The 49,697-nt window shown below is 52.2% G+C and carries 41 protein-coding genes, 3 riboswitches and 1 other annotated feature; of the genes, 10 read left to right on the top strand and 31 right to left on the bottom strand.

The features are described from left to right. Nucleotides 1-379 precede the first annotated feature (379 nt). From HMPREF9453_RS09385 to HMPREF9453_RS09375, 3 genes are read left to right on the top strand one after another with little or no spacing between them, the layout of a single operon-like run. Nucleotides 380-1,321 (top strand): AAA family ATPase, encoded by a 942-nt coding sequence (locus HMPREF9453_RS09385; protein WP_008860321.1) that lies wholly within the window; start codon nucleotides 380-382, stop codon nucleotides 1,319-1,321. After that, nucleotides 1,322-2,335: a DUF58 domain-containing protein gene (locus HMPREF9453_RS09380; protein WP_008860320.1), complete on the top strand. Its 1,014-nt coding sequence runs from the start codon at nucleotides 1,322-1,324 to the stop codon at nucleotides 2,333-2,335. Next, complete coding sequence (locus HMPREF9453_RS09375) at nucleotides 2,332-4,704, top strand: transglutaminase-like domain-containing protein (protein ID WP_008860319.1); 2,373 nt, start codon at nucleotides 2,332-2,334, stop codon at nucleotides 4,702-4,704. Before HMPREF9453_RS09380 ends, HMPREF9453_RS09375 begins: the two co-directional genes overlap by 4 nt. 109 nt (nucleotides 4,705-4,813) lie before the next feature. On the opposite strand, the gene argH is transcribed toward HMPREF9453_RS09375, so the two are convergent. Then, entirely contained in the window at nucleotides 4,814-6,241 is a 1,428-nt protein-coding gene (gene argH / locus HMPREF9453_RS09370; protein WP_008860318.1) for an argininosuccinate lyase, read from the bottom strand. Then, nucleotides 6,238-7,491 carry an argininosuccinate synthase gene (locus HMPREF9453_RS09365; protein WP_008860317.1) on the bottom strand — a complete coding sequence of 418 codons (1,254 nt, stop codon included), beginning with the start codon at nucleotides 7,489-7,491 and terminating at the stop codon, nucleotides 6,238-6,240. The genes argH and HMPREF9453_RS09365 overlap by 4 nt, the downstream gene beginning before the upstream one ends. Nucleotides 7,492-7,898: 407 nt before the next feature. Here HMPREF9453_RS09365 and HMPREF9453_RS09360 point away from each other — a divergent pair, with 407 nt between their 5' ends. Together HMPREF9453_RS09360 and HMPREF9453_RS09355 are read left to right on the top strand one after the other, a co-directional pair. After that, entirely contained in the window at nucleotides 7,899-8,645 is a 747-nt protein-coding gene (locus tag HMPREF9453_RS09360) for a class I SAM-dependent methyltransferase (protein ID WP_008860316.1), read from the top strand. 906 nt (nucleotides 8,646-9,551) lie between these two features. Further along, the gene (locus HMPREF9453_RS09355) at nucleotides 9,552-10,223 is read left to right on the top strand and encodes a TetR/AcrR family transcriptional regulator (RefSeq protein WP_008860315.1); all 672 of its coding nucleotides are present in this window, start codon (nucleotides 9,552-9,554) and stop codon (nucleotides 10,221-10,223) included. Nucleotides 10,224-10,370: 147 nt separating this feature from the next. Here HMPREF9453_RS09355 and HMPREF9453_RS09350 read toward each other — a convergent pair whose 3' ends face one another. The 11 genes from HMPREF9453_RS09350 to HMPREF9453_RS09295 form a co-directional block, all read right to left on the bottom strand. Continuing rightward, nucleotides 10,371-11,033, bottom strand: a complete 663-nt coding sequence (locus tag HMPREF9453_RS09350) for a TetR/AcrR family transcriptional regulator (RefSeq protein ID WP_008860313.1) — start codon at nucleotides 11,031-11,033, stop codon at nucleotides 10,371-10,373. Nucleotides 11,034-11,441: 408 nt separating this feature from the next. Beyond that, a complete protein-coding gene (gene speE, locus HMPREF9453_RS09345) occupies nucleotides 11,442-12,299 on the bottom strand; it encodes a polyamine aminopropyltransferase (RefSeq protein WP_008860312.1) in 858 nt (285 codons plus the stop codon). A 4-nt stretch (nucleotides 12,300-12,303) separates the two neighbouring features. Next, nucleotides 12,304-13,023 (bottom strand): DivIVA domain-containing protein, encoded by a 720-nt coding sequence (locus HMPREF9453_RS11130; protein WP_008860311.1) that lies wholly within the window; start codon nucleotides 13,021-13,023, stop codon nucleotides 12,304-12,306. Between the two features lie 56 nt (nucleotides 13,024-13,079). Beyond that, the gene (locus HMPREF9453_RS09330) at nucleotides 13,080-13,871 is read right to left on the bottom strand and encodes a YlmH family RNA-binding protein (RefSeq protein WP_008860310.1); all 792 of its coding nucleotides are present in this window, start codon (nucleotides 13,869-13,871) and stop codon (nucleotides 13,080-13,082) included. A gap of 159 nt (nucleotides 13,872-14,030) precedes the next feature. Beyond that, on the bottom strand, nucleotides 14,031-14,828 hold the full coding sequence (proC, locus tag HMPREF9453_RS09325; RefSeq protein WP_008860309.1) for a pyrroline-5-carboxylate reductase: 798 nt from the start codon (nucleotides 14,826-14,828) through the stop codon (nucleotides 14,031-14,033). A 2-nt stretch (nucleotides 14,829-14,830) separates the two neighbouring features. Then, nucleotides 14,831-15,253 (bottom strand): cell division protein SepF, encoded by a 423-nt coding sequence (sepF, locus tag HMPREF9453_RS09320; protein ID WP_008860308.1) that lies wholly within the window; start codon nucleotides 15,251-15,253, stop codon nucleotides 14,831-14,833. Continuing rightward, nucleotides 15,253-15,759: a cell division protein SepF gene (locus HMPREF9453_RS09315; RefSeq protein WP_008860307.1), complete on the bottom strand. Its 507-nt coding sequence runs from the start codon at nucleotides 15,757-15,759 to the stop codon at nucleotides 15,253-15,255. The genes sepF and HMPREF9453_RS09315 overlap by 1 nt, the downstream gene beginning before the upstream one ends. Nucleotides 15,760-15,771: 12 nt before the next feature. Beyond that, on the bottom strand, nucleotides 15,772-16,461 hold the full coding sequence (locus HMPREF9453_RS09310) for a YggS family pyridoxal phosphate-dependent enzyme (protein WP_008860306.1): 690 nt from the start codon (nucleotides 16,459-16,461) through the stop codon (nucleotides 15,772-15,774). Nucleotides 16,462-16,677: 216 nt separating this feature from the next. Then, a complete protein-coding gene (locus HMPREF9453_RS09305; protein ID WP_008860305.1) occupies nucleotides 16,678-17,673 on the bottom strand; it encodes an ABC transporter substrate-binding protein in 996 nt (331 codons plus the stop codon). 30 nt (nucleotides 17,674-17,703) lie between these two features. Further along, entirely contained in the window at nucleotides 17,704-18,483 is a 780-nt protein-coding gene (locus tag HMPREF9453_RS09300; RefSeq protein WP_008860304.1) for a transporter substrate-binding domain-containing protein, read from the bottom strand. A gap of 124 nt (nucleotides 18,484-18,607) precedes the next feature. Continuing rightward, nucleotides 18,608-18,818, bottom strand: a binding site (T-box leader). A gap of 84 nt (nucleotides 18,819-18,902) precedes the next feature. Next, a complete protein-coding gene (locus tag HMPREF9453_RS09295; protein ID WP_008860303.1) occupies nucleotides 18,903-20,273 on the bottom strand; it encodes a diguanylate cyclase domain-containing protein in 1,371 nt (456 codons plus the stop codon). 109 nt (nucleotides 20,274-20,382) lie between these two features. Then, a riboswitch (cyclic di-GMP riboswitch) is annotated at nucleotides 20,383-20,458 on the bottom strand. A 77-nt stretch (nucleotides 20,459-20,535) separates the two neighbouring features. Between HMPREF9453_RS09295 and HMPREF9453_RS12190 the strand changes: the two genes are divergently transcribed. Continuing rightward, nucleotides 20,536-20,688, top strand: a complete 153-nt coding sequence (locus HMPREF9453_RS12190) for a hypothetical protein (protein ID WP_187368080.1) — start codon at nucleotides 20,536-20,538, stop codon at nucleotides 20,686-20,688. A 32-nt stretch (nucleotides 20,689-20,720) separates the two neighbouring features. Here the strand turns inward: HMPREF9453_RS12190 and HMPREF9453_RS09290 are convergent, their stop codons facing one another. The 17 genes from HMPREF9453_RS09290 to HMPREF9453_RS09205 form a co-directional block, all read right to left on the bottom strand. Then, complete coding sequence (locus HMPREF9453_RS09290; RefSeq protein WP_008860302.1) at nucleotides 20,721-22,178, bottom strand: amino acid permease; 1,458 nt, start codon at nucleotides 22,176-22,178, stop codon at nucleotides 20,721-20,723. 243 nt (nucleotides 22,179-22,421) lie between these two features. Then, nucleotides 22,422-23,201, bottom strand: a complete 780-nt coding sequence (locus HMPREF9453_RS12185) for a TetR/AcrR family transcriptional regulator (RefSeq protein WP_040380484.1) — start codon at nucleotides 23,199-23,201, stop codon at nucleotides 22,422-22,424. Between the two features lie 178 nt (nucleotides 23,202-23,379). Next, the gene (truA, locus tag HMPREF9453_RS09280; RefSeq protein WP_040380481.1) at nucleotides 23,380-24,177 is read right to left on the bottom strand and encodes a tRNA pseudouridine(38-40) synthase TruA; all 798 of its coding nucleotides are present in this window, start codon (nucleotides 24,175-24,177) and stop codon (nucleotides 23,380-23,382) included. Nucleotides 24,178-24,219: 42 nt separating this feature from the next. Then, on the bottom strand, nucleotides 24,220-25,023 hold the full coding sequence (locus HMPREF9453_RS09275; protein ID WP_008860299.1) for an energy-coupling factor transporter transmembrane component T family protein: 804 nt from the start codon (nucleotides 25,021-25,023) through the stop codon (nucleotides 24,220-24,222). Continuing rightward, complete coding sequence (locus tag HMPREF9453_RS09270; protein ID WP_008860298.1) at nucleotides 25,017-25,883, bottom strand: energy-coupling factor transporter ATPase; 867 nt, start codon at nucleotides 25,881-25,883, stop codon at nucleotides 25,017-25,019. Before HMPREF9453_RS09270 ends, HMPREF9453_RS09275 begins: the two co-directional genes overlap by 7 nt. Continuing rightward, nucleotides 25,859-26,728, bottom strand: coding sequence for an energy-coupling factor transporter ATPase (locus HMPREF9453_RS09265; RefSeq protein WP_008860297.1), 870 nt, complete (start codon nucleotides 26,726-26,728; stop codon nucleotides 25,859-25,861). Before HMPREF9453_RS09265 ends, HMPREF9453_RS09270 begins: the two co-directional genes overlap by 25 nt. Before the next feature lie 237 nt (nucleotides 26,729-26,965). Then, nucleotides 26,966-27,091: a hypothetical protein gene (locus tag HMPREF9453_RS12375; protein WP_262359557.1), complete on the bottom strand. Its 126-nt coding sequence runs from the start codon at nucleotides 27,089-27,091 to the stop codon at nucleotides 26,966-26,968. A gap of 153 nt (nucleotides 27,092-27,244) precedes the next feature. Next, nucleotides 27,245-28,006: an HAD family hydrolase gene (locus HMPREF9453_RS09260; RefSeq protein WP_008860295.1), complete on the bottom strand. Its 762-nt coding sequence runs from the start codon at nucleotides 28,004-28,006 to the stop codon at nucleotides 27,245-27,247. Between the two features lie 201 nt (nucleotides 28,007-28,207). Beyond that, nucleotides 28,208-28,753 (bottom strand): glutathione peroxidase, encoded by a 546-nt coding sequence (locus HMPREF9453_RS09255; protein WP_008860294.1) that lies wholly within the window; start codon nucleotides 28,751-28,753, stop codon nucleotides 28,208-28,210. Nucleotides 28,754-29,472: 719 nt separating this feature from the next. Further along, nucleotides 29,473-29,648, bottom strand: a riboswitch (cobalamin riboswitch). Nucleotides 29,649-29,748: 100 nt separating this feature from the next. Beyond that, nucleotides 29,749-29,919, bottom strand: a riboswitch (cobalamin riboswitch). Between the two features lie 165 nt (nucleotides 29,920-30,084). Next, a complete protein-coding gene (locus HMPREF9453_RS09240) occupies nucleotides 30,085-31,134 on the bottom strand; it encodes an asparaginase (RefSeq protein ID WP_008860292.1) in 1,050 nt (349 codons plus the stop codon). 120 nt (nucleotides 31,135-31,254) lie between these two features. After that, nucleotides 31,255-32,067, bottom strand: coding sequence for a hypothetical protein (locus HMPREF9453_RS09235; protein WP_008860291.1), 813 nt, complete (start codon nucleotides 32,065-32,067; stop codon nucleotides 31,255-31,257). Then, a complete protein-coding gene (locus HMPREF9453_RS09230; RefSeq protein WP_008860290.1) occupies nucleotides 32,064-32,831 on the bottom strand; it encodes a type 1 fimbrial protein in 768 nt (255 codons plus the stop codon). Before HMPREF9453_RS09230 ends, HMPREF9453_RS09235 begins: the two co-directional genes overlap by 4 nt. 272 nt (nucleotides 32,832-33,103) lie before the next feature. Next, nucleotides 33,104-34,291: an elongation factor Tu gene (gene tuf, locus HMPREF9453_RS09225; RefSeq protein WP_008860289.1), complete on the bottom strand. Its 1,188-nt coding sequence runs from the start codon at nucleotides 34,289-34,291 to the stop codon at nucleotides 33,104-33,106. A 19-nt stretch (nucleotides 34,292-34,310) separates the two neighbouring features. Further along, nucleotides 34,311-36,389: an elongation factor G gene (fusA, locus tag HMPREF9453_RS09220; RefSeq protein WP_008860288.1), complete on the bottom strand. Its 2,079-nt coding sequence runs from the start codon at nucleotides 36,387-36,389 to the stop codon at nucleotides 34,311-34,313. A gap of 21 nt (nucleotides 36,390-36,410) precedes the next feature. Then, on the bottom strand, nucleotides 36,411-36,881 hold the full coding sequence (gene rpsG, locus HMPREF9453_RS09215) for a 30S ribosomal protein S7 (protein ID WP_008860287.1): 471 nt from the start codon (nucleotides 36,879-36,881) through the stop codon (nucleotides 36,411-36,413). 60 nt (nucleotides 36,882-36,941) lie between these two features. Continuing rightward, a complete protein-coding gene (rpsL, locus tag HMPREF9453_RS09210) occupies nucleotides 36,942-37,316 on the bottom strand; it encodes a 30S ribosomal protein S12 (RefSeq protein ID WP_008860286.1) in 375 nt (124 codons plus the stop codon). A gap of 67 nt (nucleotides 37,317-37,383) precedes the next feature. Beyond that, nucleotides 37,384-37,635 (bottom strand): L7Ae/L30e/S12e/Gadd45 family ribosomal protein, encoded by a 252-nt coding sequence (locus tag HMPREF9453_RS09205; RefSeq protein WP_008860285.1) that lies wholly within the window; start codon nucleotides 37,633-37,635, stop codon nucleotides 37,384-37,386. 298 nt (nucleotides 37,636-37,933) lie between these two features. Between HMPREF9453_RS09205 and HMPREF9453_RS09200 the strand changes: the two genes are divergently transcribed. From HMPREF9453_RS09200 to HMPREF9453_RS09185, 4 genes are all read left to right on the top strand, one after another. Beyond that, a complete protein-coding gene (locus tag HMPREF9453_RS09200; protein ID WP_008860284.1) occupies nucleotides 37,934-38,488 on the top strand; it encodes an LOG family protein in 555 nt (184 codons plus the stop codon). 331 nt (nucleotides 38,489-38,819) lie between these two features. Further along, nucleotides 38,820-43,109: an acyl-CoA dehydratase activase gene (locus HMPREF9453_RS09195; RefSeq protein WP_008860283.1), complete on the top strand. Its 4,290-nt coding sequence runs from the start codon at nucleotides 38,820-38,822 to the stop codon at nucleotides 43,107-43,109. Then, nucleotides 43,106-43,759, top strand: a complete 654-nt coding sequence (locus HMPREF9453_RS09190) for a TetR/AcrR family transcriptional regulator (RefSeq protein WP_008860282.1) — start codon at nucleotides 43,106-43,108, stop codon at nucleotides 43,757-43,759. The genes HMPREF9453_RS09195 and HMPREF9453_RS09190 overlap by 4 nt, the downstream gene beginning before the upstream one ends. A gap of 338 nt (nucleotides 43,760-44,097) precedes the next feature. Continuing rightward, on the top strand, nucleotides 44,098-44,787 hold the full coding sequence (locus HMPREF9453_RS09185) for an HAD hydrolase-like protein (protein ID WP_008860281.1): 690 nt from the start codon (nucleotides 44,098-44,100) through the stop codon (nucleotides 44,785-44,787). Between the two features lie 52 nt (nucleotides 44,788-44,839). Here HMPREF9453_RS09185 and HMPREF9453_RS11125 read toward each other — a convergent pair whose 3' ends face one another. After that, nucleotides 44,840-49,348 (bottom strand): EAL domain-containing protein, encoded by a 4,509-nt coding sequence (locus HMPREF9453_RS11125; RefSeq protein ID WP_008860280.1) that lies wholly within the window; start codon nucleotides 49,346-49,348, stop codon nucleotides 44,840-44,842. Nucleotides 49,349-49,697 lie beyond the last annotated feature (349 nt).

Here is a 49,697-nt window from a genome sequence, read left to right as displayed (position 1 = left end):
AAGCGGAGTGGAGAAATCTCACTCCACCATGGTACAGGAAGCATTGGGGTGGGAGATCTCTCGACTCAGAGTTTCATCGAAGCGGTTTCCCTCTAACACCCATACCGGCGCATCCCCCCGCTCGAGATGACGATATTGGCGGGCACCCCTATCGTCATTTCGACCGTAGCGGAGCGGAGTGGAGAAATCTCACGCCTCAATGGGCAAAAAAGGAGCTCGGCTTTCGCCGCTGGTTGTTTAGAAGGGCTGCATTGCCTTCGCTCTGGGGCAGGGAGGCAGACCAGAGCGCCCGATGAGTCAGCCAATGCATCCAAAGCCTCTTCCCACAGGGGGTATAATAGGTAATATATTAATTATGTACAAGAATTGAGGTATCCCTATGAATACAAAAGAAACCATTGATGCGATCCTTTCTGAAACGGGAAAGGCGGTGCTGGGCAAGGATGAAGTGCTCCGCCGGATACTGACTGCCATTCTGGCCGGCGGCCACATTCTGATTGACGACATTCCCGGCGTAGGGAAGACCACCATTGCCGTGGCTTTTACCCATGTGCTGGGGCTGGACTACAAGCGCATGCAGTTTACGCCGGATGTACTGCCATCGGATATTACAGGCTTTTCCATGTATGATAAAAATTCCGGCACCTTCCGGTACATGCCGGGCAGCGCCATGACCAATTTCTTCCTGGCCGATGAAATCAACCGGGCTTCTCCGAAGACCCAGTCCGCTCTTCTGGAAGTCATGCAGGAAGGCCGGCTTTCGGTGGACGGGAAGACCTATGCCGTGCCCCAGCCTTTTATTGTCATGGCCACCCAGAACCCCTTCGGTTCCTCCGGCACCCAGGAGCTGCCGGAATCCCAGACGGACCGTTTCATGATCCGCATTACCGTAGGGTATCCGGAAAGGGAAGATGAAATCCGCATTCTCTCCGGTGAAAAGAAAAATCCCGCCGAAGGTCTTTCTTCTGTCATTACCCCCGAAGGGCTCCTGGCCCTCCGGCAGGAGGTATCCCGCATTCATGTGGAGGAAAGCCTTTACGGCTACATGGTAGATATTGCCCGGGCCACCAGAAATCATCCGGACATCCGCCTTGGCGTATCGCCCAGAGGCACCATGGCCCTTTCTGCCATGACCCGGGCCCATGCCCTCATGGAAGGACGGTCCTATGCTACTCCCGACGATGTGGCCACCGTGGCTCCCTATACCCTGGGCCACCGCATATCTCTTTCCGGCGATGCCCGGTATGCAGGGAAGACGGCGGAATCGGTTCTTTCTTCCCTTCTTTCCTCCCTGCCCCTGCCATCGCTGAAGGAGGAGTAAATGGGCCGTTTTTACTATGTGTTCCTTCTTCTCATCGCCTTTTTCCTCATGGTGATTTATGACCTCTATGACTCCTTCCTGCTCTCAGTCATGCTTCTTCTATCACCTTTCTGCCTTTACTTTTTCAGCAGAAAGGCAGGGCGCAGCGTTTCCTTCGCCTGTGAGGCTCCCAGCCGCGTAGAACGGGGAAAAGAGGCAGAAATTGCCATTTCCCTGAAAAGTCCTTTTCTTCCTTTCCTGTCTTCGCCGGAAGTACGTCTTTCCGGCTCCCCCTATGAGGCCTATGAGGAAGAAAAGGAAGGGCTTGTCTTTTATTTCACCCGGTCCATGGTCCACTGCGGCCGCCTTTCTCTGGGGAAAATCACCTTTTCCTGGAAGGACCCCTTCGGCCTTTTCCATTTTCAAAGAGAGCTCCCGGCGTCTCCCATCCTGGTGTATCCAAAGCAAGCTGGCACCTTCCATGATGCCCTGGCTGCCCTGCGCCGCATAGCCGGCAGCGAGGAGGTAGAATATTTCGGTGCCACGGAATACAAGCCCGGAGACAATCCCCATCTCATCAACTGGAAGGTCACTGCCCGGAAGGATGATGTATATGTGCGGGATTCCTATCCCGCCGGCAGTGATAGAATCGTTCTGGCCGCCGACTATGAGGAGGATGAGGTGCTCCGGGATACGGTAGGGGATGCCCTCTATTCCGCCGGCCTTGCCCTGCTGTCTGCCCGCATCCCTTTCCGCTTCGTCTTTGCCGCCCCAAAGGGGACTGCGTCCCACACCATCCGCACCAGAGAGGAATGGATGGATGCCCTGTCCGGCTTCCTCCGGGCAGGACGGACCGGCGCCCTCATGGGCTCCGGCCTTTCTCCCTATATTCCCATCTGCTATATCACAGGAAATCCGAAGCCCCCCATTCCGCCGGAACTCTTTCCTGCCATCTGGTGCGCGAAAGAAGGGGCCGAGAGGGCTGCCCTGTCGGGACGACGCGAAATTTATAAAGCGCTGGGAGGAGATGCATGATGAAAAACGTTTCCTTTTTTTCCGCCCTTGTCACCGCTTCCGGTGCCGCCGGAACGGTTTCCCTCTTCTTTTCCTATGCCGGTGGAGACACCTTCTTTTTGGCCATGGCTGCCTTTATTCTGGTACTGGCCGGGGGTTTCCTTCTTGCCGCCCTGCCGGAAAAGAAACGGTTCCCGCTGACGGCCCTTCTCTTTGTCTTACTGGCCGCCGTGCTCATCCTTTTCCATTCCACTTTGAAAGACAGTTTCACCGCCTTTTCCGTTCCCCTCTTCACCACCCTGAAGGAACCCTATGATGTGGACCTGGCACTTCCCCGCCTGCCCGAGGGAGCATCTCCTCTGGCGGCGGAAGTGTATATGGTTCTCTTCCTTTCCTGGTTTTTCCTCAGCGCTTTCCTTTCCAAAACCGGCGCTGTCTTATCTTCCCTTCTTTCCCTCGCCATTCTGCTTCTGGGATTCTACTTCGGCATCAATCCGCCGCCCCTTGCCCTTGCGCTTGCCGGAGCCTACATGATTTCCCTGCCTGCCCGGCTGAAGGGAAACGACCTTACCCATCCGGAAATCCCCGCATTCCTGGCGGCTCTGGTTCTGGGCCTTGTCCTTTCCTTTGTGATTCCGGAGAGCCGCTATGAACAGCCCGCCCTCTTTTCCAAACTCCAGGAAGAAATCGTATCCTTCGTGGACCCCTACGATCCCATCTTCCATGCCGGTAATGCCTACACCGGCATGATGAAGGGCAGCGCCGGAAGGCAGAAGCTGGGCAATGTGAAAGGCATCCGCTACTCCGGCCGCATCATTGCGGATATCGAAGCGGCAGACCAGCCGCACCGCCTTTACCTTCGCAGCTGGACCGGCGGAGACTACGGCAGCAATCAGTGGAAAGACCTGCCCGATGGCCGGTATAAAAGCGTTGCGCATTTATTTGAAAAGAATCAGGGCGAATGGTACGACCAGGGAGCCTGGCTCATGGAAGTCATTGCCCGAAGCCCTGCCCTTTCCCAGAGCCTTGCCAACTACATGAAAGATGACGAATCGGTGGAAGGCCTGAAAAAGGATTTCAACGTAGATGCGGTGTATGAAAAGACGCCTTTCTTCCTTCTTCCCTACGATACCAGCTTCGGCGCCCCCCTCTTTGCCTATGACCGCTCTCCCATGAGCCGGGAAGGCAAGGCCTACAGCACCTACCTGTGGAACCTGCCTGCCGGTGCCCTTCTCTCCATGATGGAGGAAGAAAACAGCAGCGACCCCTATTTCCGCACCTATCTGGGCGCCGAGAAGGAATACCGCCGCTTCGTTTATGACCATTATCTGGACATTCCGGATGCCGTAAAAGAGGGTCTTGCCGCCCTGGGACCCATTTCTCCGGCCCGGAGCCTTTCAGAAAAGCGGCAGCGGGTCGAGGATATCCGCCGTTTCCTTGCTGAAAATTACAGTTATACCAGAAGCCCCGGAAAGACACCGGCAGGAAAAGATTTCATTACCTATTTCCTGACAGAAAGCAAAAAAGGCTACTGCACCTCCTTTGCTTCCGCCGCGGTCATGCTTCTTCGGGCCAGCGGCATTCCTGCCCGTTACGCCGCAGGCCTCACGGTGGGAGCCGATGAAATCAAAGACGCTCCCCTTTCCGAAGGCGGCCTTCACCGCCTGTCCATCAATGACCACCACGCCCATGCCTGGGCTGAGGTCTATGTAGACGGACTGGGCTGGCGGCCGGTGGAAATGACGCCGGGCTATGAAGGCAGTGAAAACCCCTTCCCCCTTCCGGCAGACAGGCAGAAAAATGACACCGGCGCCCCTGATGCTCCGGTAGATGACAAGGATAAGACCAGCCGGTCCCAGCCGAAGAAAGACCAGTCCCCCAAAGAATCACCTCCGCAAAGTCAGGGACAGCCGCAGGCACAGCCAAAGGGCGAATCTGCTCCCCAGCCGCCCCAGCTGAATCAGCAGAACCCGGTGGAAGGGAAAAAATCATTCCCGAAAATCCTTTTCCTCCTTCTCCTGATCCCTCTCCTTTTGGCAGGCTTCCTTGTTTTCCGTCTGACAGAAGTGAGCCGGATTTTCAAAAACGGAACCTCCGGGAAGGAAGGATTTAACCGCCTTCTGGATTACATGGACCGCCTTTCCTCCTATGCCGGCCTTCCGCCAAAGGGAAGCTACGAAGAAAGAAAGGCCGCTTTCCAAAAGGACCAGCGCTTCCAGGGATGGGACCATCTGCTGGATCTTCTGGTGAAAGCCAGATGGTCCGGAAACCCCCTTGACCGGGAAGAAAAAGAAGAAGTTCTTTCCCTCATCGTGAAGGCCAGGGAAAAATGTCTTGCATCCATGACCTGGGGAGAAAAACTCCGCTTCCTCTTCATCCATAAGCTCTGAGAACGGTATGTCCGGTAATCCCCATTCCCCACAGGAAAAAGCCCCTGCTTTCGCGGGGGCTTTTTCCTGTGAAATTGTCTATACCAAGCGCAGGGCGCTATGGCTTCTGTTATCCCAGGAAGGCCATGGATTCTTTCCACTGAGCAGCCTTTTCTTTCATAGCTGCCACCGCTTCTTTCCCATGGGCTTTCTGGCGTTCTACGGATTTCGGGCCTGTGCCGCCGTAGCTTTCACGATTTTTCACGCAGTTTTCTATTTTCAGTGCTTCCAGGATATCTTCCTCAAAAAGGGGACTCATGGATTTGAATTCTTCCATAGTCAGGTCATGGAGCACTTTGTGATGTTCAATGCAGTAATGAACTGCTCCGCCTACCACTGCATGGGCCTGACGGAAGGGAAGCCCCTTCTTGGCCAGGTAGTCAGCCATATCGGTGGCATTGGAGAAGTCATGCTCCAGCACTTCCCGGGTATGCTTCCCGTTGACGGTCATGGTGCTGATCATGCCGGCGTAAATATCCAGGGCGAAGTAGAGGGTATCTATGGCATCAAATACCCCTTCCTTGTCTTCCTGCATATCCTTGTCATAGGCCAGGGGAAGACCCTTCATCACGGTGAGAAGACCTATGAGGCTTCCATAGACACGGCCCGTTTTGCCGCGGATGAGTTCGCACATATCCGGATTTTTCTTCTGGGGCATAATGGAGCTTCCTGTGGAGTAGCCGTCATCGAGCTCTATGAAATGGAATTCGCTGGTACTCCAGTAAATGAATTCTTCCGAAAGCCTGGACAGGTGCATGGCGCAGATGGAGGCAAAGGAAAGGAACTGGAGGAGGTAATCCCGGTCGGACACGGCGTCCAGACTGTTTCCATAAACTTTAGAAAAATGGAGCTCTTCCGCTTCTTCCAGAGGATTGGTGGGATAGGTGGTGCCTGCCAGAGCGCAGGCGCCGATGGGGGACATGTCAGCCATGTCATAGCATTCTTCCAGCCTCTTGAAATCCCTTTCCAGCATGGCAAAGTAGCAGAGCATGTGATGGGCAAAGAGCACCGGCTGGGCCCGCTGCATATGGGTATAACCGGGCAGAATCACATCTTTGTACTTTTCCGCAGCCTCAAGCAGCGCCTCTTCCACGGAAATCAGTTTTTCCGCTACCCGGCCTATCTGCCGTTTCATATACATATGAAGGTCCAAAGCACACTGGTCGTTCCGGCTCCTGGCCGTGTGAAGCCTGGCTCCGGCGTCGCCGATATCATCGGTCAGCCTTTTTTCCACGTTCATGTGGATATCTTCCAGCTCGATGGAGAAAGGAAACTTTCCATCATCGATTTCCTTCTTGATGGCGGAGAGGCCTTCTGTGATTTTCTCACAGTCCTCTTTGGAAATGATGCCGTGGCGGGCAAGCATTTTCGCATGGGCTTTGGAGCCGGCAATGTCTTCTTTATACATCCGGCAGTCATAGGAAATGGATGCGTTGAAATCAAGGGCATTCTTTTCTTCCGCCTTGGTAAAGCGTCCGCCCCACATCATATCACTCATTTTGCATTCTTCTCCTTCATCAGAGCCCGGATGGTCAGGGGCAGGCCGAAGAGGTTGATGAAACCTTCTGCATCTGCCTGGTTGTATACATCATCTTCGCCAAAGGTGACGAATTCTTCATTGTACAGGGAATAGGGGCTTTCTGCGCCGTGGGACATAATGTTGCCCTTGTAGAGGCGCAGGGTGACCTTGCCTGTTACGGTTTCAGAAGTCTTATCGGCAAAGGCCTGGAGTGCTTCTCTGAGCGGTGCAAACCACATGCCGTCATAAACCAGTTCGGAATATTTCACTGCAGCCACTTCCTTGAAATGGAAGGTAGCCCGGTCCAGGCACAGTCTTTCCAGTTCCGTGTGAGCATAGAAGAGGATGGAGCCGCAGGGATTTTCATAGACGCCCCGGGACTTCATGCCTACCAGTCTGTTTTCTACCAGGTCATCAATGCCGATGCCGTTTCTGGCGCCGATGGCATTCAGGGTGTTCACCAGTTCCACGCCGTCCATTTTCTTGCCGTTCACTGCGGTGGGCACGCCTTTTTCAAATTCGATGGTTACCAGTTCATCCTTGTCTGGAGCATCCTCGGGATCGCAGGTCACCAGGTACATATCCTTGTGAGGCGCATTGGCCGGGTTTTCCAGGTCGTCCCCTTCATGGGACAGATGCCACATATTCCAGTCCATGGAGTACGGGTATTTCTGGGCAGCCTTTTCTTCGTCAGTCTGCTTTTCATCGTATTTATCAATGGGTACGCCATGGGCTTCAGCGTACTTCATTTCATCTTCTCTGGACTTCATATCCCAGATTCTCCAGGGAGCAATGATCTTCATATGAGGAGCCAGGGCCTTGATGGTCAGTTCAAAACGAACCTGGTCATTGCCCTTGCCTGTAGCACCGTGGCAGATGGCGTCAGCGCCGTACTTCTTGGCCATGTCCACCAGGCATTTGCCGATAAGGGGACGGGCAAAGGAAGTGCCCAGCAGATACTTGCCTTCATACCGGCCGTCGGCCTGGAGGACTTTATAGGCATAATCTTCGATAAATTCTTTCCTTACATCCAGGGTTTCTGCCACAGAAGCACCGGAAGCCAGGGCTTTCTTGTGGATAGCATCAAAATCTTCAGGCTGGCCCAGGTTCACTGTGCAGGCAATGACCTCGCAGCCATAGTTTTCCTTCAGCCAGGGAATAATAACGGACGTATCCAGTCCGCCGGAATAAGCAAGAACTACTTTTTTTACATTTTTTACATCAGCCATAGGAATGCCGCCTTTCTTCATGGAATATAGACAATTTCAGAAGCCCTTCACGGGGGCTTTTCTTAAGATGTGATAATTATACAGCGCTTTGCATAAATGTGCAATAGGAAATTTGGATTTTTTTACATTTTCTGTATTTTTATTTTTTATAAATGCTGATTTTCTCAGTATTTATCTATCATTTCTCCATTTCAGCGCCGAGAGAAATTTCTTTTGTTTTTTATGCAGAATATACACAAAAAGAAAAAAAGCCCAGCGGGAGCTGTGGCGGCTCAGCGAGGTGATGCCCTTTGGCTGCCACGAGCCTCCGTTCTTCCCGGCTCCAGATAAGGGGAAAGGACGTGTCATTCTCCTCCATTTTCAGCTATAATAATAAGTAAGAAAACTGGATAAAGGAGGCTGTCACTATGAAAACATTACTCAAAAAATCGTTTCCCTTCCACGCCGGTCCGAAAGCAGAAGGATACCTGCTGTCGGCATCAGACCTCTGGAATACGCCCCTTTCTCTCTGGGGGCTGTCTCAGGTAACCATACCGGAGGATGCGGAAATCCTTGAAATCGGCTGCGGCGGCGGGAAAAACCTGGAGCGTCTTTTGAAGAAGGCGCCGAAAGGTCATGTGTACGGCATTGATACTTCCTTCCGGGCCGTGGACTTTGCCTACCGCCAGAACGAAAAGGCCATCCGGGAGGGCCGTTGCTCTGTGTACGAAGGCGCCCCCGATGTGCTTCCTTTCAATGAAAAGAAATTTGACTTCGTCCTGGCAGCGGAATCCTTTTATTTCTGGAAGGATCCGGAGACCTGCCTGAAAGAAGTGCTCCGGGTCATGAAGCCCGGCGCTTCCCTGCTCATCCTTCAGTCCAAAGGCGGCCTTCCTCTTCACCGGATTTATGAAAAACTGATTCCCGGCATGAAGGTCTATGGCAGAAGCGATTTGAAGGAACTTCTGGAAGATGCCGGGTTCAGAGATGTCACCATCCGCTCCCGGCTGGGGGCCCTGGCAGTGGTGTCAGAAAAGCCGGTGACCCCTCTGGATACGGCCAGGAGGAAACTCCATCTCTCTTCCATCCCCTACGGTAAGCTGACGGCCGCCGCTTTAAGCGCTGCCGCCCTGGGTCTTGCTGCCTATGGGGCCTCCAGAAAGTACCGGTCCTGAAAAGGGATTCATGTCCCAGACCTATGGTAAAGAGTCTTTACTGCTTATACTTCATTCTTGAAATTTGGTCATATGGTATCAGAATTTTGATATCATTCACCCATGAAAAAGGACGAAACACCGCCCGGTGCTTCGTCCTTTTTCTGCCGCTTCCTTCTTTTTATGCAAAGAATAGCTGTAAAAGCATGACAGAAAAAGTCACTCTCTTTTCACAATCCTTGATGCCTCGCAACTTTTCAAATCTTAAAGTTTGTTTTTGGAAATATTTCATGAATTTATAAAAACAGTATTGACTTTTGTACTATATACGCATTATAATTAAATGCGTTCTAAACGCTCCCAAGGGACTTTTGGAACGGGAATGTTTCCACATTCCAAGGTAATTCTCCCCCGGCTGGTCTGCCCCAAATAGAACCGGTCCTGCCATACTGAAATAACGCCCTTATTTCAGATGCGGCCCGGTTCCTGCCTGCCGGGGGAGAAGATGAAGGCGCAGGATCCCCCTAAGTCCTGCGCCTTTCCTTTTGCCTGAAACAGAATAAAGCAGGCCTCTATGGCTGGACAGGTGTTTACTATTTCATTAAAACTAAAAGAAATCTAAAAGAGCATACCTCTTTAAGCATATGAGCTTTTTTCTATTTCCTTTCTTTTTTCATTCTTCCCCTCTATAAAAAATAGGGGGTCTGGCAAATATGTAAAGAATGTTATCTTCTTGTCATGTCATGTTTTTACCATAACTTCCGTATTTTTACCCTTTTTCTCTTCTTCCGTCAATCTCTAAATCATTTTCCGTTTGACAATAGGGTGGAATGTCTTTTATAATAAACTAAGTCAGGGGCATTTTAGGTATATATAATGCATGTGTATACGTTTTTTGTTTAGGGGAAAAGTGAGGTACAAATTACTATGTCCGAAAAAAGGGCAGTCCACATGAAGGGTATACGGAATCAGATTCTCAGAACTGCAGAGAAGCTGTTTCTGACCCAGGGTTATAAAACCACGACCATTCGTCAGATAGTGCAGGAATCCGGTATTACATCCGGCAGTATTTACAATATTTTTGAGGATAAAGAACATCTGTTTTCCGCTCTGGTTGATGAATTCCTGACCAATGCCAAAGCAAAGATTGACAAAGCACTGGAAGGACAGCCGGCAGAAAACCGTATGGTAGGCCTTCTGGGCATGGAGCTTTACATTACGGAAAAGAATCCGGTGGTCAGGGAATTGATGTGTGCCTTCCATACATCTCCCTTCCTTATGGAAACGGTGATTAAGCGTCACTCCACTCTGGCTGAAGAAGTGTGGGCCGGCAGGAGACATCCCCGCAATTCCAAGCTTTCCACAGCCATCCTTCTTTCTGAAGGTGCCGTATCGTCCTATGTCATTTCCTTCGATTTCTCCCAGAAACTTGATTATTCTGAAATCCGTCGGAAAGTGGTGCTCTGCATCCTCCGGAACATGGGACTGGAAGCAAGGGAGTCAAGCCGCCTTGTCCAGTACATGGAAGATCATGAAGCACTCTGGCTGGATCTGGCCAACCAGGTACTGAACCATTCTGGCGAGACACCGGAAGCCTAAATGCCTTGCATAAAATAAAAAGCGGGGCGTCAGTGAAAATTCACTGGCGCCCCGCTTTTTCACGTTTCTGCCGATTCTGACTTCATCCCGGCCTCTAAAGAAACCGGATGCCGGGGATGCAGCCATGACAGAACCTCTTTCCCCTTTCTATTTTTTCAGGATATCCTTTGCCATCATGGCCCATACCTCCCTCTTCTGGTCCAGTGATTTCAGCATGGGAAGGATATCCTTTTTCTTGCTTCCCAGGACCCTGAAGGTCAGGGAAAGAAGAAGGAATTCCGCTTCTTCCACAGGGGGCGGGTCCTTGAAATAGAAGGAATTGATGAAGCCGCCCATGGCCCCCTTCACCATGTAGTTCCGGGCAAGGATCTCATCTTCTTTGAAGAGCTTCCCGTAAGATTCGCCGAAAATTTTCATTTCCAGGCGCACATGACGATTCACCGCCGCTTCAAACATGGCCGGTGATGTATAGGCCTCCTGATACAGTTCCCTCACCCGTTCATCCCGGGCAATGGCTTCCATTTCCACCAGAAGCACTGCCGCATACTGATAGAGCGGCGATTCACCGCCCGCTTCCTTCTGCACCATGCGGATGCAGTTTTCCAGCACATCGGCGGCCAGGGTATTGAATATTTCTTCCTTGCTGGAAAAAATATTGTAAATGCTGCCGGAGGTAATGCCGGAGCGTTCCACAATCTGGCGGATGGTGGTCCGCCGGCAGCCCTGCTCCAGAAAAATATCCTTCGCTGTCTGCAGAATCCTGTTTTTCGTCTGCCTCATTCTTTCCGCCATAACTGGTGACTGATTCATATCAAAGCTCCTTTGATACTAAAAATGAACCGGCGGGAAAATCAATGAAATAGGCATTCCCCGTCTATTCCTCTCCCGGGGGTGCAGAAAAGAAAATCTTCTTCTGCCCTTCCCATTCTTCTAGACAATAGAATTTTAGAACATTTTTCATTATCTTTCAGTATAGTTTCTTTCCTGGCATTTGTCAATAGGTCAAATAAATCAGATTTCATAAGCCTTATGTAGAAACAGCCTTCTGTAGAAGCTTTGTCCCCTTTTGGGAAAATGAATGACCTGAAAGATAATATTCTATGTTTTTCCTTCTAAAATGCAGCCGCTGAATATTCCTTCCTCAGGAAAAGGGGAGCATCAACCCTTTGGAACTCATCAAAAAAAGCACCGATTTCATGGAAATCAGTGCTTTTTTCATCAGAAGGATTTCTGTCCTTTGTAGAGAAGTTCTTTGATGAAATTGGGAAGAACGAAGCAGCTCTTCTGGATGTGGCGGTTGTAGTATTTCATAGGCTCCGGTGCCCCATCCCTGGGTTCTGCCGTGAGGGGGTCGTACACTTTGGAGGCCAGCATGAAGGAATGCAGGCAGGCCGGATAAATGGGCACATGGGAATAGTACATGCGCACAATGGGGAATACATCATTCATCGCTTCAAATACATCGTGCACCGTGGACTGCTGCACAATGGGGGACTCGGTCTGCTGCACAAGGAGCCCGTCTTTGCGAAGGGCCGCGAAGGCGCTCTTATAGAAGTCCCTGGTAAAAAGTCCTTCTCCCGGTCCGATAGGATCGGAGCAGTCAATGATGATGACGTCGTAGAAGTCCTTCACTTTCCTGGCAAAGGCAATGCCGTCGCCTACGTGGACATGAAGTTTTTCCGGAGGATTTCTAAGGACTTTAGAAATGCTGGGGAAATATTCCTTGGACAGTTCTATGACCCGGCCGTCGATATCGCAGAGGTCCACATGGGTGACGCAGTGGTGGCGGCACACTTCCCGAGCCACGCCGCCGTCGCCGCCGCCGATGATGAGCACCCTTTCCGGATGGGGGTGCAGCATGAGGGGCACGTGGGAAATCATTTCATGGTAGGTCCATTCATCCTTCACAGAGGTCTGAAATACGCCGTCCAGAATCAGGAGCCGGCCGTATTCCAGGGTGTCTGCGATTTCGATATGCTGGAATGGTGTCTGTTCCTCATGCACCATGTTTGTGATTTTCAATGTGAGGCCCAGATTTTTATTGGCCCATTCGGTGACGTATTTTTTTTCTTCCATCGGTTTATTCCTTATTTTCTTCCTGCGCTGCCGGATCTTCTGCTTTCTCTTCCGTTCCTTTGGCAGTGGCAGCGGCCTGGTCAAAGAGGTTGCCGCCGGCAGTGGGTTCTTTTACTTCTTCTGTCTCCTCGGCAGCCGGCGCTGCTTCCTGGGCAGGTTCTTCTTTGGGAGCGTCTGCTTCCGGTGCTTCCTCTGCGGCCGGTGCAGCTTCTGCTTCCGGTGCTGCTTCGGCAGCCGGTGCCGGCTTCGCGGTGCCTTCTTCTACAGGCTGGGGTGCTTTTACGGCTTTGGCGGCCTCGATGAGAGCCAGGGCAGATTTGAAATTGGAAAGAAGTTTTTCAATGTAAAGGTTCATGTCCCCTTCTGTTTTCAGAAGGTCACCATTCATCCGGCGGCGGGCAGCTTCTGCATCAGCCACGATTTTATGGGCTTCATTCTGGGCTTCCCGAATGGAAAGTTCCGCTTCCTTGTGAGCGTTCTTCTTCACATTGTCTGCCGTTTCCTGGGCCATCACCAGGGTATTGGACATGGTGGCTTCCATCTTTTCATAGTTTCTAAGCTTTGTCCGGATGGTGTCCATTTCTTCTTCCATTTCCCGATGTTCACGGTAAATCCGTTCATAGTCCTTGGCCAGTTCTTCCAGGAATGTATTTACTTCATCCTGTGCATAGCCGCGAATCTGGCGGGAAAATGTTTTGTTGTGTATATCCATTGGTGTAATCATATGTATATGTCTCCTTTGGAATGTCTGTGTTTACCTTGTATGGAAAGCAGGCTCCTCTATTTATATCTGTATATCAGAAGGCCGGTGCGTCCCTTTCGGCTCCTGCCGGTTTCTTCCTTGATTTCTATGCGGCCTCTTCCGCGGATGCTGATAATGTCTCCTGCCTTTACAGTTTGGGAAGCGCTTTTGGCAGGCTGCCAGTTCACTTCCGTCCTTTCATCCTCCACGGCCGCCACCATTTTGGAACGGGAAATGCCGAAGCCTGCAGCTCCTACGGCATCCAGACGAAGGGATGCCACTGTGGCCCGCACTTCTTTGGCGGTCTGCTTGGGCGGCTGAATATCAGAGAGAGGGATTTCCTCCACCTTCACCGGCACCATGGCCACTTTTTTGAAGTTGTCCATGAGCCAGTCCTTCATGGCACTGTCCACCACGATCTGGCAGCCGGCGCCCTGCATGAGGATATCTCCTGTCACAGAGCGGTCGATGCCAAGGCCCATGAGGGAGCCCAGTACATCCCGATGGCCGATGAGACGGTACCGGCCGTCCCAGGTCACCGAGAGCAGGCTTTCGGAAAAGTCCACAGGGCCATCGTAATCCACTCGCTGGAAGGCGATACGCACCCTTTCTGCTTCATGATAGCCGCCAAAGGCTGTGGATTTCACAGTCTTCATATGGGCTGCAATGGTCTGGCCGATCTGCCGGGCAAAGGGAGCCATGAACGGGCCCACTGCAAAGGGCCGTCCCCGGTCTACCGCATCCGCCAGATCCAGAAGCCGCATGGCCATGTCCTTCGATTCATCACCGGAGGCCGCAAAATAACGAAGTATTTTTTCTCTATCCTTCATTCCATCCTCTTTCCTGTCTTCAGGGAAGCGCTGATTGAATCATGTCCGCTTTCATTTCTGTATGTTATGCCAGGCAGGCAGGCGGCTCAGCTTAAGCCGGTGCTCTCCCGGGATTGAGAGGCAGGGGAAACAGAACATCTGCCCTGCTCCTATGCCTTCTTATTTCCCTGCCATAGCGTCAGATTTTTCAAGGCACGCCTTGACGCCATCCATGAGGGCGGCCCGGATGCCGTCCCTTTCCATGGCATGAATGCCTGCAATGGTGGTACCGCCGGGGCTTGTGACCTGGTCTCTCAGTTCTGCCGGATGCTTTCCTGTTTCCAGTACCATTTTGGCAGCTCCATACAATGTCTGTGCCGCCGCTTCAATGGCCAGCTTCCGGGGAAGGCCGATGAGCACTCCCGCATCAGCCAGGGCATCAATGATGACAAAGGCATATCCCGGGCCGGCGCCGGAGAGAGCCCCCAGCTCGTCAAGCTGCCTTTCTGTCACCACCGCTTCCTTCCCCAGGGCGGAGAAAATCTCTTCCGCTTCCCTGATGAAATCGGGGGATGCTTTCTTTCCCGGTGCAATGGCAGCCATGCCTTCCCCCACCGATGCAGGGGTATTGGGCATGACGCGGATCACCTCGGTTTCTTCCGGAAGGGCCCCTTCCAGAGATGCAAGGGTAACCGCCGCCGCAATAGAAAGAACCCGGGATGGATGATACCGGGATATTTCCTGAAGCACTCCGGGTACCACATTGGGCTTCACCGCCAGAATCACCAGGTCCGCCTCTTTGGCTTCCCTGCCGTCCATGGAAGCATGAACGCCGTAGCGGGACGCCTTTTCGCGGGATGCTTCTTCGGAATGCTCTTTCACATATATTTCTTCTTTTTTCCACAGCCCTTTGGCAAGGCAGCCGGAGAGGATGGCTCCTCCCATGGCGCCGCAGCCGAAAATGAGAATCTTCTTCATTTCTACGGTCCTTTCCAGGTGGGAATACCTGAAACAAAGGCCAGCCTGTCTTCATGAAGATCCACCGTAGACGGAACGCAGATGAGCACATCATCATTGAGGAGCATCACATCTCCATGGGCCATATAGACAGCGCCGCTCATGAAGTCCACAAAACGGCTGGCTGCTTCATCATCCACATTATCATTCAAAACAACGATAACCGTCATGCCCCTTGCCAGGGCATCCACGGCACGACGGGCATCTCCGTAGGAACCGGGAACCATGATATCCACTTCCTGGGGCCGGATGCTCCTTGCGGGCAGCGCGCCTGCCGCCGGTACATCTTCTCCCTCGTCCCGTTCCTGTTCCTCATAGCTGTCTTCTTCAGGAGCTTCTTCAAACTGGCTTTTCAGCCAGTTCACTCCCTTGGAAAGAAAAGACATCAGCCCTGGGGAGCCTCAGGTCCCTGAGGTGTCTGGGCGTTCCACTGAGGCGCTGCCGGTGCCTGCTGCTGATCCTGATAGGCAGCGAAATTTTCACGGGATACGCTCATGTTATTCGGCGCGCAGAGATAAATATTTTCGGAAATCTGGTCGATTCGTCCGTCCAGTGCATACATGATGCCCTGTACGAAGTCTACAATCCGCTGTGCTTCATCGGCATCGGTTTTTTCCATGTTCATCACCACCGGGCGCATAGCCTTCAGATGGTCGCCGATTTTTTCAGCATCCCCATAGCTCTTGGGGTTCACCACCACCATGGTATAGGGCTTGGCAGCCTGACGGGGCTGGGCGGTGCGGCCAATGCCTCTCACAGGGCTTACCGCAGAAGCGCGAGGCGGAACGGGAGCAGAAGGGCTGACCGGTGCAGCTTCTTCTTCCATGTCCTCTTCTCTTTCATCCTCATCCCTGTCTACAAACTGATCCTTAAATTTATCAAGCAGACTCATTTTTTTCTCCTCTCAATGGTAGTGTCTTTCGCCAAAAATGGCAGTGCCTATGCGCACCATATTGGCTCCTTCTTCAATGGCAATTTCAAAATCATGGGTCATTCCCATGGACAGAATGGAAATCTGTCCTTCAGGAAATTCTTTCTTCATGTCAGTCCACATGCTGTGGGCCTTCCGGAATACGGGGCGGGTCTTTTCCACATCCTCATAGGCCGGCGCCATGCACATGAGCCCCTTGACCCGGATATGGGAAAGGGCTTTGGCTGTGTCCAGGGCTTCCTTCATAGACTGTGGAGGAAGGCCGTGCTTTGATTCTTCTCCGGAAATATTGAATTCCAGGAGCACATCCTGCACCTTGCCGATTTCTCCGGCCCGCCGGTCGATTTCCTTCATAATATCCAGAGAATCTGCCGACTGGATCAGGTCTGCCATGGCCACCGCTTTTTTCACTTTATTTTTCTGTAAATGTCCCTGCAGGTTCCAAATGACCGGAAGCTTCAAGGCTTTGTACTTTTCTTCCATTTCCTGGACCCGGTTTTCTCCTACCTGGGTGACTCCCAGATGAATGGCTTCTTCCATATCCTCCAGAGGATGGAATTTTGTCACTGCCACCAGGGTCACTTTCTGTCCATAGGGAGAACGCTTCCTGGCCGCTTCAATCCGGTCCATTACATGGGCTAATCTTTCTTTGATTTCTGACATAGCCCCCGCCTTCTTTGCAAGTATCTTTCGTATATCCTCCATGCTATGGATAAATGGATATACCTAGAGATTATTATATCACAGTTATTTAGGAGAAAAAACAGGAAAATGGATTTTAAAAACAGTACAGGCCGGTAAAATGGTATTTTCCCATGCCAAAAGGGGCTTTGAAAAAGTGACTGCCCTTTTTCAAAGCCCCCTGGCTGATGGACTGTTTTAAACCATCTGTGCTTTCTTTGCAATTTCATCAGGAATCTTGATTCCCAGAATGTCGGCATCCTTCTTATTGATGACAATAGTGTATTCCTTCTGGTGCTGGATGGCTGCAGTTTCCGGCTTGATTTTGCCGTCCAGGATATCAGCGGCCATGTGGCCTGTCTGAACGCCCAGTTTGTAGTAGTCTACGGAAAGAGCGGCCAGTGCGCCGTCTTTGGCCATAATGTCGGCTCCCACGATGACCGGAATCTTATTGGCATCGGTGACCTTCATCAGAGTGGGGATGGAGGAAGCCAGGGTGTTATCGGTAGGTACATAGATGAAATCCACCTTGCCTGCCAGGGATTCCGCCACCTGCTGGATATCGTTCACGCTGTTTACAGTTCTCTCCTCTACGGCCAAATTGTTCTTTTTGCAGTAATCCTTCATCATGTTGGCCTGGACTTCACTGTTGACCTCGCTGGAGGAGTAAATGAGTCCCACCGTCTTGGCATTGGGGACCAGGGCCCTTCCCAGATCCATCTGGGCATCAATGGAAGCCAGATCGCTGACGCCGGTCACGTTGCCGCCGGGCTTTTCATCATTCTTCACCAGTTTGGCCGTGGTATAGTCCGTAATGGCAGTGCCTACGATGGGAATATCCTTGATTTCATTGGCCACCGCCTGGGCTGCAGGAGTAGCAATGGCGCAGATGAGTTTCGGCTTTTCTGATTTGAAGCGGGATGCGATGGTTTTCAGGTTGGACTGGTCGCCCTGGGCATTCTGCTGATCAAAGGTGACCTTATCCTCGCCATAGCCCCTTTCCTTTAAGCCGTCTACGAAGCCCTTATTGGCCTGATCCAGAGATCCATGCTGCACGATCTGCACCACGCCGATAATCGGTTTTCCGGAAGCAGAGCCGGCGCCGCCCTTGGGCTGACTGCCGCCGCATCCTCCATATACCAGTGCTGCTGCTGCCAAAGCTGCTGCCATGCTCATTTTCATCCATGTCTTCATTTCTATGTCCTCCCCTGTTCCTATACTGCTTTATTTAATGTATGTATCTTCCAGTGCATCCATGGTACCGTCAGTTTCCATTTCTGCCAGGAAGAAATTCACATAGTTCAGAAAATCCTGGTCTCCCTTGGCCATGAGGGCGCCGAAACGGCTTCTGGTAAAGGGCTTGTCCACCAATGGCGCCGCCAGCTTTTCATTCATGCGCACATACCGCCTGGCTTCCATGGTTTCCGTAATCATGATATCCGCCTTTCCTTCCGCTATGAGGGAAGGGATTTCTGCATTCTTCTCATGGATGAGAAGGGTGGCGTGGGTCAGGCGGCTCTTGGCAAATTTCTCATTGGTTCCGCCCGGATTCACCATGACCTTCACCTCCGGCCTGTCCAGGTCCGCCAGGGACTTGTACTTTCCTTCCTCTCCCTTCCGGCAGAGAATGGTCTTGCCGAAGAGGAGGTAGCCATCAGACATGGCCAGGGTCCTTTCCCGGTCAAAGGTTCTTGTAATGCCGCAGAGGGCCAGGTCAAACTTTCCTGCTGCCGTATCGGCGGAAAGGGTCTTCCATGTGGTGGGCACGTACTCCACCTTCACATGAAGGGAGTCTGCCAGTTTTTCTGCCAGTTCTGTATCAAAGCCTTCATACTTCCCATCAGCGTCCTTATAGGACATGGGCCGATAATCACCGGTGGTACCCACCCGGAGGGTCCCCCGGGCTGCAATATCTTCCAAATGGGCGGCCCAAACGCTGCCGGCGCCTCCCAGGAGAAGCCCTGCTGCCAAAACGGCGGCTCCTGCTATTTTCTTCATATCCATCTTTCCATCCTCCCATGCTTTCCTTTATGAAAATCAAAAGTCCCCTGCTTATTTCTAAGCAAGGGACGACGGGACACATCGCGGTACCACCCTGTTTACCTGAATCAACACAAAAGGGTGGTACCCAAGGGACGGATTATCCGTGGTACCACCCAAATTATCTTCATCAGATCAACTCTACGCCCGGTAACGGGGGCATGCGTCGCAGCCTACTTTTACGTTCAGCCGCGCAGTTCAGGAAAGAACTTCCTCATTCCTCCGCCGCCGGTTCCCACCCAATGCCGGCTCTCTGCTTGGCTTCCAAAATGAGTACTTTTTTCCATCAGCACTTTTTTGATATGTGTCCATTGTAGCCAATGGGACCGGTCTTGTCAAGGGTCAATCAGCGGACTGGTGGATTGGCCCGCCAGCTCACTTTTTCATTTCACCTTTTCCGGATCCATTTCCGTGAGGCAGAGATGGTAGTATTTTTTCTTATCCTGATACATTTTCCGGTCTGCCTGGTTGAAGGCAGCATTGAGATGGCTGCCGCTTTCGGCCCACTGGGCGCCGAGGGCAATGGACATATTCTCTTTGGCCTTCATGGCATCATAAAATTCTTCAAATTTCCTGTAAAAGGCACATTCAGAAATATCCGGCAGAAGGACCACGAATTCGTCTCCCCCGGCGCGGTATACGAACTCATCGCCCCAGAACTGCTGCATGGCCTTTGCCGCCCGCCGGAGGAGCCTGTCTCCTGCCACGTGGCCCTCTTCATCATTGGCCCTTTTCAGTCCGTTCACATCGCCGAATACGATGCCCGCCGGGTGTGCCAGCCCCTCCAGTTCTTCCAGCTTTTCCATGAAGCTGTTTCTGTTTCTCACACCGGTCAGCATGTCCCGGTGGCTCAGGTAGTCCAGCCGGGAAAGGAGCTTCTGGTTCACCATGCGGGCTCCCAGAAAATAGGAAATAGTTTCCAATATTTTCTGGGTATTTACTGCATCGCTGATTTCATAGTTATCGGCGCCGATGTAGCCGATAAGTTTTCCGCCATCGTAAATGGGGGAATCCATAATATTCCGTATGCCCTGCCGTTTCAGGTTTTCATAGTCCACAGGGTCATCAGCCGCCAGAACGCCGATGTCTTCCAGCACCAGACTGGTATTGCGAACCAGGTATTTTTCCCAGCCGCCGATATATTCGTCATAGGGAAGATTCTGGAGCGTGTCGATTTCAGGCTTTACCCCTTCCCGGCACCATTCAAAGGTATTGCTTGCTGTCTTTCCGTCCGTTTCCAGAATGTAGAGGCGGTCGGCATGAATAATGGTACCCAGCTCAGCCAGCATGTGGTTCACCGCTTTTTCGTAGCTTTCCCCGCCGTCCATGATTTTCACCAGCTTGATGATAATATCGTCAGTGTTGGTGGACTGGCGGAGGTTCATCCGTTCCACATGGTCCAGATCCACATTCATGAAGATGAAGGCCGCCCGGCCTTCACCGGCCGGCTCCACTTCAAATTCCAGCCAGTGGCCCACTTCCCGGCTGTACATGCGGTTCCGTATCCTTTTTCCCTGAGCCGCTTCATAGCAGTAGTCGAACCATTTTTCATCGGCATTGTCATAGACGGACAAGAAAGAGCGGCCCATGAGCTCGGACTTATCTTTCCCCACCATTTCGCAGTATGCCTTATTGACATATACATAGATGGCGTCTATGGCCTTTTTCTTTTCCTCATCCATCACTACTTCAAAAGCAGCATAGGCTACCGGCACATTCATATCCAGGTCCGGTATAAACTTGTCATCTTCCATTGCAAACTTCCATTTCTTTCTCAGCTAAGCATCATAAAAAAGTGCAGCCTGCACTGCGCCCAAAGAAAGCACTGATGAACAGAATCAGTGCTTTTTGCAATTGCTCCTTCGTTGCAGCTGGCTGCCATGTAACAGGCCCTATAGTTTTGCGTCACAGATTTTCACCTGCTTTGCCTTTATACCTATAAAGATTATGCTTATAAAATTATCACCAATTTGTTATAACAGATTTCAGCAGATATTTCCAAGAAAAATCGAATGTATGAACAAGAATAATAGAAGAATAATAAAAAAGAAAGGATCCTGCTCCCAGGCTGCAGAAGCCTTTAACGATGGGCCAGGGCTTGCAAGAGTCTCCTTTGGCAGGAGTTTTAGCAGACTGCTAAAGACCAGGCCCTATACTTTCCCCTTCTAAAAAAAACAGCTCCCTGGGGAGCTGTTTTCCACTTATTTTATTCTCACATCGGCAGGAGATGCAGCAAAGCCTTCCGCCGTTTCTCCTTCTTCCTTAAAGCTGCCGGATTTTCTTTCATGTTTTCTTTTATTCTTTTCAATGAAATGGTAGCCGATGAGAAGGATGGCAAACCATACAGGAGTCACGTAAAGGGCTACCCGGGTATCATCGCGGAAAGCGGAAGCCACCACCACACCCAGAAGGAAGAGCATGGTAAGGTATCCGGAGTAGGGAGCAAAGGGCATTTTATAGGTAAGAAGTTTCTTTTCTTCCGGCGAAAGGGTAGCACGGAATTTCTGCTGGGTCCGGAGAATGACGAACCAGGTAAAGAGAGCCCCAAAGGATCCCACGCTGGTAACATACACGAAGACCTGGGCCGGCATGATGTAATTCATGAGCACCGAGAAAAGCAGCACTGCCGCAGAGAAGAGGATGCCGATCCAGGGCAGGCGGTGACGGTTCAGACGCTGGAAGCAGGAAGGAGCGTTCCCCTGCAGGGACAGGTTGTAAAGCATGCGGCCGGAGCTGAAGATGCCGCTGTTGCAGGAGGACAGCACTGCCGTAATGACTACGATATTGATAATGTCAGCGGCTCCTGCAATGCCCAGTTTTTCAAAGGTAATAACAAAGGGACTGCCCAGATGGCCGATTTCATCCCAGGGATAAATAGCCATAATCACGCCGAGGGACAGTACATAGAAAATCAGGATACGCCAGAACACTTCATCAATGGCTTTCTTAATGGTGGATTTCGGATCATGGGCTTCGCCGGCAGTGACGCCGATGATTTCAATGCCCAGGTAGGAGTACATCACCATGACCAGAGCCATGAGGGTGCCGCCGATGCCGTTGGGGAAGAAGCCACCGTGGGTCCACAGGTTCGTAATCCCCACAGGCTCCCAGCCGTTGCCGATGCCGAAGAGGATCATGCCGGCACCGCCGATAATCATAAAGATAATGGTGCAGATCTTAATCAGGGCAAACCAGAATTCAAATTCCCCGTAAGCAGAAACGGCAATGAAATTAACCACCGTCATCAGGAGAAGGGCACAGAGGGCCGATACCCACTGGGGCAGGTCGGGATACCAGAAATTCATGTAAATCCCTACGGCCGTTAGTTCCGCCATACAGGTAACCATCCACATATACCAGTAGGTCCAGCCGGTGAGATAGCCCCACTTGGGTCCCAGGAAACGGGCGGCATGGGCACTGAAGGCGCCGGATACAGGGTAGGCCACGGACAATTCGCCCAGGGCCCGCATAATGAAATAAATCGCAACGCCGCCGATGATATAAGTCAAAAGCACCGAAGGCCCTGCCAGTTCGATGGCTGTGGCGGATCCGAGGAACAGGCCTACGCCGATGGCTCCGCCAAGACCGATCAGCTGGATGTGCCGGTTCTTCAACCCTCTTTCAAGGTTCTCATGCATTTCCTGATTATTTTCTGCCATATGAAACTCCCAAATCTGACAAAAACTCCGGATCCGCGCCCTTTCATGGGGAAGATCCGGAGAAAAGAACTACTTTTTTTATTTTATACGCAGACCCACTGTACATCAAGACAGAAATTTACATTTTCCATACTTTTTCGTACATACGGCCCTGATTTAATGACCCAGGGGATATAAATTTTATGCATTCATGACATAAAACTCATGGCGACTGTAATCAATAGATTTTGTCTATAAAAATCATCATTTCTCCTTGATACCGTTCATGAGCACGTCGAAGGCCTGGTCCATGTAGGAGGCTTCGGAAATTTCCTCCTTCACCGCAAACCGTTTCTTGATTTCACTCATAAGATAATAATAGGCCACCATGCCGGCCCAGGAAATGCAGACCTCCGTGGGTTTCAGATTATGGCGGAAAATGCCTTCCTCCATGCCCTCCGTGAGAGCTGCCCGGAGCACCACCAGCACCATGGCGAATCGTTCCTTTCCAATGGAGGCAAAGACGTCGGTGGGATGAATCATTTCCCAGGAAAAGATGCGGAGAATATAGGGATGTTCCTTCATAAGACGGAAGAAAAAGCGGGAATACAATTCCATGATTTCCATGGGCTTTCTGGTGCCGTCGGCAGCCATTTCCACGAAATCCACCAGAAGGGCGCTTCCCCGCTCCAGTATGGCGGCATAGAGTTCCTTCTTCCCGCCGAAGTAATAGGAAATGGCGGCGCTGTTCACCCCTGCTTCCTTACCGATATCCCGGATGGACACGTCGGAATAGCCCTTCAGCGCAAAGAGGCGGATGGCTGCATTTTCAATCTGCTCCTTCTTGTCCGGCGCTTTCTCCTTTTCTTCCCTCGGGAAAAGGGTATGATACAGCTCTTCCTTGGTGCCGAAATAATAGGAAATGGATGATACGCTTACCCCTGCCTGACGGCTGATGTCCCGAAGGGATGTATCATGGTATCCCTTCTCCCCGAAAAGGCGGCGGGCCTCCTTTTCTATTTTTTCCTTTTTTCCTGCTTCCATGATGAACGCCCCCTGGAGTACCTGCACAGTTTCATTCTTCCTATTATATATGATTTTCTCTTCGATTGGAACAGCAGAGATGAAATGATTGAACCGTTCAGCTTCCAGTGTTCAAAAAAGCGGCAGTTCCTGCCATCCTACGGAAAGCAGCCAGCTGCCGCAAATCATTGCTATCTTCTCAAAGGCACCAGGGATAGAGAGGCATCTTCAGGGTTTCGTCGATATCCTTCCCGGTAATGGGTGCAAAGTACACACGAAGGAGGCAGAGGCCTTCGGCAGGCGCCGTGATGCCCAGTTTCCTCCGGTCCCGGGCTTCAAGGATGCGGGTAATGTCTTCCGGAGACAGCGCGCCGCATCCTGCATCCACCAGGGCCCCCGCCATGTTGCGCACCATATGGTAGAGGAAGCCCTCGCCGGTTACGTAAACGCGATAAAGGGAGCCTTCCTTTTGAATGCGGATGTCATGGATCTTCCGCACCGGGTCCGAGGGCACGGAATTATTGCCGCGGAAGGAGGTAAAGTCATGACGTCCTTTAAGCACCGCTGCCGCCTTTTCCATGAGGGAAAGATCCAGTTTCTTCCCGGTGCGCCAGATGTACCGTTTCAGGAAGGGCGATGTTTCCCTTCCTTCCGTCAAAAGATAGCCATAGGTTTTCCCATAGTTTCTCCTTCTTACGGAAAAGTCCATATCTACCTCCCGGCTGGCAGTGACGCGGATATCATAGGGAAGACAGGCATTCATGGCGTACAGGAAGCGGTCCCCGGGAATGGTGGAATCGGTATAGAAAGTGCATTCCTGGCCGTAGGCATGGACGCCGGCGTCCGTGCGGGCCACGAAGTAGAGAGTGGTTTTCACGCCGGTCAGCGACTGAAGGCAGTTTTCCACCATTTCCTGCACGGTCATGCGGTTTTCCTGCCGCTGGAACCCGCCGTAGCTTGTGCCTTCATAGGAAAGGGTAATCCATATATTTTTCATCGTTTTCAAAAAGCCGGGGCCTCTGCCCCGGCTTCCTTTCTTTTATTTGAAATAGATATACAGTCCAAGGAGCAGGGCTGTAACCAATACCACTGCCAGGAACGCATTCCTGTCTCTCCAGGTATAGGCCAGCTGATGCATTTTGGTGCGGCCTTCTCCGCCGCGGTAGCACCTGGCTTCCATGGCGGTAGCCAGATCGTCGGCTCTGCGGAAGGCGGAAATGAAGAGGGGTACCAGCAGGGGGACCATGTTCTTCGCCCGCTGCCAGAGATTTCCGTTTACGAAATCGGCGCCTCTGGAGGACTGGGCTTTCATGATACGGTCCGTTTCTTCCAGAAGGGTAGGAATGAAACGAAGGGCAATGGTCATCATCATGGCCAGTTCATGGGCCGGTACGCCGAACCGTTTGAAAGGCATGAGCAGTGCTTCGATACCGTCAGTGAGCACAATGGGGCTGGTGGTATAGGTAAGGAGGGAAGAAAAGGCAATGAGGAACACCAGACGCAGGGTCATGATGAGGCCGTTTTGTATCCCTTCCTGACTAATATGAATGAATTTCCAGGTAAAGAGCTCATTGCCCGGTGTGGTGAGCACATGGATACCCATGGTGAATACCAGAATAATCCACAAAGGCTTGATGGCTTTCCAAATCAGGGAAACCGGCACGCCGGACAGGGCGATGGCCAGGAAAGTAAATCCGGCCACCAGAATGTAGGACCACAGGTTATTGGCCAGGAAAATGGCCACGATGAAAATCATGGTGCAGAGAATCTTGGCTCTGGGGTCCATGCGGTGCAGGAAAGAATCTCCCGGGTAATACTGGCCGAGGGTAATATCTGTTAACATGATTTTCCGCCTCCCAGCATCTGACTCATTCTATCCACCGCTTCTTCCACGGTTTTCGCATCCTCCGGCACCGGAATGCCCTTCTCCTTCAGATACAGAAGGGTCTGTGTCAAAGGCGGCGCATCGACGCCGCATTCCTGAAGCTCCCTGCGATGGTGGAGGAAAATATCCATGGGCTTTCCATCCATCACCAGATGGCCCTTGTGCATCACCAGCAGGCGGGTAGCCAGCCGTGCAATGTCGTCCATGTTATGGGATACCAGGATGACGGAAAAAACGCCTTTCTGGTACCAGCTCTGGATGCGGGAGAAAATTTCACGCCGTCCGATGGGATCAAGGCCTGCCGACGGCTCATCAAGGATAAGGAAATCGGGATGCATGGCAATCACCCCTGCAATGGCCACGCGCCGCTGCTGGCCGCCGGAAAGGCGGAAAGGCGAACGGCCGCCGAAGGTATCATAATCAAGGCCTGCAAATTTCATGGCACTTTTCACTCTTTTTTCCGTTTCCTCTTCACTGCAGCCCAGATTCTTCGGGCCAAAGGCGATATCTTTGGCCACGGTCTCCTCAAAGAGCTGATGCTCCGGATACTGGAAAACCATGCCCACAGAATGGCGCTTGGCTACCGCTTCCTTCGTCTTGGCTGCCAGGTCCACGCCGTCAATGGTCACCTTTCCGGAGGTGGGATGGATGAGGCCGTTCAGATGCTGGATCAGGGTAGATTTTCCGCTGCCCGTATGGCCGATAATCCCGATAAATTCTCCCTTTTCAATGGTGAGGCTGATATTTTCCAGCGCCACCTTCTCAAAGGGAGAACCCTTGCTGTACACACAGCTTACATTTTCGACGCATATGGACATAATGATTCTCCCAGCTCCTCATCTGTCAAACAATCTTCCGGTATATGGAAGCCCTTCTTCCGAAGTCCATGGGCCAGATCCGCCGCCACCGGCACATCCAGTCCCAGGGCCGTCAGCTTGTCGGCCTGGGAGAAAACCTCCCTGGCCGTTCCTTCCATTCTCAGATGGCCCTTGTCAATGACCATCACATGGTCCGCCGTCACCGCTTCTTCCATGAAATGGGTAATGAGCACAATGGTTATGCCTTCCTTTTCATTCAGCTCATGCACCGTATCCATAACCTCTTTACGGCCATGGGGATCCAGCATGGCTGTCGGTTCATCCAGCACGATGCAGTCCGGATGCATGGCCAGAATGCCTGCAATGGCGATGCGCTGCTTCTGCCCGCCGGAAAGCATGGCAGGAGAATGGGTGCGGTAAGCCGTCATGCCTACCTTCTCCAGAGCCACATCCACCCGTTTTTTGATTTCCTCCGAAGGAATGCCCAGGTTCTCCGGACCGAAGGCCACATCTTCCTCTACAATGGCAGCCACCAGCTGGTTGTCCGGATTCTGAAACACCATGCCCACCTTCTGGCGGATATCCCAGATATGGGAAAAATCGGAGGTCTTCATACCCTCCACATAGATTTCCCCGTCCGTGGGAATCAGCAGGGCGTTCAAATGACGGGCCAGCGTGGACTTGCCGCTGCCGTTGGTACCGATGATGGCCGTAAAGGACCCCTTCCTGATGGTGGCGGATACATCGGAGAGGGCATCAAACTTCTTCCCCTCTTCCGTCTCAAAGGTATGGGTCAAATGACGGATATCAAAAAGAATGTCTCCACCCTTTTTTTCATCCTTCATACTTTCTTTCTCCATGTTTCCTCTTTCTTATGTCCTGAGAAATATAAAAATACAATGATACTTTATGATAACAGACAATTCCTTTTTCCGTCAATGAAAAAAAGACTGTCTTTTATATAATAATCAGCAGCAGTCCTTTTGTCAATTTATGCAATTTTATCTGTTTACAATCATCCGGATAGGGTTCTCTTCCAAAGACCGGTTCCTGTTTCCCAGTCCGGTAAAGCGGGCAGAAAGTCAAAGAAAGGGCTGATACAGGAAGGCAATTTCTTCCCCCACCCCCGGCATTTCCACTTTCATATCTCTTTTCCAGCTCTTCCGCCGGTCCCGGAAAAGGGGAAGCATATTCCTGGTATCTGCCATCAGCATGTCCGCTTCTTCCTGATGACAGGCCGGGGCACTTGGATTTCTTTCCTCCAGGGCTTGCGGCCAGCCCGATTCATCAAAAATCAGGCCGGCCTGAGGGGAACAGCCTTATCCAGTCTCTTTACAAAGATAATCATTACCGGAGAATCCTTAAATCCAGCCGAAGTGGCGGCAGGCGTTGTAGATACCGTCTTCGTCGGCCCGGTCGGTGATGTAGCTGGAAAGGGCCTTCAGCTCCGGTTTGGCGTTGCCCATGGCGATGCGAAACCATTCTTTACGGAACATGGAGCGGTCATTCATGCCATCGCCGAAAACAACGATGTCCCTGTCGGAAATATGGAACCGTTTCTGTATTTCCATAATGCCCCTTTCCTTATGCACCGGCTCGATGAGCATGGTGTCCGTGCTGAACCATACGTGGGGCAGCGTATAGAGAGGAATGTCATCCCTTTCCTGTTTGCTGCAGGCCACAAAAATCTTGTGGATGGCAGAGACTTTGCGGAAGTCAAAGGAGGGATCCACTTCCGTTTCATAATACCGGTCTTTGACTTTTTCCAGATACAGAGGGGTCCTTGTAACGCGGTATTTCTTATTATAGGGAGCGGCCGCCCAGGGATGCTTTTCTTCATCAATGTCCGAAAGGGTACGGATGCAGTCCGAAAGAGGCAGGCCTTCATCATAAAGAATCTTCCCGTCAATGGTGACCGCATTGCCGCCATCGGACACCAGAGCTGATATGCCCAGGGTCCTGGCTACTTCCAGGGCATCTGCCTGCATGCGTCCGGTGGCCAGGGAAACAAAGTGTCCCCGGCGGATGAGTTCCTTCACCGCTGCCCTGGTGCTTTCCGGATAATCTGCTGTCAGCGGCGTAGTCAGGGTACCATCAATATCAAAAAAGAAATATTTCTTCATCCTCTGCCTCCTTTGCTTTTCATTTCCTTTCTTATAGTACCATAAGAGGAAGAGTGTTCAAAGGGGCGCGCTCTTTAAGGCGTGAAGGGTTCGCAAAATGAAGAGTCCTGCGGTGCTCGGCGTCTTAAGGCAGCGGCTCTCTTCGATCACCAGCAAAAAAGACAGTGAAGAAAATCCTTCACTGTCCTTTTTCAATGACTGTTACAGCAGTTTTTCAATTTCCGGCGCTATGGCTTCCGGTGTCTTGGTGGGTTCAAACCGTGCTGCCACATTTCCATCTCTGCCCACCAGGAATTTGGTGAAATTCCATTTAATGGAATCATCATCCAGGAAATGGGGATAGTTCTTTTTGATGAAATCCAGAAGGACTTTGGCATTGGGATGGTCCATGTCAAGACCCTTGAATCCCTTTTCCTTTGTCAGGTATTTGAAAAGGGGCTGTGCACTGTCTCCCCTTACATCGCCCTTGCGGAACATGGGGAAGGTAACGCCGTAGTTCAGGCGGCAGAATTCCTGGATTTCTCCGTCGCTTCCGGGATCCTGCTCTGCAAACTGGTTGCATGGGAAGCCCAGCACCACAAAGCCCCTGTCCTTGTAGGCATTGTACAGTTTTTCCAGTCCTTCAAACTGGGGCGTAAAGCCGCACTTGCTGGCTGTATTGACAATGAGAAGAACTTTGCCTTTGTAGTCGGACAGGGAAACTTCCTGGCCTTTTCCGTTCACTGCTTTGAAATCGTATACGTTCATATAAACCTCCCGGGCTCTCATGCCCTAAAGGCGGCGGCGCCGCCGGCTAATCCATGTCTAAGTAAAACGATATTTATCTATCTGATGGTTCTATTATATCGAATTTCATCGAATAATGCAAGCAAAAAAAGAAGCGACACCAAGCCGCTTCAAAAGGGGTTGGAGCAGTGCGCTCCTATGAGAACCTGTATAATAACATCCTTACGGAATGCTATTACCCAAATGACAGGCCATCTGCCTTTCACCGAAGGCGTATGGCAGAGCCTTTCCGGTGCGCCGCACCGGTTTATGAGGACTTCCCGGAGGAAGGGATGGTAAAAAGGAGCGATGATCATATTTCCCTTTTATGACCATCGCCAAAGGGAGATGAATCTCAGGGGGGCAGCCCCCTGTATCAGAGTGGTGCCGAAGCACCCGATATATAGGAACTTCATAAAGAAGGTATGGTAAACGGGGTGGGTGATGATGATATTTCCCTTTTACCGCCATCACCCAAAAGGAGATGAACCATGGAGAGATCCCCACAGGTATATGTAAAGCCTTCTTCAGGCGTTACATCGAATGATAGAGGGTGGGAAGATTTCCGGGAAAATGATGTTCCCTGTCATCATCTCCCGGCGGGTATGCAAAAGAAAATCCACCTTGCAGACAAGGTGGATTCAAGGCAGGCCAAAGAAATCGGCTTTATGAATACACACCTTCCCATCGCTCGTAGGTCAAACGGTGATACAAAACAGGCAGTTCTCCTGACTCTGCTTCCTCGCGCCTCCAGCCTTCCCAATTTCCTCAGTGACTTCTGTTGGATTTGCTCTGCATTACAGTGGCGGGACCGTGCCGGCTTTTCACCGGTCTTCCCTATTAAGCCCTTATGGGCACCTGCTTTACTTATGAAATTGTGCTCCTCAATAACCGAATGTTCAACCCATGAAAAAAGCTCTTTACCCAGGGCAAAGAGACATCCATACGACATCCCCTTCCCATCGCTCGTGGGTTCAAACGGTGATATAAGACAGGCAGTTCTCCTGACTCTGCTTCCTCGCTATCCGTCTTCCCGATTTCTCAGTGACATCATTGGATTCGCTCCGCATTACAGTGGCGGGACCGTGCCGGCTTTTCACCGGTCTTCCCTATTAAGCCCTCAGGGCACCTTTCTTTTCATATTCGGTTGTCATTATAGTATCACTCTTGATAGCTGTTGTCAAATAGATTTTGCGACATGGTACGAAACAGGCCGGTTCTGCAATAGGCAGGGGCATCCTGGCCTGTCTTTGCACCAGAAAGCATGATTTTGCCAAAAGGGATGCCCGGGACGTACTGATTCATGCGCTTCTTTAATATCTATCAAAAATCTTCTGTATGTCCCTGAAGTCCCCGGTCTTTGAGAGAGAAAGCTGGAGGAGAATCCGGGCTTTCTGGGGAGACAGGGATCCGCCACGGATAAAGCCTTCTTCTTCGTAGGAGGCTTCTGCGGAAATGACAGAGCCGCTGCCGGCATGGGAGCTTCTCACCACCGGAATGCCCTGGGATGCCGCCTTGGCCAGCGCCTTTTCGTCTTCCCTGTGAATGCTGCCGTTTCCGCAGCCTGCATACACAAGGCCTTCAGCGCCGGCGGACACAGCCGCCCGCACCATGGCACCATCGGCACCGGCATGGCCGTAGATAATATACACCCGGGGAAGGCGATGGAGCCCCTTCACATCAAAAGGGGCCTCTCCTTCCGGCACATGCACCGGCAGGGCGCACCAGCAGGGATGTCCGTCATTCATATAGCCCAGGGGGCCGTCGGGGGAGCGGAAAGTATCAAGGGAAAGGGTATTTCCCTTGGTCACATTTCTGGCGGAAAAGATGGTATCATTCATCATGACCAGCACCCCTTTTCCCCGGGCGGATGGATGGGCTGCCAGACGGATGGCATTCAGCAGGTTCATGGGCCCGTCTGCGCTGACAGCGGTGGCAGGACGCATGGCCCCTGTAAGCACCAGGGGAATGGAGGGCTTCACGGTCAGCTGGAGGAACCAGGCCGTCTCTTCCATGGTATCGGTGCCATGAATCACCACAAGGCCATCGGTTTCCCCTTCCAGCTCATTGGCCCTTTCTGCCAGAGAAAACCAGATATCATCGGTCATATCCTTGCTGTCTATGGAGGATATCTCCTCTCCCGTCACCTGGGCGAAGTTTTGGGCCTCCGGCAGGCTCCCCAGTAAATCCTTTACTCCCAGGGCGCCGGCCTCATAGCCGGTGGTCGCTGTTTCGGAAGCGGCCTTCCCTGCAATGGTGCCGCCGGTAGCCAGCAGATGGACCGACGGTTTCCTCTCTGCCCTCACAGAGGAAAGGGGAACCAAAAGAAGCAGGGTAATCAGCAGAATCAGGAAAAGAATCATGGTATACCTCCTGTCATAATCTATGTCAATTATATCATTTTACTCCTGTCCCGGCAGCGCCGAAACAGGGTCAAAAAAAGGCTGTGAAGAAATGATTTACATTTTTTCACAGTCCTTTTCTTATTTCTGTATGTTCTTTTCTTCCCGCCGTTTCATAAGGGAAAGTCCTGCCTCACTGACCATATCCTTTTGACTGTCCGGCGCTGCCAGAAAGAGGAAGCGGTAGCTGTCTCCCACCTTGGAGGCAAAGCCCCGCATAAAGAGGGGAAGGAGAAAGCCGTCGGCAGAAAAAGCAGGACGGATGGAAAAGCTGTAAGTTTTGGGACTCCCTTTCAGGCTGTGAAGTTGTTCCACATGGACCATGTCCACTGTCAGGAAATTATAGGGAAGCTTTTCTCCCGTCTCCCTTCTCGCCTCATCCACTGCCTGGAGGAATACTTCATTCATGGCACTTTCCAGCTTCAGGAGGCCCATATTAAAGGCCAGCATCCGTCCGCCTGCCTCCCGGGTATGGCCCCGGGGGAGGAACATGCCGCCGAAGAATTCATCGGACTCCTTCCCTTTGAAGGTGGCTCCCAGAGCTACGGCGCCGGCAGTATAGGTCTTCCCTTTCACCGTCATCATGCCCAGGTGACGGGCTATGGCAGAGTCCCCCCGGCCCAGAGGTTCGTAATGCACGTCTTTGGGCATAGATACATGGTTCAGAAACAAGTCTCCCATTTCCGAAACCGGCACAGGGGCTGCCGCTTTGACAGAATCGGCCAAAGGCGCCGTTCCTTCTATCACCGGCCCCACCCCTGGAAAGACCGGAGCCAGAGCATTCATCTCTCCCATGGCGCCGCTGCCGGCGGCAGGAAGATCTGCCGCCATGACGCTGCCTGCTGCCATCATGAATGGAAGGGCAAGGAGCGCTGCTGTTTTCTTGATGTTCATTTCCCGGCTTCCTTCAGCGCTTTATCCAGAAGAGGCTGGAAATAGCGGCCCGATGCCTGGTCTGCAGCAAAGAGGGTATACACCGTCTTCCCTTCTCCTCTGGTAATAATTCCTTTCACGTAGAGAGGAATCATGAACCCGTTTCTGGTGAGCACTGCCTTCGCATCGGCAGTGCGGTAAGCAAGGCCTTTCTCCGACTTTCTGTCTTCCCAGGAAGAGTGGTCTTCCACCTTCACCGCACCGTGCAAAAGGGTAAGGGCCCGGTCCAGCGAGTTTTCCGATGTCCCTGCTTTTTCAGAAGATGCCGCCTTAACATCCGCTATCTTCTCCCCTTCATTCCGGTCTGCCATAGCCTCCTTCCCGTAAAGGGCCAGTTTCAACATATCGCTGTCCGAAATAGAAAGGGAGACCATCATGCCCTGATAAAAGGTATCATCGGCCTGCGCCCTCACCTGGTACACCTTTCCGGTGCGGAGGATGGACACAGCCATTTCCGAAAATTCTCTGGAGTAATCCTTGTCTTTGGGGAATACTTCGGCCCCTTCCAGCGCCGCCTCCACGGTCTTTGCCGCATTCCCTTCCAGAAGCCAGTCATGAAGCTGACTTCCAAAGAAGGACCTTTCTCCGGGATATACGGAAACAGAGGACCCCATATCCAGCACTTCTCCGCCGGACAGGGTCAGAGAATCGGCAGACACCGCCATGGTACCGGCAGCCATGGCCAGAGCAGTCATGGAAGCGGCCAGCCACTTTTTCATTTTCATATATTTTCACCTTTCCTTTAATCAATGCAGAGTTATTAAAAGTATTATAGCATTTTACAAGGGCCCGTGACTATGGCAATTCCAGAACGATGTGACAGTGGCAGGCGAGGCAGTTTCCCAAAGATGTGAAGAGCCCTAGTCCCATGCCGGGCAGGAAACCGGTGGCCAAGGGGTTACAGCAGGGATGATATGCAGCAGCCCCATGACGGACGGGAAACCTGTCAACAAAAAAAGAACTCCCATGAAGGGAGTTCTTTTAGAGTGGCAAAAGATTATTTTGCAATCTTAGCTACAACGCCTGCGCCAACGGTGCGGCCGCCTTCGCGGATAGCGAAACGCTGGCCTTCTTCCATAGCGATCGGGGTGATGAGCTTAACAGCCATTTCGACATTATCGCCAGGCATGCACATTTCGGTGCCTTCCGGCAGGGTGATGTCGCCGGTTACGTCGGTGGTTCTGAAGAAGAACTGCGGACGATAGCCGTTGAAGAACGGGGTATGACGGCCGCCTTCATCTTTGGTCAGTACATACACCTGAGCGGTGAATTCGGTGTGGGGATGAACGGTGCCCGGTTTAGCAAGTACCTGGCCGCGAACGATGTCCTTACGGTCAATGCCGCGGAGCAGGGTGCCGATGTTGTCGCCTGCCATAGCCTGGTCCAGAGTCTTTCTGAACATTTCTACGCCGGTTACAACGGTTTCGGTCGGTTTATCCTGGAGGCCGACGATTTCAGCTGCGTCGCCTACTTTAACGGTGCCGCGTTCTACTCTGCCGGTAGCAACGGTGCCACGGCCGGTGATGGTGAATACGTCTTCGACAGGCATCAGGAACGGTTTATCGGTATCGCGCTGAGGAGTTGGGATGTATTCGTCAACAGCCTTCATGAGGTCGCGGATCTTCTGTTCATCTTCTTTGTTGCCGTTAAGAGCGCCGAGAGCGGAGCCAACGATAATCGGCACATCATCGCCCGGATAGTCGTAGGAGGAGAGGAGATCTCTGATTTCCATTTCAACGAGGTCGATCAGTTCGGGATCATCGACCTGGTCAGCTTTGTTCAGGAATACTACGATAGCCGGAACGCCTACCTGTTTAGCCAGGAGGATGTGTTCACGGGTCTGGGGCATGGGGCCGTCAGCTGCGGATACAACGAGGATAGCGCCGTCCATCTGAGCTGCGCCGGTGATCATGTTCTTTACATAGTCAGCGTGCCCTGGGCAGTCAACGTGTGCATAGTGACGTTTTTCGGTTTCATATTCAACGGTGGAGGTGTTGATTGTGATACCACGAGCTCTTTCTTCCGGTGCTTTATCAATGGAAGCATAGTCGAGGAAGTTAGCTTTGCCTTCTTCAGCCAGTACTTTGGTAATAGCAGCGGTCAGGGTTGTTTTGCCGTGATCTACGTGGCCGATGGTGCCGATGTTAACATGCGGCTTTGTTCTTTCGTAATGAGCTTTTGCCATTTTGGTTTCTCCTTAAAAATTATTTATTTCCGAGTCTTTCTTCCGTAATCTTCTGGGAAATAGCCTTCGGAACTTCTTCATAGTGGTCGAATGTCATGGTGAAGGTGCCACGGCCCTGGGTGGAGCTGCGGAGAGCGGTTGCATAACCGAACATTTCAGACAGCGGAACGAAGCCTTTGATTCTGGATTCGCCGTTTTCTGTTTCCATGCCTTCGATGCGGCCACGGCGGGAGTTGAGGCCGCCGATAACGTCGCCCATGTAATCTTCCGGAACATCGACTTCTACGCTCATATATGGTTCGAGGAGGACAGGATCTGCTTTCTTGGCACCGTCTTTGAATGCCATGGAACCTGCAACTTTGAAGGCCATTTCGGAGGAGTCGACATCATGATAGGAACCGTCATATACGGTAACTTTGATATCAACCATCGGATATCCTGCTACAACGCCGTCCTGCATAGCAGCTTCGACGCCGGCCTGAATCGGGTTGATGAATTCCTTAGGAATCACGCCGCCAACGACTTCGTTTGCGAATTCAAAGCCCTTGCCTGCTTCCATCGGTTCAAGACGGAGCCAGCAGTGGCCGTACTGACCATGACCGCCGGTCTGACGAATGAATTTGCCTTCAGATTCAACAGATTTGCGGATGGTTTCACGATAAGCAACCTGAGGTTTGCCTACGGTGCAGTCTACATTGAATTCACGACGCATACGGTCGACGATGATGTCCAGATGAAGTTCGCCCATACCGGAAATGATGGTCTGGTTGGTTTCCGGATCGGTGTGTACTCTGAAGGTCGGATCTTCTTCTGCCAGTCTCTGGAGGGCGTTGCCCATCTTTTCCTGGTCAGCTTTGGTCTTCGGTTCAACAGCAACGGAAATAACGGGATCCGGGAATTCCATCTTTTCAAGGATGATCGGGTTGTCCGGGTCGCAGAGTGTATCGCCGGTGGTAACATCCTTGAAGCCTACTGCAGCGGCAATGTCGCCGGTGTAAGCTACATCGATTTCCTTACGGTGGTTAGCATGCATCAGAAGGATACGGCCTACGCGTTCTTTCTTGTCCTTGGTGGAGTTGAGAACGTAAGTGCCCTGGTGCATTTCGCCGGAATATACGCGGAAGTATGCCAGTTTGCCAACGAATGGATCTGCCATGATCTTGAATGCCAGGGCTGCCAGCGGAGCGCTGTCGGATACCGGGCGTTCTTCTTCTTCGCCGTCCAGGGAAGTACCTTTAACCGGAGGAATATCCAGCGGGGACGGGAGGTAATCAAGGACAGCATCCAGAAGCATCTGGATACCTTTGTTCTTGTATGCGGAGCCGCAGAATACGGGGAAGAGCTTGCATGCCAGTACCTGTTTACGGATGGAAGCTTTGATTTCTTCAATGGAAATGTCTTCGCCTTCCAGATACTTTTCAGCCAGTTCATCGTCGCCGTCGCAAGCAGCTTCGATAATCTTTTCACGGTATTCTTCTACCATGTCTTTCATATCATCGGAAACAGGTTCCTTATGATATTCTTTGCCGTCATCGCTGTCGTAGATTTCAGCTTCCCTGGTCAGCAGATCGATGATGCCTTTGAAGGTATCCTGTGCGCCGATTGGGAGCTGCATAGCAACAGCTTTGGCATGAAGACGGGTGTCGATGGTCTTTACTGCATGCAGGAAATCTGCACCGACTGTATCCATCTTGTTGATGAATGCAATACGGGGAACATGGTAGTGATCTGCCTGTCTCCAAACGGTTTCAGACTGGGTCTGAACGCCGTCTTTAGCACTGAATACAGCTACGGAGCCATCCAGTACGCGAAGGGAACGTTCAACTTCTACAGTGAAGTCTACGTGCCCTGGGGTATCGATGATGTTGACACGATAGCCTTTCCAGTGGCAGGTGGTAGCAGCAGATGTAATGGTAATACCGCGTTCCTGTTCCTGAGCCATCCAGTCCATGGTGGCAGCGCCATCATGAACTTCGCCGATCTTATGGTTTACACCGGTATAATACAGGATTCGTTCCGTGGTTGTTGTCTTACCTGCATCAATGTGTGCCATGATGCCGATGTTTCTTGTTTTTTCAAGCGGAAATTCTCTGCCCACGATTGTTTCTCCTTATTAAAATTACCAGCGATAATGAGCAAAAGCCTTATTGGCTTCAGCCATTTTATGAGTATCTTCTTTCTTCTTTACTGCTGCGCCCGTATTGTTGAAAGCATCCATCAGTTCTCCTGCCAGACGTTCTTCCATGGTACGTTCGCTGCGCTGGCGGGCATAGTTGACCATCCAGCGGATACCCAGAGTCAGACGACGGTCTGCTCTGACTTCAACCGGCACCTGGTAGTTGGCGCCGCCTACACGGCGGGCACGTACTTCCAGAACCGGCATAACATTATTGAGAGCCTGTTCGAAAATTTCGATTGGTTCTTTGTTCAGCTTGCTGTGGCAGATGTCAAATGCGCCATAAACGATTTTTTCAGCGACACCCTTTTTGCCATCCAGCATAACCTTGTTGATGAAACGGGTTACTGTCTTATTTCCATACACGGGATCCGGCAGCACGTCACGTTTCGGAACAGCACCTTTTCTCGGCATTGTTAATTTCCTCCTTAAAACGTTCTTTGTTAGTCACATTAGTTAATGAATACGAATGAATTATTTCTTTTCGCGCTTAGCGCCGTATTTGGAACGGCCCTGCTGACGACCGGATACACCTACGGTATCGAGTGCGCCGCGGATAATGTGGTAACGAACGCCTGGAAGATCCTTAACACGGCCGCCTCTGATGAGGACGACGGAGTGTTCCTGCAGGTTATGGCCTTCACCAGGAATGTAAGCAGAAACTTCGATTCCGTTGGTCAGGCGTACACGGGCTACTTTACGAAGAGCAGAGTTCGGCTTCTTCGGGGTAGCTGTGTAAACTCTGGTGCAGACACCACGTTTCTGTGGGGACTGTTTCAGAGCCGGGGTCTTCGCTTTGGTAGCCAGAGTCTGGCGGCCTTTACGAACCAGCTGATTAATTGTCGGCAAAATGGGCACCTCCTTTCTTCAAAAGTAAATTTATAATTGATCCTCCAGGGCATAGCCCCGAAAGATATTACCGGGATGTAAGAAGAGCAGCGGATGCGGCTTTTACTTTGATACCGCAGGCACGGCCTATTTCTTTTTTAGTGAATCCCTGTTCCACAGGAATTCCTGACGACTGGCAGGCTTCCATGAGGGGACGTGAAATTCTTTCATCGCAGTCCGAGGCGATAAAAACACATGCCGCTTCCTGCTTCTCAATAGCCCGCTCAGTTTCTTTCATTCCGACTACAAATGTGCCGGATTTCAATTCTTCCAGTGTCATTCATTCTCACCTGCTTTGCAGCACACTAAATCCACGCAACATTGGAATTATATCATTACCAGCCTTCCATGTCAAACTTTTTATTGGCTTTTTTCTCCGTATTTATGCATAACTTTTTTACCACGGTTCCTGGCGTACCATTTGCTTCAAAAAGAGCCTTTTCTGCCCGGCAGATGCCCTCCAGGTCCGGAAAGCAGAAGCTTTCTCAAAAAGAGGATTTCCCTTCCTTTCCCTTTATCTATGATACAATAAATAACAGCTCTATTCCCTATGATTTGTGTAAAAAGAAGGAAAAGCCATGACTACTTATAAAAATATTACTGTCTACTGCGGTTCCCACTTTGGAAATGATGGTGCCTTCGCTTCCCTGGCAGCGCGGCTGGGAGAGGCGCTGGGGAAAGGGGGCTTCCACATGATTTACGGCGGCGGCACCGTGGGCCTCATGGGCCTTGCGGCAGATGCCGCCATGGCTGCCGGCGGCCGGGTCACCGGCATTATCCCCCGGGTATTCATCGAAAAGGAACAGGCCCACCGGGGTATCACAGAGCTTCTGGAAGTACCGGACATGGTCACCAGAAAGCAGACGCTCATCGAATCCGGCGACGCCTTCATCGTCCTTCCCGGCGGCATAGGCACGCTGGAAGAACTGGCCGACACCTTCAGCCACTACCGCATCTATGCCGCCCCGGGGAGCCGCCCGCCTATCCTTATTGCCAATATAGATGGAATATATGACCCGCTGAAAGTTCTCTTCCAAAACTGGCTCGCCCTTGGATTCATCGAAAAGGAAGACCTTTCCTCCATCCATTTCTGTTCTTCCCTGGAAGAAATCATGAAAATCCTGGAAAAATGATTTCTCTGCGAAATCGATACATAAGATCCATATATTATAAGAAGGCCCGGGCTTTTCCCCGGGCCTTCTTAGGCTGTCTCTTCTGCGGACCCCTATTTTCATAGCCATCTATGCAGTTATCTATGAATTTAATCAAAATCATATGCAAATATGTATCACTTCAAACGGTTGTTTTAAAGTTCCATGATTGTAGGATTTATCGAAGAGTGCTAAAATATAATCGAACAAGTCAATCATATGATTATAAACAACAGTATGTATTTTGTAACAGGATGTTTTTCATTGATTTTTAATGGCCAGTGGCACAGCCGCAGGCTTGGGAGGTTATTTCATGAAACCAGTCATTCACGTAGGAATCGATGTGGGCTCCACCACAGTGAAGGTGGCTGCTTTATCGCCTTACCTGAAGCTTCTTTTCGGGCGGTACCAGCGCCATATGTCTGATATCCGAAGCGCTACCATGTCTCTTCTGAAAGAACTGCAGGAGAAATTTTCGGGCTATCGCATCACCGCTTCTATTTCCGGCAGCGGCGGCATGGGGCTGGCCAAACTGATGGGTCTCCCCTTCTGCCAGGAAATTCTGGCGGAAACGAAAGCGGTGGAGACTTTCCACCCCGACACCGATGTGATTATCGAGCTGGGCGGGGAAGATGAGAAAATCACCTATCTTCGGAACGGCGTAGATCAGCGGATGAACGGCGCCTGCGCCGGCGGCACCGGTGCCTTTATCGACCGCATGGCCTCCCTCCTTTCTGTGGATGCAGCAGGCCTGGGACAGCTGGCCGCCAAAGCCGGCCGGATTTACCCCATTGCTTCCCGCTGCGGCGTATTTGCCAAAACCGATATCCAGGCCCTTTTGAATGAAGGGGTTTCCCATGAGGATATTGCCCTTTCCGTTTTCCAGTCCGTAGTGAACCAGACTATTTCCGGTCTCACCTGCGGCCGTCCGGTTCACGGCAAAGTAGCTTTTCTTGGAGGGCCTCTGACTTTCCAGCCCATGCTGCGGCAGCGTTTCCAGAAGACTTTGGACATTGCCGATGAAGATATGATCGTACCGGAGCATGGGGAGCTCTATGTAGCCATGGGCGCCGCCCTGTCCGGCCGTCATGACCGCCCCATGGACCTGGACAGCTGGCTGGCCAAAGTGGAAGAGGCCAAAGACGTAGACCTGGGCACTTCCAAAACCCTGCCGCCCCTTTTTGCCAGCGAAGAGGAATACCGGGAATTCACAGAGCGGCACAGCCGCTTCCATGCACCCCGGGGCGATATTTCAAAAGCCAAAGGGTCCCTGTGGCTTGGCATCGACGCCGGTTCCACCACCATCAAGGCCGTACTTCTGGATAAGGAAGGCCGCATTCTCTACGAATATTACAGCAGCAACAAAGGCACGCCCCTGGCCGGTGCCAGAAAGATTCTTTCCGACCTCTACAGCAAGCTGCCCAAGGGAGCTGTCATTGCCGGTGCCGGTGTGACCGGCTACGGCGAAGAGCTCATTAAGCGGGCTCTCCAGGCGGATGTGGGCGAAGTGGAAACCATGGCCCACTACCGGGGTGCCCGGCATTTCCTTCCCGACGTCACCACCATTCTGGATATCGGCGGCCAGGACATGAAATGCTGCCGCATCAAGGACGGCGCCGTGGATGATATCCTTTTGAACGAAGCCTGCTCTTCCGGCTGCGGCTCCTTCCTGGACACCTTCGCCCAGTCCCTGGGCATGGACATCAAAGAGTTCTCCCGCATTGCCCTCAAAGCTCCCCATCCGGTGGACCTGGGCTCCCGCTGCACCGTATTCATGAACTCCCGGGTACGGGAAGCCCAGAAAAACGGTGTATCTGTAGCTGATATTTCCGCCGGCCTTTCCTACTCGGTCATCAAAAATGCCCTCTACAAGGTGATCCGCCTCAGGAAGGCATCGGACCTGGGAAATAAAATCGTCGTGCAGGGCGGCACCTTCTATAATGATGCCGTGCTCCGGGCACTTGAAAAGCTCCTTGGCTGCCATGTGATCCGTCCCGATGTAGCCGGTCTCATGGGCGCCTACGGCATTGCCCTCATTACGAAGGACTCCTGCCCCGAAGGCCATGTGTCTTCTCTGGTTACACCGGAAGAACTCAAAACCCTGTCCTATACCAATGAAATGAAACGCTGCCCCGGCTGCGGCAATCACTGCATGATTACCTTGACCCGCTTCAACGACGGCCGCGCCTTTGTTTCCGGCAACCGCTGCGAAAGAGGCGCTGCCATCATGCTCACCGGCAAGACGGCGCCCCACTCCACCCTGCCCAATATTTACCGCTGGAAATACGATAAGATCTGGCACCGCCGCCCTCTGTCCCCCAGGGACGCCAAGAGAGGCACCGTAGGCATTCCCCGCACCATGAACATGTACGAGGACTATCCCTTCTGGCATGCCTTCTTCACCAAACTGGGCTACCGGGTCCTCCTTTCCAGTGAACAGCTCCGGGACATTCCTACGGAAGCCATGGAAACCATTCCATCCTACTCCGAATGCTTCCCGGCCAAGCTGGCCCATGCCCATGTGTACGACCTGGCCAGGAAACACGTAGACTTCATCTGGTACCCCTGCATCGACAAGGGACCTGACGAAGGCAGCACCAACAGCTACAACTGCCCCATGGTGGCCTCCTATCCGGAAAATATCCAGGCCAATATGGACGAAGTGCTCTCCCGGTACAAAGCTAAATTCTACCACCCCTTCCTGCCCCTTCATTCCAAAGCCATCTTCGGCAGGCTGAAGAAATTCTTCAAGCCCTTAGGCATTCCGGGCAGTGACATCGAATCTGCCATTTACGCCGGACAGGCGGCAGAAGAAGAATACCGCCAGGACCTGTACAGGGAAACGAAACGGATTCTGGAAGAAATCAAAGAAAAGCACCTCATCGGCATCGTACTGGCCGGCCGTCCCTACCATGTGGATCCCACAGTGAACCACTCCATTCCCGACCTCATCAACCAGCTGGGCATGGCCGTGCTTTCAGAAGACGGCGTATCCATGGTGGGCGGCCAGTTCCCCACCCTCCGGGTCATGAACCAGTGGACCTGGCACAGCCGTCTGTATAAAGCAGCGGACTACGTCACCCGCCACAGCAATCTGGAGCTGGTGGAGCTCAACTCCTTCGGCTGCGGCCTGGACGCCGTAGTCACCGACCAGGTACAGGAAATCATGAACAAGAGGGACCGCCTCTACACCTGCCTCAAGATCGACCAGAGTCTGAACCTGGGTGCCGTCCGCATCCGCCTTCGCTCTCTGAAATCCGCCATCAAGGAAAGGGTGGAAGAAAACACAAAGGCTGAACCCATTCTCTATCCGAAATCCGCCTTCACCGAAGACATGAAGAAAGACTTCACCATTCTGGTGCCGGAAATGTCTCCTATCCATTTCCCTCTCATCGAAGCAGCTGCCAGAAGCGGCGGCTACCATGTAAAGGTACTGCCGCCGGTGCGGGCTGACATTGACGAAGGCCTTTCCTGCGTGAACAACGACGCCTGCTACCCTGCCATCATTACCATCGGCTCCCTCATGAGAGCTCTGAAATCAGGGGAATACGACCTGAACCGCACAGCCGTCATGATGTCCCAGACCGGCGGCATGTGCCGCGCCTCCAACTACATCGGCTTCATCCACAAAGCCCTGGACGAAGAAGGGCTGTCCCAGATACCGGTGATTTCCCTCAATACCCACGGCTTTGAACCCCAGCCGGGCTTCAAATTCACGCCGGGCCTGGGAATCAAACTCATCCAGGCCGTGGTGTACGGCGACGCCCTGCAGCAGTGCCTCTACCGCACCCGCCCCTACGAAAAGGAACCGGGCAGCGCGGAGACTCTCTACCGGTCCTGGCAGAAAAAGGCGGCTGCCGCCATTCTGAAAGGCGAATCTTACCATCAGTACAAGAAAAACATTGCCTCCATCATCAAAGACTTCGACCGTCTGCCCCTTGCCGACGTGCCCCGCCGTCCCCGCATCGGCATTGTAGGTGAAATCTATGTAAAATTCAGCCCCATTGCCAGCAATGACATCGTCCACGCCATCGAGGCTAACGGCGGCGAAGCGGAAACAAGCGGCATGCTGGACTTCTTCCTCTACGGCTCCCTGGACAGCCATTTCCAAAGAAAAGAAATGGACGGCACCTTCAAGGATGACCTGAAAGGCACCTTCACCCGCTACCTCATCGAATGGTACAGAAAGCCCCTGGAAAAAGCGCTGAAAAACTCCAAACGTTTCCATGAAATCACCAGCATCGGCAAGCTGGCCAAGAGAGCCTCCCAGTACCTCTCCCTGGGCAACCGGGCCGGTGAAGGCTGGTTCCTCACCGCCGACATGATCGACCTTCTCTACCATGAATGCCGTGGCGTGGTATGCCTCCAGCCCTTTGCCTGCCTGCCCAACCACATTACCGGGGAAGGCATGATTCACAAACTCCACAGCGCCTATCCGGAAGCCGTATTCCTGGCCCTGGACTGCGATGCCAGCGCCAGCGAAGTGAACCAGGCCAACCGCCTCAAGCTGATGATGAACGCATTGACAGAAAAGAAAGAAACACCGGACGATCTGTCCTTTGTAAGAAAGACCATGAACATCAGAAAGGGTACCACATTATGAGTGCAAGAAAATTAACAGGAAAAGGTGAAAAAGTCCGCGAAAAAATGATTGCCACCACGGTGCACATCCTGCAGCAGCAGGGCTTCAAAAAAGCCACCGTCCGTACCATTGCCAGAGAAGCCAATGTAAACATTGCCTCTGTGCGCTATTACTTCGGCTCCAAGGAAGAACTCATCGGCTGCGCTCTGGAATACATGATGGGCAATCTGGAAAATATCGTTTCCTACCTGGATGACACCCGCCTCCCCGCCAGGGAACGGATGAAAAAATACATCCTCGCCTATTTCCACCTGGCCCGCCAGCACCCTGCCCTGTTCCGTTCCATTTCCAATCCCTCCAGCGAAGACGCCAAGGACACCTATTTCATTTACCTCTCCCTCCTCCACAGCCAGTGCTGGGAGAAGGTGATCCGCAATGTGGCGGAAATTACAGGCTATACCAATGAAAAGGACCTGGAGCTGAAGGCCATGCAGATTTTCTCGGCTGTGGAATTTCCCATCATTCTGGAAAGCAACCGCAGCAACTCCTTCATCTCCGGCTATACCGACGCCGACACCCTGGACCGCTACGTAGACATCCTTCTGGGCACTTTGGATGAAAAGAAAGAAACCAATCAGTATTTGAAGGAAATCCTCCAGGGCGCCAAGTAAAAGGGCCTGCTTTGCAGGCCCGGGTTCAAAGGGTTCCGCGCCGCCCGGCGCGGAAGGGTTGACGGGGCTTTGCCCCGAAGGTTCTTAAGGTTCTAAAGTTTGACGGGCCTTGGGCCCGAGGGTTCTGGAGGCCGCTGCGCGGCAATCTTATAGGGCCCGCTTTGCGGCCCCCCTTGGTGCTTTACGGCACCACCTTTCCCCCGCTTCGCGGTGGCACTATGGACACTAAGCATAGTTTCATATATTCAAGGCAGTCGGCGGCAAGCGGACAGTGGGACAGGCTCCCCTGTCCCACCAGCCCACTAGCTCACTAGCTCACTATATCCAGAAAGGACCTTATGAAATCCTATCCTGTTTTTCTCTTCGACCTGGACGGTACCATTTCCGAATCCGCTCCAGGCATTGTGAAGGCCGTGCAGTACGGCCTTTCTTTTGTAGGCATCCATGAAACAGACCCAGAAAAGCTGAAAACCTTTATCGGGCCGCCTCTTAATGTACAGATGAAAAAGCTCTATCATATGAGTGACGAAGACATTGTGACGGCAGTCACCCATTTCCGGGAGCTCTATGAAACGAAGGGCATCCTGGACTGCCGGCCCTATCCGGGACTGGCGCCCTTTTTAAAGGAGGCAGTGGACCGCGGCCATACCCTGGCCGTGGCTTCCAGCAAGCCCGAGCCCTTTGTAAAGGAAATCATAGCCCACTTCGGTTTTGCCCCCTATTTTTCCGTCATCTGCGGCAGTGATATAGGCGATGAGCTGAAGAAAAGGGGCACCCGGGACCAGAAGGCCCGGATTATACGGAAAGCCCTGTCCCTGCTGGAGAAAAAAGGGTTCTCCCCTGCCTTTCTTGCCGCCCATACGGTGATGATCGGCGATACCTTCTACGACATAGAGGGAGCCAGGGAAAACCATTTACCGGCCATCGGCGTTTCCTACGGCTACGGCAGCCGGGAAGAGCTGGAAAGGGCCGGCGCTGATGCCATCGTTTCTTCTCCCAAAGAGCTCTCTTCCCTGCTTCTTTCTTAAAAAAAGACCTGTCAGAAAATGATTTCCATTTCCTGACAGGTCTTTTTTGATTTCATGAAAGGCTGTCTTCCCGTCCCTCATGGGAACGCCGTTTTTCGCTGTACATGCGATGTTCCGCGTCCCGCATGCCCCGCACCAGCGAAGACGCATGGGGAATCCACTTTCCGCCTACCGCCACATGAATGGATCGGCATTTTGCCGCTTTCCGGAAGTTCTCTATCGTTTTTTCGAAACTGTCTTCGTCCGCCCCATCCAGAAAGGCCACAAATTCATCACCGCCCAGCCGGTAAATATCCTGGGGCGGGCATACGGATTTCATCAGGGCCGACATGTCCCGGAGACGGCTGTCTCCCACGCTGTGGCCATAGGTATCGTTTGTCCATTTCAGGTTGTTCAGGTCCACGTAGATAATGCCCAGGGAACGGTCCTCTGCCTTCAGGGACGAAAGGCGCCGATTCATGGCGTTTCTGTTATGAACGCCGATGAGGATATCGTTTTCGCTGAGATAGCGAAGCCTGTCCATAAGGTCATGGATATCCTTTTTCCAGGACAGGTACACCGCCATATTTTCCAGCAGGTACTTCATGTCCGCCGCATCCGATTCCTTATAGTTATCCACGCCCAGATAGCCGGAGAGGTTATGGTCATGGTACATGGGCGCTTCCATAAGGGAGTGGATATGCTGCTTTTTCAGGCAGTCATAGGTAATGGCGTCCGTCTGGCGGATAGCTTCAATGTCTGGAATCACCACGCTGCTGTTTGTCCTCAGGTACCGGTCCCATACACCCACATATTCTTCGTAGTTCAGGTCCTGGAGCTCTCCCATTTCCGAAGTGACCCCTTCCCTGCACCACTCAAAGGTATTGGAAATCCGATTGCCCTGTTTTTCAAATATATACACCCTGTCACAGGAAAGGAATTGCCCTATTTCCCGAAGCACCCGGTTCACCGATGCTTCATAGTCCGAAGCCGTCATGAGCATGCGGGTGAGGCGGAGGATCTGGTGTTCTGTAGACTGGTGTACCGGCTGGTCTTTCGTTTTCCCGCCGCTGCCCAGCAGCATGAGGACACAGCTGCCCCGCCAGGGCCCCGGCGCTATGATGTAGCGTACAGTCTTTCCAAGCTGAGGTACGTATTTTTCTCCGTAAAGGGTATGCTTTTCATAGGCTGCTTCATAGGCCTTCTGGCCCCAGCTGTAGTTTTCCTGGTTCAAAAGGGCAGTCAGATGGCGGCTCAGCTCCTCATTTTCCTTAAGACCCAGGGCTTTGCCATAGGCATCGTTATGGTAGCGGCAGATGATTTGGGATATGCCTCCATCTTCCCCCATCGGTGTATCCAGCAGGGCATAAGGAATCGGCAGGGCATCGAAGAGAGCTTCCCTGTCCAGCCAGCGATCCATCTTATCCCTGTATCCGTCGTCACTATCCCGCATCATGCCCACAGCCTCCCTTAAGAGGCGGCCGGTGGTAATCCCGTCGGAGCCGTAGGTGATGATGATTTCCGCTGTCACTGTGCAGCTGCTGCCTCCCACCTCGTGGATATCGGCGATGGCCTGCCGAAGTTTCCGGCACAGGAATGTCACTTCCGTCTGGTCTTCATAGTAGAAGAGGATGACAAAACCGGCACCGTCCAGTCGGCCCACGGTGCCTCTGGTACCCATGATATGGCGGATTTTGCCGGCTGCTGCCTTTAAGAGGCCGTTGGCTGTCTTTTCTCCGTAACTGTGAAGGATCCGCCGGTACTGAGGGATGGTCAGGAAAAGCATGGCATAATCGCTGCCAAAGTTCCGGTACGCCTCCTGGCAGCCGATGAGGGATTCGATGACGCCCCGGCTGTTCATGACGCCGGTGACCCGGTCGGTGACCATGACGGGCTGGCGGCCCGTTTCCTTTTCCATCTGCTCTGCATCTTCAAACCAGCCCAGAGTGCCTATGATTTCCCCGTCCCGGTAAACAGGCACCTTGCCATAAACGATGCTCTTCACCACCCCTTTCACAATAATGTCCATAGGCCGGTTCATGACCGCCGCGCCGGAAAAGACACGGCTTTCCAATTTTCTCGCCCCATGGTCATCCATGAGCCATCCCATGTCTGAAGAGGTCTTTCCCTTCATGGCGCTGATGGAAGGAAGTCCGGTATAGAGGAGGAAATTCCTGCTGGCCCCCTGGTAGCGTCCTTCCCGGTCTTTCCAGAAATAGGCCCGCCTGCTTCCGTGAATGAGCGAATTCCACAGCTCCTCAACCGAAAACATCCCCTGTTCCCTGTTTTCCAATGGAAGAGAAAGGCCTTCCGGAAAATCAGACCTGTTTCCGGAAATCCGATGAATACAGTGGAGCACCTGACTATAATTGGTCCGGGGAATGGGAATCAGGGTGTGAATCATCCACATAAACCGTCCCTTTTCCACCCGGGTGCGGAAAAAGCCGGAAAGGAATCCGGTGCCTGCCTTCTGGATCCGTTTTTCCAAGGTATCCATATCCATGAAGGCCATGTATCTTTCATAATCATCGGCATAAATGTTGCGGAGTCCATAATTTCTGATACAGTTTCCGGCATGAGGGATTTTTTCATGCTCCGACCAGTCGCCGTCGCTGACAGCCATGGGCTCCAGGGTATCCTTATCCCGGTCCAGCAGGGAAATATCGTCATATACGGCATACACATTATGGAGTACATGGTATACCCGCTTCTCTTCCTCGTGGGTCATGCTTCCGGTAATATTGGATATCCTGATTTTGATGCAGGCTCTGCCGTTGCACTGGGCGATGCAGCGCCCCACAGCCTTTATGAACTGGTCATGGATAAGATAGACAAGCTCATGCACCTTTTCGTCGGCGGTGCATTTATCCAGATATTTCCGAAAAATGGAAGAAAGCTCCAAGGTGGGATCATTGATATAGCGCTCCGCCTCCCTCACGTCATGGTCCCCCAGGGTGCGAATCATGTCAACATAGGCACTGTTGGCAAAAAGGTATCGAACGGCGCGTCCATCATATTCCAGAAGAGTCAGGGTCTCATCGGTCTGGAAATTGACCATACCGATGGTATCGTAGTAAGCCTTCCAGGCCCGGGTTTCAACCTTCAGCCCTTCCCGCATGCAGTGGTCAAGGCTTTCCTCATAGGGCATGGGCTTTCCGAAAAAATAGCCCTGCACCTTTTCGCAGCCGCTGTTCTTCAGAAATTCAAACTGCTCCTTTGTTTCCACCCCTTCTGCCAGACTGCGGGTACCGATGCTCTTATCCATGGAAATGATGGAACTGATAATCTTTCGGGCCCTTTCGCTGGAGCTTCCCAGAAAGGCCATATCGATTTTCAGCACATCAAAGAAATACCCCTTCAACAGATTTAAAGAGGAGTAGCCGCTTCCGAAATCATCCATCCAGATTTCATAGCCCGCCTTCCGAAACCGCTGAAGCCCCTGCCGGATGCGAGAATCCATGGCGTTAAGCAGTCTTTCCGTGATTTCGATATGAATCATGTCACGGGGCACATTGTACTCCAGCACCCGGTTCTCCACTTCCTGGAAAATATCACACTGCAGGAAGTCCAGACGGGACAGGTTCACCGACACCGGCACCACCGGACGGCCCTCGGCCATGCAGCGGGAAAAATTTTCGCATACCTGCCGGATGATTTCCAGATCCAGCTTATGAATCTGCCGGCTCTCTTCCAGGGCGGAAATGAAATCCACCGGCTGAAGGAACCCCTTCTCCGGATCCTCCCACCGGGCCAGAGCCTCCATACCGCAGAGAGCGCCGGACACAGTGCGCACGATGGGCTGGTAATAGGCCTTGATGTATCCCTTTTCCACCGCTTCATCCATATGACGGGATACATAATCCTTAAGCTCCACCTTCCTGTCCAGAGCCGCCGTGTAGTAAGCCATGAACCGGTCGCCGCTGTCATGGATGCTGTCGCAGGCAATCTTGACCCTGGTCACCGCCAGATTGGGGTCTGCGCCCCAGCGGCCCAGCTGGTAAATGCCTGCCTTGCAGTCCACCTTGGCAGAAGGGCGAAGAGCCAAGATGCGGCTGTGGGCCTCCCGGATTTTATCCTCCACGCCGGAGCTGTCTGCCAGCACCATGAAATGATCCACATCAAAGCGGGAAATGAAATACCCTGGAAAGACCTCTTTCAGGCAGTTTCCGATCTGACGAAGAAAAGCGTCCCCCTCCGGTATGCCGTAGGTCACATTGAAAAACTTGAAATGGACAATGTCAAAAAATAAAAGGGCATACTTTTCGGGATGGCCGCTTTCCTTCACCACCTTCTCAGAATCCGCCAGAAACTGCCGCATCCCGGGGAATCCGGTAATATGGTCCTTTTCATACACCGGTAGTTCTTCATTCACCGCCGTCACAAAGACAAAAACCAGGTCTTTTTCCTCTTCCCTCTCTCCCCGGCAGCCCTGCATATCCACCTGCCTCTGGCTTCCGTCCCCGAGAGCCACCGTGGTAACCAGGTGGAACCGCCGGCCGGGAGCCTTCATCTGCCTTTCCATGTCCTTCTCCACCAGAACTGCGTTCTCCTTCAGAAGCCCTGAAAGCTTTCCGCCAGTCAAAGCGACAAAGTCCTTTTCATCACGGCAGCCAAGGATGCGCTGCAGTTTCTGATTTCCAAACTCAAACTTCGCAGGTAAAAATCCCCTGCACCCCTTGAAAGTCCAGGCTTTGTAAACAGAAAAATAGCATGAGTCTTGCCAGTTTGGTATAATTATGTTGGCTCAAAAACATACCAAGCACCGGAGGCTCATGCTATGAAAAGTATATCACAAACCACCCAGCAGATGGAATCCATCTCGAAGAAAACTTCGGCGTTCTTCCGTCGTTATCATGTCGGCCAGATTCTGCGCGCGGCCAACGCTTGCAAGCTCAAAGGATTTTCCTCCATTCTCGTTTTCCTCGTGCTCG

It is taken from the genome of Dialister succinatiphilus YIT 11850, assembly GCF_000242435.1.
GTDB lineage: Bacteria > Bacillota > Negativicutes > Veillonellales > Dialisteraceae > Dialister > Dialister succinatiphilus.
Note: the sequence above shows the minus strand (reverse complement) of the source record. Positions and strands in the feature narration are given on the sequence as shown.

Bases quoted from the DNA above. Each gene is read 5' to 3' on its own strand.
- HMPREF9453_RS09385 (WP_008860321.1), top strand. From the start codon at position 380: ATGAATACAAAAGAAACCATTGATGCGATCCTTTCTGAAACGGGAAAG.
- HMPREF9453_RS09380 (WP_008860320.1), top strand. From the start codon at position 1,322: ATGGGCCGTTTTTACTATGTGTTCCTTCTTCTCATCGCCTTTTTCCTC.
- HMPREF9453_RS09375 (WP_008860319.1), top strand. From the start codon at position 2,332: ATGATGAAAAACGTTTCCTTTTTTTCCGCCCTTGTCACCGCTTCCGGT.
- argH (WP_008860318.1), bottom strand. From the start codon at position 6,241: ATGAGTGATATGATGTGGGGCGGACGCTTTACCAAGGCGGAAGAAAAG.
- HMPREF9453_RS09365 (WP_008860317.1), bottom strand. From the start codon at position 7,491: ATGGCTGATGTAAAAAATGTAAAAAAAGTAGTTCTTGCTTATTCCGGC.
- HMPREF9453_RS09360 (WP_008860316.1), top strand. From the start codon at position 7,899: ATGAAAACATTACTCAAAAAATCGTTTCCCTTCCACGCCGGTCCGAAA.
- HMPREF9453_RS09355 (WP_008860315.1), top strand. From the start codon at position 9,552: ATGTCCGAAAAAAGGGCAGTCCACATGAAGGGTATACGGAATCAGATT.
- HMPREF9453_RS09350 (WP_008860313.1), bottom strand. From the start codon at position 11,033: ATGAATCAGTCACCAGTTATGGCGGAAAGAATGAGGCAGACGAAAAAC.
- speE (WP_008860312.1), bottom strand. From the start codon at position 12,299: ATGGAAGAAAAAAAATACGTCACCGAATGGGCCAATAAAAATCTGGGC.
- HMPREF9453_RS11130 (WP_008860311.1), bottom strand. From the start codon at position 13,023: ATGATTACACCAATGGATATACACAACAAAACATTTTCCCGCCAGATT.
- HMPREF9453_RS09330 (WP_008860310.1), bottom strand. From the start codon at position 13,871: ATGAAGGATAGAGAAAAAATACTTCGTTATTTTGCGGCCTCCGGTGAT.
- proC (WP_008860309.1), bottom strand. From the start codon at position 14,828: ATGAAGAAGATTCTCATTTTCGGCTGCGGCGCCATGGGAGGAGCCATC.
- sepF (WP_008860308.1), bottom strand. From the start codon at position 15,253: ATGTCTTTTCTTTCCAAGGGAGTGAACTGGCTGAAAAGCCAGTTTGAA.
- HMPREF9453_RS09315 (WP_008860307.1), bottom strand. From the start codon at position 15,759: ATGAGTCTGCTTGATAAATTTAAGGATCAGTTTGTAGACAGGGATGAG.
- HMPREF9453_RS09310 (WP_008860306.1), bottom strand. From the start codon at position 16,461: ATGTCAGAAATCAAAGAAAGATTAGCCCATGTAATGGACCGGATTGAA.
- HMPREF9453_RS09305 (WP_008860305.1), bottom strand. From the start codon at position 17,673: ATGAAGACATGGATGAAAATGAGCATGGCAGCAGCTTTGGCAGCAGCA.
- HMPREF9453_RS09300 (WP_008860304.1), bottom strand. From the start codon at position 18,483: ATGGATATGAAGAAAATAGCAGGAGCCGCCGTTTTGGCAGCAGGGCTT.
- HMPREF9453_RS09295 (WP_008860303.1), bottom strand. From the start codon at position 20,273: ATGGAAGATGACAAGTTTATACCGGACCTGGATATGAATGTGCCGGTA.
- HMPREF9453_RS12190 (WP_187368080.1), top strand. From the start codon at position 20,536: ATGAACAAGAATAATAGAAGAATAATAAAAAAGAAAGGATCCTGCTCC.
- HMPREF9453_RS09290 (WP_008860302.1), bottom strand. From the start codon at position 22,178: ATGGCAGAAAATAATCAGGAAATGCATGAGAACCTTGAAAGAGGGTTG.
- HMPREF9453_RS12185 (WP_040380484.1), bottom strand. From the start codon at position 23,201: ATGGAAGCAGGAAAAAAGGAAAAAATAGAAAAGGAGGCCCGCCGCCTT.
- truA (WP_040380481.1), bottom strand. From the start codon at position 24,177: ATGAAAAATATATGGATTACCCTTTCCTATGAAGGCACAAGCTACGGC.
- HMPREF9453_RS09275 (WP_008860299.1), bottom strand. From the start codon at position 25,023: ATGTTAACAGATATTACCCTCGGCCAGTATTACCCGGGAGATTCTTTC.
- HMPREF9453_RS09270 (WP_008860298.1), bottom strand. From the start codon at position 25,883: ATGTCCATATGCGTCGAAAATGTAAGCTGTGTGTACAGCAAGGGTTCT.
- HMPREF9453_RS09265 (WP_008860297.1), bottom strand. From the start codon at position 26,728: ATGAAGGATGAAAAAAAGGGTGGAGACATTCTTTTTGATATCCGTCAT.
- HMPREF9453_RS12375 (WP_262359557.1), bottom strand. From the start codon at position 27,091: ATGGCAGATACCAGGAATATGCTTCCCCTTTTCCGGGACCGGCGGAAG.
- HMPREF9453_RS09260 (WP_008860295.1), bottom strand. From the start codon at position 28,006: ATGAAGAAATATTTCTTTTTTGATATTGATGGTACCCTGACTACGCCG.
- HMPREF9453_RS09255 (WP_008860294.1), bottom strand. From the start codon at position 28,753: ATGAACGTATACGATTTCAAAGCAGTGAACGGAAAAGGCCAGGAAGTT.
- HMPREF9453_RS09240 (WP_008860292.1), bottom strand. From the start codon at position 31,134: ATGATTCTTTTCCTGATTCTGCTGATTACCCTGCTTCTTTTGGTTCCC.
- HMPREF9453_RS09235 (WP_008860291.1), bottom strand. From the start codon at position 32,067: ATGAACATCAAGAAAACAGCAGCGCTCCTTGCCCTTCCATTCATGATG.
- HMPREF9453_RS09230 (WP_008860290.1), bottom strand. From the start codon at position 32,831: ATGAAAATGAAAAAGTGGCTGGCCGCTTCCATGACTGCTCTGGCCATG.
- tuf (WP_008860289.1), bottom strand. From the start codon at position 34,291: ATGGCAAAAGCTCATTACGAAAGAACAAAGCCGCATGTTAACATCGGC.
- rpsG (WP_008860287.1), bottom strand. From the start codon at position 36,881: ATGCCGAGAAAAGGTGCTGTTCCGAAACGTGACGTGCTGCCGGATCCC.
- HMPREF9453_RS09205 (WP_008860285.1), bottom strand. From the start codon at position 37,635: ATGACACTGGAAGAATTGAAATCCGGCACATTTGTAGTCGGAATGAAA.
- HMPREF9453_RS09200 (WP_008860284.1), top strand. From the start codon at position 37,934: ATGACTACTTATAAAAATATTACTGTCTACTGCGGTTCCCACTTTGGA.
- HMPREF9453_RS09195 (WP_008860283.1), top strand. From the start codon at position 38,820: ATGAAACCAGTCATTCACGTAGGAATCGATGTGGGCTCCACCACAGTG.
- HMPREF9453_RS09190 (WP_008860282.1), top strand. From the start codon at position 43,106: ATGAGTGCAAGAAAATTAACAGGAAAAGGTGAAAAAGTCCGCGAAAAA.
- HMPREF9453_RS09185 (WP_008860281.1), top strand. From the start codon at position 44,098: ATGAAATCCTATCCTGTTTTTCTCTTCGACCTGGACGGTACCATTTCC.